Annotated in this window: 45 protein-coding genes, 5 tRNA genes and 1 pseudogene (1 of these 51 running past the window's edge); 29 read left to right on the top strand and 22 right to left on the bottom strand. The window is 69.3% G+C overall.

The annotated features are described in order from the left end of the window. Positions 1-472 carry the start of a tyrosine-type recombinase/integrase gene (locus tag GPZ80_RS09120; RefSeq protein ID WP_312880218.1) on the bottom strand. It extends 635 nt beyond the left edge of the window, so the window shows 472 of its 1107 coding nt (coding positions 1-472); it begins with the start codon at positions 470-472; its stop codon lies off the left edge, out of view. A 237-nt stretch (positions 473-709) separates the two neighbouring features. Here GPZ80_RS09120 and GPZ80_RS09115 point away from each other — a divergent pair. From GPZ80_RS09115 to GPZ80_RS09090, 6 genes are all read left to right on the top strand, one after another. Beyond that, a tRNA-Glu gene (locus GPZ80_RS09115) sits at positions 710-781 on the top strand. A gap of 8 nt (positions 782-789) precedes the next feature. Beyond that, positions 790-866, top strand: a tRNA-Leu gene (locus GPZ80_RS09110). 21 nt (positions 867-887) lie between these two features. Next, positions 888-963, top strand: a tRNA-Leu gene (locus GPZ80_RS09105). Positions 964-1241: 278 nt separating this feature from the next. Next, positions 1242-1312: transfer RNA gene (locus GPZ80_RS09100), tRNA-Gln, on the top strand. A gap of 11 nt (positions 1313-1323) precedes the next feature. After that, a tRNA-Gln gene (locus GPZ80_RS09095) sits at positions 1324-1396 on the top strand. A 260-nt stretch (positions 1397-1656) separates the two neighbouring features. Then, positions 1657-3270, top strand: coding sequence for an ABC-F family ATP-binding cassette domain-containing protein (locus GPZ80_RS09090; RefSeq protein ID WP_187219855.1), 1614 nt, complete (start codon positions 1657-1659; stop codon positions 3268-3270). Positions 3271-3368: 98 nt separating this feature from the next. Here GPZ80_RS09090 and GPZ80_RS09085 read toward each other — a convergent pair whose 3' ends face one another. Beyond that, the gene (locus GPZ80_RS09085; protein ID WP_187219854.1) at positions 3369-3722 is read right to left on the bottom strand and encodes a MerR family transcriptional regulator; all 354 of its coding nucleotides are present in this window, start codon (positions 3720-3722) and stop codon (positions 3369-3371) included. Positions 3723-3891: 169 nt separating this feature from the next. On the opposite strand from GPZ80_RS09085, the gene GPZ80_RS09080 reads away from it, so the two are divergent. Then, the gene (locus tag GPZ80_RS09080) at positions 3892-4323 is read left to right on the top strand and encodes an Hsp20/alpha crystallin family protein (RefSeq protein ID WP_187220091.1); all 432 of its coding nucleotides are present in this window, start codon (positions 3892-3894) and stop codon (positions 4321-4323) included. A gap of 59 nt (positions 4324-4382) precedes the next feature. Then, positions 4383-4745, top strand: a complete 363-nt coding sequence (locus GPZ80_RS09075) for a hypothetical protein (protein ID WP_187219853.1) — start codon at positions 4383-4385, stop codon at positions 4743-4745. A gap of 77 nt (positions 4746-4822) precedes the next feature. On the opposite strand, the gene GPZ80_RS09070 is transcribed toward GPZ80_RS09075, so the two are convergent. Genes GPZ80_RS09070 through GPZ80_RS09055 form a run of 4 tightly spaced genes read right to left on the bottom strand, consistent with a single transcriptional unit; the run spans position 4823 to position 8898 of the window. Then, a complete protein-coding gene (locus GPZ80_RS09070) occupies positions 4823-5902 on the bottom strand; it encodes an ABC transporter ATP-binding protein (protein ID WP_187219852.1) in 1080 nt (359 codons plus the stop codon). 10 nt (positions 5903-5912) lie between these two features. Continuing rightward, a complete protein-coding gene (locus GPZ80_RS09065; RefSeq protein WP_187219851.1) occupies positions 5913-7337 on the bottom strand; it encodes an aldehyde dehydrogenase (NADP(+)) in 1425 nt (474 codons plus the stop codon). Continuing rightward, the gene (locus tag GPZ80_RS09060) at positions 7334-8113 is read right to left on the bottom strand and encodes an NAD-dependent epimerase/dehydratase family protein (protein WP_187219850.1); all 780 of its coding nucleotides are present in this window, start codon (positions 8111-8113) and stop codon (positions 7334-7336) included. The genes GPZ80_RS09065 and GPZ80_RS09060 overlap by 4 nt, the downstream gene beginning before the upstream one ends. Beyond that, positions 8110-8898, bottom strand: coding sequence for an IclR family transcriptional regulator (locus tag GPZ80_RS09055; protein ID WP_187219849.1), 789 nt, complete (start codon positions 8896-8898; stop codon positions 8110-8112). The genes GPZ80_RS09060 and GPZ80_RS09055 overlap by 4 nt, the downstream gene beginning before the upstream one ends. A gap of 118 nt (positions 8899-9016) precedes the next feature. Between GPZ80_RS09055 and GPZ80_RS09050 the strand changes: the two genes are divergently transcribed. From GPZ80_RS09050 to GPZ80_RS08995, 12 genes are read left to right on the top strand one after another with little or no spacing between them, the layout of a single operon-like run. Next, positions 9017-9964, top strand: coding sequence for a 5-dehydro-4-deoxyglucarate dehydratase (locus tag GPZ80_RS09050; protein WP_246476917.1), 948 nt, complete (start codon positions 9017-9019; stop codon positions 9962-9964). Further along, positions 9961-11223: a glucarate dehydratase family protein gene (locus GPZ80_RS09045; RefSeq protein ID WP_187219848.1), complete on the top strand. Its 1263-nt coding sequence runs from the start codon at positions 9961-9963 to the stop codon at positions 11221-11223. The genes GPZ80_RS09050 and GPZ80_RS09045 overlap by 4 nt, the downstream gene beginning before the upstream one ends. Before the next feature lie 5 nt (positions 11224-11228). Continuing rightward, positions 11229-12458, top strand: coding sequence for a hypothetical protein (locus GPZ80_RS09040; RefSeq protein WP_187219847.1), 1230 nt, complete (start codon positions 11229-11231; stop codon positions 12456-12458). Between the two features lie 3 nt (positions 12459-12461). Continuing rightward, positions 12462-13769, top strand: a complete 1308-nt coding sequence (locus GPZ80_RS09035; RefSeq protein WP_187219846.1) for an ABC transporter substrate-binding protein — start codon at positions 12462-12464, stop codon at positions 13767-13769. Then, a complete protein-coding gene (locus GPZ80_RS09030) occupies positions 13769-14740 on the top strand; it encodes a carbohydrate ABC transporter permease (protein ID WP_187219845.1) in 972 nt (323 codons plus the stop codon). Before GPZ80_RS09035 ends, GPZ80_RS09030 begins: the two co-directional genes overlap by 1 nt. Positions 14741-14755: 15 nt before the next feature. Beyond that, positions 14756-15604, top strand: a complete 849-nt coding sequence (locus tag GPZ80_RS32555) for a carbohydrate ABC transporter permease (protein WP_222719095.1) — start codon at positions 14756-14758, stop codon at positions 15602-15604. Continuing rightward, positions 15601-16317: an SDR family NAD(P)-dependent oxidoreductase gene (locus GPZ80_RS09020; protein ID WP_312880215.1), complete on the top strand. Its 717-nt coding sequence runs from the start codon at positions 15601-15603 to the stop codon at positions 16315-16317. The genes GPZ80_RS32555 and GPZ80_RS09020 overlap by 4 nt, the downstream gene beginning before the upstream one ends. Before the next feature lie 10 nt (positions 16318-16327). Beyond that, a complete protein-coding gene (dgoD, locus tag GPZ80_RS09015; protein WP_187219843.1) occupies positions 16328-17473 on the top strand; it encodes a galactonate dehydratase in 1146 nt (381 codons plus the stop codon). Then, positions 17473-18309 carry an SMP-30/gluconolactonase/LRE family protein gene (locus GPZ80_RS09010; protein ID WP_187219842.1) on the top strand — a complete coding sequence of 279 codons (837 nt, stop codon included), beginning with the start codon at positions 17473-17475 and terminating at the stop codon, positions 18307-18309. Before dgoD ends, GPZ80_RS09010 begins: the two co-directional genes overlap by 1 nt. Before the next feature lie 3 nt (positions 18310-18312). After that, a complete protein-coding gene (locus GPZ80_RS09005; RefSeq protein ID WP_187219841.1) occupies positions 18313-19257 on the top strand; it encodes a sugar kinase in 945 nt (314 codons plus the stop codon). Next, on the top strand, positions 19254-19895 hold the full coding sequence (locus tag GPZ80_RS09000) for a bifunctional 4-hydroxy-2-oxoglutarate aldolase/2-dehydro-3-deoxy-phosphogluconate aldolase (RefSeq protein WP_187219840.1): 642 nt from the start codon (positions 19254-19256) through the stop codon (positions 19893-19895). Before GPZ80_RS09005 ends, GPZ80_RS09000 begins: the two co-directional genes overlap by 4 nt. Positions 19896-19897: 2 nt before the next feature. Further along, the gene (locus tag GPZ80_RS08995) at positions 19898-22006 is read left to right on the top strand and encodes a right-handed parallel beta-helix repeat-containing protein (protein ID WP_187219839.1); all 2109 of its coding nucleotides are present in this window, start codon (positions 19898-19900) and stop codon (positions 22004-22006) included. Positions 22007-22180: 174 nt separating this feature from the next. Here GPZ80_RS08995 and GPZ80_RS08990 read toward each other — a convergent pair whose 3' ends face one another. Further along, on the bottom strand, positions 22181-23401 hold the full coding sequence (locus GPZ80_RS08990; RefSeq protein WP_187219838.1) for a M64 family metallopeptidase: 1221 nt from the start codon (positions 23399-23401) through the stop codon (positions 22181-22183). A 171-nt stretch (positions 23402-23572) separates the two neighbouring features. Here GPZ80_RS08990 and GPZ80_RS08985 point away from each other — a divergent pair, with 171 nt between their 5' ends. Then, on the top strand, positions 23573-24514 hold the full coding sequence (locus GPZ80_RS08985; protein WP_187219837.1) for a LysR family transcriptional regulator: 942 nt from the start codon (positions 23573-23575) through the stop codon (positions 24512-24514). 17 nt (positions 24515-24531) lie between these two features. Here the strand turns inward: GPZ80_RS08985 and GPZ80_RS08980 are convergent, their stop codons facing one another. From GPZ80_RS08980 to GPZ80_RS08935, 10 genes and pseudogenes are all read right to left on the bottom strand, one after another. Then, positions 24532-26808, bottom strand: coding sequence for a right-handed parallel beta-helix repeat-containing protein (locus GPZ80_RS08980; protein WP_187219836.1), 2277 nt, complete (start codon positions 26806-26808; stop codon positions 24532-24534). An 872-nt stretch (positions 26809-27680) separates the two neighbouring features. Beyond that, a pseudogene (locus tag GPZ80_RS08975) lies at positions 27681-29609 on the bottom strand (glycoside hydrolase family 2 TIM barrel-domain containing protein); the annotation flags it as partial. A gap of 157 nt (positions 29610-29766) precedes the next feature. Continuing rightward, positions 29767-30486 (bottom strand): GntR family transcriptional regulator, encoded by a 720-nt coding sequence (locus GPZ80_RS08970; protein WP_187219834.1) that lies wholly within the window; start codon positions 30484-30486, stop codon positions 29767-29769. Positions 30487-30558: 72 nt separating this feature from the next. Further along, positions 30559-33162 carry a family 20 glycosylhydrolase gene (locus tag GPZ80_RS08965; protein WP_187219833.1) on the bottom strand — a complete coding sequence of 868 codons (2604 nt, stop codon included), beginning with the start codon at positions 33160-33162 and terminating at the stop codon, positions 30559-30561. Continuing rightward, a complete protein-coding gene (locus GPZ80_RS08960; protein WP_187219832.1) occupies positions 33159-34265 on the bottom strand; it encodes a hypothetical protein in 1107 nt (368 codons plus the stop codon). Before GPZ80_RS08960 ends, GPZ80_RS08965 begins: the two co-directional genes overlap by 4 nt. Next, positions 34262-35176: a carbohydrate ABC transporter permease gene (locus GPZ80_RS08955; protein ID WP_187219831.1), complete on the bottom strand. Its 915-nt coding sequence runs from the start codon at positions 35174-35176 to the stop codon at positions 34262-34264. The genes GPZ80_RS08960 and GPZ80_RS08955 overlap by 4 nt, the downstream gene beginning before the upstream one ends. After that, entirely contained in the window at positions 35173-36054 is an 882-nt protein-coding gene (locus tag GPZ80_RS08950; protein ID WP_187219830.1) for a carbohydrate ABC transporter permease, read from the bottom strand. Before GPZ80_RS08950 ends, GPZ80_RS08955 begins: the two co-directional genes overlap by 4 nt. 70 nt (positions 36055-36124) lie before the next feature. After that, positions 36125-38620: an ROK family protein gene (locus tag GPZ80_RS08945; protein ID WP_187219829.1), complete on the bottom strand. Its 2496-nt coding sequence runs from the start codon at positions 38618-38620 to the stop codon at positions 36125-36127. Positions 38621-38953: 333 nt separating this feature from the next. Beyond that, positions 38954-39574: a response regulator gene (locus tag GPZ80_RS08940; RefSeq protein WP_187219828.1), complete on the bottom strand. Its 621-nt coding sequence runs from the start codon at positions 39572-39574 to the stop codon at positions 38954-38956. A gap of 307 nt (positions 39575-39881) precedes the next feature. Further along, positions 39882-41006, bottom strand: coding sequence for a sensor histidine kinase (locus GPZ80_RS08935; protein WP_222719094.1), 1125 nt, complete (start codon positions 41004-41006; stop codon positions 39882-39884). 134 nt (positions 41007-41140) lie between these two features. Between GPZ80_RS08935 and GPZ80_RS08930 the strand changes: the two genes are divergently transcribed. The 5 genes from GPZ80_RS08930 to GPZ80_RS08910 all read left to right on the top strand — a co-directional run bounded on the left by GPZ80_RS08930 (position 41141) and on the right by GPZ80_RS08910 (position 45792). Continuing rightward, complete coding sequence (locus GPZ80_RS08930) at positions 41141-42172, top strand: ABC transporter permease (protein WP_187219827.1); 1032 nt, start codon at positions 41141-41143, stop codon at positions 42170-42172. Positions 42173-42516: 344 nt separating this feature from the next. Next, on the top strand, positions 42517-43239 hold the full coding sequence (locus GPZ80_RS08925) for an ABC transporter ATP-binding protein (RefSeq protein WP_187219826.1): 723 nt from the start codon (positions 42517-42519) through the stop codon (positions 43237-43239). A gap of 530 nt (positions 43240-43769) precedes the next feature. Beyond that, a complete protein-coding gene (locus GPZ80_RS08920) occupies positions 43770-44900 on the top strand; it encodes an alpha/beta fold hydrolase (RefSeq protein WP_187219825.1) in 1131 nt (376 codons plus the stop codon). Positions 44901-45268: 368 nt separating this feature from the next. Further along, the gene (locus GPZ80_RS32550; protein WP_312880214.1) at positions 45269-45574 is read left to right on the top strand and encodes a DUF2975 domain-containing protein; all 306 of its coding nucleotides are present in this window, start codon (positions 45269-45271) and stop codon (positions 45572-45574) included. Continuing rightward, positions 45574-45792: a helix-turn-helix domain-containing protein gene (locus GPZ80_RS08910; RefSeq protein ID WP_187219824.1), complete on the top strand. Its 219-nt coding sequence runs from the start codon at positions 45574-45576 to the stop codon at positions 45790-45792. The genes GPZ80_RS32550 and GPZ80_RS08910 overlap by 1 nt, the downstream gene beginning before the upstream one ends. On the opposite strand, the gene GPZ80_RS08905 is transcribed toward GPZ80_RS08910, so the two are convergent. Both GPZ80_RS08905 and GPZ80_RS08900 read right to left on the bottom strand, forming a co-directional pair. Further along, positions 45789-46385: a response regulator transcription factor gene (locus tag GPZ80_RS08905; RefSeq protein WP_187219823.1), complete on the bottom strand. Its 597-nt coding sequence runs from the start codon at positions 46383-46385 to the stop codon at positions 45789-45791. The two genes, GPZ80_RS08910 and GPZ80_RS08905, sit on opposite strands and share 4 nt — an antisense overlap. Further along, entirely contained in the window at positions 46382-47485 is a 1104-nt protein-coding gene (locus GPZ80_RS08900) for a sensor histidine kinase (protein ID WP_246476915.1), read from the bottom strand. Before GPZ80_RS08900 ends, GPZ80_RS08905 begins: the two co-directional genes overlap by 4 nt. 166 nt (positions 47486-47651) lie before the next feature. Between GPZ80_RS08900 and GPZ80_RS08895 the strand changes: the two genes are divergently transcribed. From GPZ80_RS08895 to GPZ80_RS08885, 3 genes are read left to right on the top strand one after another with little or no spacing between them, the layout of a single operon-like run. Further along, entirely contained in the window at positions 47652-48572 is a 921-nt protein-coding gene (locus tag GPZ80_RS08895; protein ID WP_187219822.1) for an ABC transporter ATP-binding protein, read from the top strand. Continuing rightward, entirely contained in the window at positions 48569-49270 is a 702-nt protein-coding gene (locus tag GPZ80_RS08890) for an ABC transporter permease (RefSeq protein ID WP_187219821.1), read from the top strand. Before GPZ80_RS08895 ends, GPZ80_RS08890 begins: the two co-directional genes overlap by 4 nt. Before the next feature lie 48 nt (positions 49271-49318). Further along, complete coding sequence (locus GPZ80_RS08885; protein ID WP_187219820.1) at positions 49319-49738, top strand: MmcQ/YjbR family DNA-binding protein; 420 nt, start codon at positions 49319-49321, stop codon at positions 49736-49738. 116 nt (positions 49739-49854) lie between these two features. On the opposite strand, the gene pulA is transcribed toward GPZ80_RS08885, so the two are convergent. From pulA to GPZ80_RS08870, 3 genes are read right to left on the bottom strand one after another with little or no spacing between them, the layout of a single operon-like run. Next, the gene (gene pulA / locus GPZ80_RS08880; protein WP_187219819.1) at positions 49855-55569 is read right to left on the bottom strand and encodes a pullulanase-type alpha-1,6-glucosidase; all 5715 of its coding nucleotides are present in this window, start codon (positions 55567-55569) and stop codon (positions 49855-49857) included. Positions 55570-55606: 37 nt separating this feature from the next. Beyond that, complete coding sequence (locus tag GPZ80_RS08875; RefSeq protein ID WP_187219818.1) at positions 55607-56464, bottom strand: carbohydrate ABC transporter permease; 858 nt, start codon at positions 56462-56464, stop codon at positions 55607-55609. After that, a complete protein-coding gene (locus tag GPZ80_RS08870; protein WP_187219817.1) occupies positions 56461-57432 on the bottom strand; it encodes a carbohydrate ABC transporter permease in 972 nt (323 codons plus the stop codon). Before GPZ80_RS08870 ends, GPZ80_RS08875 begins: the two co-directional genes overlap by 4 nt. Positions 57433-57671: the final 239 nt, after the last annotated feature.

The following is a 57671-nucleotide window of genomic DNA, read 5'->3' as shown; positions in this document are numbered from 1 at the left end:
CCCGGTCCACCGGCGTTTCGGGCTCCCGCAGGTGGTGCCGGGCGCGCATCCGGTAGAACAGGCCACCGTCCTCACTCTGAGCCTCCAGCGGAAGATCACGGCTGTCTGCCAACTCGTAGATCTGCCCCAGCACCCACTGCGGTGCTTCCTTGTTGACCACCGCGAACGACAGAAACCTGCGGACAGCCACGAGAACTCGGTTGATCCGGCCGTCGCTGCGTACGGGCTTGGCTCCGGGGCCGGTCACCACTGGGCCGTCGCCAGCCGGGACGTACTTCAGCCAGACCATGAATAGGCCCATGTCCGTGGCTGCGGTTCTCCAGTCGCGTCCGGTGCGCTGGCACCAGCGGAAGAACAAGGCAACGCCGTTGGCGTACGCCTTACTGGTCGACTCGGCCCGGTCCCTGCCGAACCGCAGCTCTCGCAAGAACCTGTCGGCGACCGGCTCGACGCGCAGCTCGTTGTCAATCACCGTCCAATACCGACTGCCCGAGGGCATCTGGACTCTGAACGCTCGCACTGGTGAACCTCTGCTTCTGGATCAGCAACATGAAGTCACAGACCTACACCCCAAGAGAACCGTCGCACGACCGGCCACGCTGGCGGCCAATGCAACATCACACGACAGAGTGACGAATCCCGGAGAACATCCGCTTTGAAAGCGGAAGACACCGCGTTCGACTCGCGGGCACCCGACGACAGCACTCAAGGCGCGTTGGTCCAGCGGAATGGACACCGGCTTCTCACGCCGGAGACACCGGTTCGACCCCGGTACGCGTCACCTTCCACGCGGTCGTAGCCCAACCTGCAGAGGCGCCTGGTCGAGGGCCAGGCCAGTCGGGGTTCGACTCCCCGCGACCGCACCAAGTCCCGCCATGCGGGCACAAGCCCTTGTAGCCCAACGGAAGAGGCACCGCGCTCAGAACGCGGCCAGTGCAGGTTCGAATCCTGCCAAGGGCACCAAGAACATGGGCGACATCAGCCCCACCCGGCAAGACAGTCGCCCAAGCCGTCTGCTTCATGCCGTCCATCGAGGGCCATCCGGCCCCCAATCTCGGAAGAAGGTGTCGACATCCTCCTTCGAATGATCGTTCGCCAGCCACTCTGAGCCCGCCACCCGGGCTACCCGCTCGCAGACCTCATCGCTCGCGGGGCCACGCGGATCCTCGCGCTCGCCGTGGGACTGGCGCAGGGAACGCCGGCGCCACGGAAATGTCCATCTCGTGCGCGAGGGGCGCCGATCCCGGCTGGTGTAGTGGAAGCACAGCGGTCTTTGACACCGCGAGGTCAGGTTCGAACCCTGAGCCGGGAGCGAGTGGACAGTGCCCGTTGGTCCAGTCGGCATGGACGCCGCGTTCTGATCGCGGAGACCGAGGTTCGAACCCTCGACGGGCAGCTCAGACGAACACGCCTAGCGGACGCGTCGGTGGTAGTGCGTGGACCAAGGCGTGCTGTACGTGGTTCAGCCACATGGCAGTCAGGTGGGATGGCGCTGCGGCGAGAGTTGGCGATCGGTTAATTCCGTTGACCGTCGCCCCGGTCTGGTGCGAACCTGATGGGGTGATCCTCTGACACCGCCACCGAGCCCACGTCTGAGCGTCCCGTGTCCATGCGGGAAACGCCGGTGGGCATACGTCTCTCTCGCGGATGGTGTCCATGTCACAGATCTCCTATTTGCACGCCGTCGACCTGGTGAAGTCCTATGGCGACCGCCGGGTGCTCGACGGGGTCTCGCTGTCCGCGTCGCCGGGGCGGCGGATCGGGCTGGTCGGGGAGAACGGGGTGGGCAAGTCCACCCTGCTTCGCCTGCTGGCGGGGGTGGAGGAGCCGGACTCCGGCACGGTCGAGCGGCCTGCGGAGTGCGGTTTCCTCTGGCAGGAGATGCCTTTCGCCCCTGCGGCGACAGTGCGCGATGTCGTCGACGACGCGCTCGCCGACATCCGGGCCGCCAAGGCGCGGCTGGAGGAGCTGGCCGAACTGCTGGCGAAGCGTCCGGACGACCCCGATGTGCTCGCGGAGTACGGCGACGCGCTCGACTGGGCACAGGACCACGACGTCTGGGACGCCGACCGGCGTGCGGAACTCGTGCTGGACGGGCTGGGCCTGGCATCGGTGGACACGGGACGGCGGCTCGACGCCTTCTCGGGTGGGCAGCGGTCCCGGCTGGCGCTGGCCGCGCTGTTGATCCGCAGGCCGCGGGCGCTGCTGCTCGACGAGCCGACCAACCACCTCGACGACGATGCGGTCGCCTTTGTCGAGCGCGAGCTGACCGCGTTGCCCGGGGTGGTCGTGGTCGCCTCCCACGACCGGGTGTTCCTCGACGAGGTGTGCACCGACATCGTCGACCTCGACCCCGCGCGCGGCGGCGTGACCCGGTACGGCGGCGCCTACAGCGACTACCTGGTGGCGAAACGCGCCGAGCGCGCGCGGTGGGAGCAGCGGTATGTCGCGGAGCAGACCGAGATCGGCGAGCTGCGCGTGTCGGTCGACTTCACCGCCCGCGAGGTGAACCATGCCCGCCCGATGAAGGACAACAACAAGATGTCCTACGGCATGATCGGCGACCGCGTGCAGAGCCAGGTCTCGCGCCGGGTGCGCAACGCCCGGCACCGGCTCGACGAGCTGGTCCGCACGCAGATCGCCGAGCCGCCGGAACCGCTGCGGTTCAACGCGGCACTCACGGGGGAGTTGCCGTCGGACCGGCCCGCGCTGTCCTTGCGGGAAGTCCGGGTCGACGGGCGCCTGGAGATCGGCGCGCTCGACGTGCCGAGTTCGGCCCGGCTGATGGTCACCGGCCCCAACGGCTCGGGGAAGTCGACGCTGCTGACGGTCCTCGCCGGGCGGCTGACGCCGGACGCGGGCGAGGTCTGGCGCGGCCGCGGTGTCCGGGTCGGTCTCCTGGAGCAGGACGTGGTGTTCCCGGAGCCCCGGGCCACCGCCCGAACGCTGTACGCCAAGGCCGCGCCCGCGGCCGCGGTCCCGTTGACCCAGTTGGGCCTGCTGCCGGCGCGGGACCTGGACCGGCCGGTGGGCGCCTTGTCGGTCGGGCAGCGCAGGCGGGTGGCGCTGGCCCTGCTGATCGCCCGACCGCCACAGGTGCTGCTGCTCGACGAGCCGACCAACCACCTGTCGCTGAGCTTGGCGGAGGAGTTGGAGGATGCGCTCGGCGCGGCTCCCGGGGCCGTCGTCGTCGCCTCGCACGACCGCTGGCTCCGCCGCGCCTGGGACGGCCCGGAGCTGGCCCTGGCCGACGGCAGGATCGCGGGCTAGTGGGCCACTAGTCGGGCGTGTCAGGTCCTTCTGGGCGCAGCCGCTGATCCAGGTGCCGCCGAGCTCGACCGGCTCGCCGCCCGCCACGGGCGGTGCAGCTAGGGCGTGCCGTCGCGTTCGCGGAGCTGGTCGCGCAGGTCGCTGATCTCGGCGTTGGCGGCGGCCAGGTCGTTCTGCAGCCCCACGATGCGGGCGGCGGCCGCGAGCGGGTGACCCTGGTCGAGCAGCTCACGCAGCCGCGTGATGGTCTCCAGCTGCCTGCGGGAGTACCGGCGGTGCCCGCCGCCGGACCGTTGGGGCGAGACGATCCCGGCGGCGTCGAGGCTGCGGAGGAAGGCCTGCTGGACGGTGAGCAGGTTCGAGGCCTGCCCGATCGTGAACGCGGGGTACTCCGGGTCGTCGAGCCTGCCCAACCCGTTCACGCCCTCGCCTTCGGCCGCCTGGTTCGTCATGCTCACACACGTTATCTGCAAGTCCTGATTGACACAATCTCCAGTGCGAGCTATAAGTTACTTGCGAAAATCTCCACCGGTGGGAACAAGAAGCTTGAGTCGATCGTTAGCAACACTGGCCGGGTGGGACCGGCCACGCGAACCGTGATCGTGGAAGGAGACGATGACGATGTTGATGCGGACCGACCCGTTCCGCGAGCTGGATCGATTGACCCAGCAGTTCTTCGGCACCAACGGCACCACGACCCGCCCCGCGGTCATGCCGATGGACGCCTACCGCAGCGGCAACGAGTACGTCGTCCAGTTCGACCTGCCCGGTGTGTCCCCGGAGTCCATCGACCTGGACATCGAGCGCGACGTGCTCACGGTGAAGGCGGAGCGCAAGGCCGACTTCGATGAGGATGTCGAGGTCACGGCGGCGGAGCGCCCGCGCGGGCTGTTCTCCCGCCAGTTGTTCCTCGGCGAGACCCTGGATGTCGACAACGTCGCCGCCACCTACGACGCGGGCGTGCTGACGTTGCGCATCCCCATCGCCGAGCAGGCCAAGCCGCGCAAGATCGCCGTCGCCGCCGGCGCGGGACGCAAAGAGATCAACGCCTGACCCGACCGATGACCCGGCCTGCCGGGCGCCTGCCCGGCAGGCCGGGGAAGGAGCGAATCGTGAGCACCCTCAGCGACACCGGTCCCCTGACTGATGCCCGCCGCGTCCTGCGCGAGGTCGAGCGCGGCATCGCCGGTGCCGTCCCCACCCCCGGCGACCTGCGCGCCACCGTGGAAGGCATCCACGACCTCACCGGCGCGGTGGCGACCTTGGTCGCCACCGTGATGGAGCAGGTTCCCCAAAGCCTCAGCGACGACGCCGTCGCCAAGGAAGTCGTCGCCGACCTGCGTGCGATGCACGGCTGCCTGACCACAAGCACCCTGTTACTGGCCCCGGCTCTTGACGACCTGCGCGGGTTGACCGCACCGGAGGCCGCAACGGTTGCACGCCAACAGATACGGGCCATGCCGGTCCCGGCCTGATTGGCGCGCTGGTATCCCGGTGGGGTCAGTCTCGAAGGGCAGCGGCGGTCCCACTGGGGCAGGACCGCCGCCTGCCCTCACTCCGGCAGCCGTTCCCCAGTGGCCGTGTCGAACAGGTGCACGTCCGACCGCTGAACCTGCAACCCGATCGTCGACCCGCGCATGGGCACGTCGCGGGCGCCCGCCCGGACCACGATCGGATGCGCTGTGTCGCCATTGGTCGTGGTGTACAGGTAGCTGTCGCTGCCGAGTTCCTCGACCATCTCCACCATCACCTGCTGTCCCTGTCGGGCTCCCGCGATGCGCAACCCCTCAGGCCGCACCCCGACGGTGATGTCCCGACTGGTGGCCGCCGCCCGCTGCGCCGGGGTCAGCTCGATCCGTGTCCCGGCGAACTGGACCGTCCAGTCGTGCGCGTGCAGCGGGATCAGGTTCATCGCGGGCGATCCCATGAACCCGGCGACGAACAGGTTTCGCGGCCGGTCGAACACGTTGCGCGGGGTGTCGCACTGCTGCAGCTTGCCGTCCTTGAGGATCGCCACCCGGTCGCCCATGGTCATCGCCTCGACCTGGTCGTGGGTGACGTAGATCGTGGTGACCCCAAGCCTTCGCTGCAGTGAGGCGATCTGGGTGCGGGTCTGCACGCGCAGTTTCGCGTCCAGGTTGGACAGTGGCTCATCCATGCAGAACACCCGCGGCTCCCGCACGATCGCGCGGCCCATGGCGACGCGCTGGCGCTGGCCGCCGGACAGCTTGGCGGGCTTGCGATCCAGGTACGGCTCCAGGTCCAGCAGCCGCGCGGCCTCGTCGACCTTGCGGTTGATCTCCTCCTTGCCCACCTTGGCGATCTTCAGGTGGAAGCCGATGTTCTGCCGCACCGTCATGTGCGGATACAACGCGTAGTTCTGGAACACCATCGCGATGTCGCGGTCCTTGGGCTGCGCGTGCGTGACGTCGGTGTCGCCGATGTGGATCTCACCACCGTCGACGGCTTCGAGGCCTGCCAGCATGCGCAGGGCGGTGGACTTGCCTGAACCGGACGGGCCGACCAGCACCATGAACTCGCCGTCGCGGATGTTCAGGTCGAGGTCTTGCACGGCGGGGGTTTCGGTGCCCGGGTAGAGCCGGGTGGCGGCCCGGTACTCGACTGTGGCCATGGTGTTTTCCTTATCCTTGAACGGTTCGGGGAAAGCCGAGGGGGTTGTCGGTGCGCAGTTCCGGCGGCAGCAGGTGCTCCGGCCAGTCCTGGTAGGCGATGGGCACGAGCCAGCGGTCGATGGCGGCCGAGCCGACGGACGTGTGCGCGGGGGAGGTCGAAGCGGGCCAGGGCCCGCCGTGGTGCATCGCCCAGCAGACGGCCACGCCGGTGGGCCAGCCGTTGTGGACAAGCCTGCCGACGCGGGTGCGCAGGATCTTCGCGACCTTGAGGGTCGCGGAGTCGTCGGTGCCCGCGTGCACGGAGCCGGTCAGGCTGCCGGGCAACGCTTCCAGCGCGGCGAGCAGGGTGTCGAGGTCCCGGTAGGTGACCACGAGTCCACTTGGTCCGAACGTCTCCTCGGTGAACGACTCGGCCCGCGCGACGAAATCCGCCGCGTCGGTGGCGAACACGACCGGTGCCACCGCCCAAGCGCCCTCACCCGCGGTCCCGGTCGCCAGCACCCGCGCGGGGCCGGCGGTCGTGTGGTCCACATAGGACCGGTGAATTCCGGGGCTGAGCAAGGGGCCCGCGGTCGTGCCGCGGACCGCTTGGGCGATCTCGTCGAGCAGCACGGCGTCATCCGGGACGAACAGCAGGCCTGGGTTCGTGCAGAACTGCCCCGCCCCAAGCGTCAGCGACGCGGCGTACCCCTCGGCCACGCTCGCGGCGCCGGGCAGGACCACGACCGGGTTCACGCTGCCCAGTTCGCCGTAGAAGGGGATCGGGTCCGGCCTGCCCTGTGCGAGGTCGAACAGGGCCCGGCCGCCCGCGAGCGACCCGGTGAACCCGACCGCGCGAATCCCCGGATGCCGGACCAGTGCCGTCCCCGCCTCCCGGCCCATGACCAGCGCGAACACGCCCTCGGGCAGGGTCCGACGCAGGATCTCGGCGACAGCCAGAGACGTACGCGGGTGCGCCTCGTGCGCCTTCACCACGACCGGGCAGCCCGCGGCCAGCGCGGATGCCGTGTCGCCACCGGCGACGGAGAAGGCGAACGGGAAGTTGCTGGCGGAGAACACCGCCACCGGCCCGATCGCCTGCCGGGTCCGCCGCACATCCGGTGGACCGGGGGAGAAAACCACATCCAGATGCGCGCCCGTCCGCAGCAGCGACGCGAACATCCGCAACTGACCCGTGGTCCGCCCGATCTCGCCGGTGAGCCGGGGGACACCGAGCGCGGTCTCCGCGTCGGCGATCTCGACCAGCCGCGCGCGGTCCGCGTCGAGCGCGTCGGCCACCGCCTCGAGCGCGAACGCCCGGTCAGCCGCGGAAGTGTCCGGCCAGGTACGGCTCGCGGCTGCCACGACCGCGTCGACCTCGGAGGCGGTGCTGGCGGGCACCGGCTCCCCGACAGGCGCGGCGGTGCGCGGGTCATAGCCCTGCACGGCGGTCATGAACGTCCTCCCTGATCCAGCTTGGGCGAGCAGAACGCCCCACCCAGGAACCTGTCGTACTCGTCGGCCTCCACGGTGACCTCGCCCGCGTAGTCCTCGGCGTTGTCGTGCGGCTCGTAGCCCAGCGAGCGGGCTTCCTGCAGCGACCACCACGCCCGGGTGTTCGCCGAGATTCCCCACACCACACGGAATCCGGGCTCCGGCGCGCTCAAAGCGGCCTCAACCAACCGGGCGCAGTCGTCCGGAGAAAGCCAGGTCGCGAGCATCCGATCGGTCGTCGGCCGGTCGAAGCACGACCCGATCCGCAGACAGACCACGTCGAGCCCGTAGCGGTCGTGGTAGAGGCTTCCGAGCGCCTCCCCGGCGACTTTGCTGACGCCGTAGAACGTGTCCGGGCGCGGGAATCCGTAGTCAGGAGCGGCGCCGTCGTTGGGCGCGAAGCCCACGGCATGGTTGCTGCTGGCGAACACGACGCGCGGAACGCCTGCCCGACGAGCGGCCTCGAACACCCGGTACGTGCCGTCGATGTTGACCGCGGCGATGTCGTCCCAGGCGTGTTCGGTGCTCAGCCCGCCCAGGTGCAGCACCGCGTCCATGCCCCGGCAGGCCTCGGTCATGGCGTCGAGATCGGTGACCGAGGCGGTCACCACCTCCTCGCCCGGACCAGGCGTGACGGGAGCGATGTCGAGCAGGCGCAGCACCCGGTCCGGCCGGGCGAGTCGGGGGCGCAGCAGCGTGGCGACGCCACCCGCGGCGCCCGTGATCAGCAGGTTCATCGGGGAGACCTCGCCCGGCACAGTTGGGCGATCTCGTCGGCGGCGGCCATGAGCGCCTCCACCACCTCTCGTTCGTGGTCGTCGGTGATCCGCGACTGCGGGATCGAGCAGCTGATCGCGTCGACCGTGGGCAGGTTGGGGATGGCCGTCGCGTAGCACGTCAGGCCGGGGGTGTTCTGCCCCTGCTCGAACGCCCAGCCGCGCACCCGGGCCTCGGCCAGCTCGGCGCGCAGCTCGTCGTGGTCGGTGACGGTGTCCGGGGTCAGGGCGATCAGCTTCGCGGGCAGGATCGTGGCGACCTCGACCTCGTCGATGGTCGACAGCACGGCCTTGCCGAGCGAGGTGGCGTGCGCGGGCAGCCGCCTGCCGATCCGCGAGGTGACGCGCAGGTGGTGTTGGGACTCGCGGCTGGCCAGGTAGACCATGTCCGGCCCGTCGAGCCGCGCCAGGTGGACGGTCTCGTCGAGCTGGCGGCGCAGCCGGGCCAGCACCGCGCTGGCCACCTGCACCACCGGGTCGCGGTCGAGGAACGTCGCACCGGCCCGCAGCGCGCTCAGGCCGACGCCGTAGCCGGTCCCGCGCTCGTCGGTCTCGACCCAGCCGCGGGCCACCAGGGTGCGCAGCAGGCCGTGCAGGCTGGACTTCGGCACGTCGAGTTTGCGCTGCAGCTCGCTGAGGGTGAGCCTCCGCTCGGACCCGGCCAGCAGCTCCAGGATGTCGATCGTCCTGGCCGCCGACTTCACCGAGTCCGGACGCGGCCCCCCGCTCGCCTCACTGACTGTCATCGGTTCTCCTCGTTGCGTTTCCTTCGCGAAACCCGGCGGACACCCCTGCTTGACACCAGGTGTGGGCAGTCTTACGGTTCCGCCCCACAGTTCGCAAGTATGACCGACGTTCACATACATGAACCCTGGAGTTCCGGTGCAGATGCTCGACCGGGTGTTGTTCTTCCCCGTAACGCCGTTCGACGCCGCGGGTGCGGTCGACTTGGACATGTTCACCACGCACCTGGAGCAAGGGCTGGCGGCCGGGCCGGGCGGAGTCTTCGTCGCCTGCGGCACCGGCGAGTTCCACGCGCTGGAACCAGTCGAATACGAGGCGCTGGTCCGCCGCGCGGTCGAGGTCACCGCGGGCGCGGTCCCGGTCTACGCGGGAACCGGCGGTTCCCTGCCACTGGCCAGGCAGTTCAGCCAGGCCGCCCAGCGCGCGGGCGCCAACGGCCTGCTCATGCTGCCGCCGTACCTCGTGGCCGCGCCGCCGAGCGGGATGGTCGCCTACACCCGCGAGGTCGCCGCCGCGGCCGACCTGCCGGTCATCGTCTACAGCCGCGGCAACGCGGTGTTCGACCCGGAGACCGCCGCTGAGGTCGCCACCATCCCCAACGTGATGGGCTTCAAGGACGGCCGCGGCGACCTCGACCTGCTCGGCCGGATCGTGCTGGCCGTGCGCGGCGCGCTCAACGGCAGCGGCAAGCCGTTCCAGTTCTTCAACGGCATGCCGACCGCGGAGGTGACTGTCCCGGCGTACCGCGGAATCGGCGTCACGCTCTACTCCTCGGCGGTGTTCTGCTTCGCGCCCGACATCTCGCTGGCCTTCTTCAAGGCCGCCGCGACCGGCGACGACGTGCTGATCGACCGCTTCCTGGCCGACTTCTTCCACCCGCTGGTGGAGCTGCGCAACAAGGTCCCCGGCTACGCCGTATCGCTGGTCAAGACCGCCGTGCGGTTGCGCGGCCTCGACGTGGGCACGGTCCGGCCGCCGCTGGTGGAGCCGTCGCCGGAGCACGTCGTCGAACTGGAGCGCATCATCGCCGCCGGGCTCGCCCTCACCGCCGCGGTGGTGGCCGGATGAGCACCCCGATCACCGGCGTCACCCTCACCCCGGTCGCCTTCGCCGACCCGGCGCTGCTCAACGCCGTCGGCGTGCACGAGCCGTACGCGATCCGCACGATCGTCGAGGTCCACACCGCCGACGGCGTCACCGGTCTCGGCGAGACCTACGCCGACACGGGCCACCTGAACCGGCTCCGCGCGGTCGCCGACGCGATCGTCGGCCAGGACGTCTTCGCCCTCAACGCCATGTTCGCCACCGCCAGGCGCGTCCTCTCCGGCAACACCGGGGCCGACGGCCACGGCCTCACCGGCATGATCACCAGCAGCGGCACCGTCGACCGGGTGTACTCGCCGTTCGAGGTCGCCTGCCTTGACGTGCAGGGCAGGCTGCTGGGCCGCCCGGTCTCGGACCTGCTCGGCGGCGCGGTCCGCGAGGCCATCCCGTTCAGCGCGTACCTCTTCTACAAGTGGGCCGCGCACCCCGGCGGCGAGCCGGATTCGTGGGGCGCGGCGCTCGACCCCGCAGGCATCGTGGCCCAGGCGCGCAAGATGGTCGACGAGTACGGGTTCACCGCGATCAAGCTCAAGGGTGGCGTGTTCCCTCCGGAAGAGGAGGTCGCCGCGATCCACGCTCTGCGCGCGGAGTTCCCCGACCTGCCGCTACGCCTCGACCCGAACGCCGCGTGGACGGTCGAGACCTCCATCAAGGTAGGCGTCGAGCTCGACGGCGTCCTGGAGTACCTGGAGGACCCGACCCTCGGCATCGAGGGCATGGCCCAGGTCGCCCGCGACGTCCCGATGCCGCTGGCGACCAACATGTGTGTCGTCTCGTTCGACCACGTCAAGCCGTCGGTCCTGCATGACGCGGTGGGCGTGATCCTCTCCGACCACCACTACTGGGGCGGCCTGCGCCGATCGGCGCTGCTCTCCGGCATCTGCGAGACCTTCGGCATGGGCCTGTCGATGCACTCCAACTCCCACCTCGGGATCAGCCTCGCCGCGATGGTGCACCTGGCCGCCGCGACGCCGAACCTGACCTACGCCTGCGACACGCACTGGCCATGGAAGTCCGAAGACGTCGTCGAACCAGGCATCCTGTCCTTTGTGGATGGGTCAGTGCGGGTGCCGACCACGCCGGGTCTCGGCGTGGAACTCGACCGCGACGCGCTGGCCAGGCTGCACGAGCAGTACCTCGCCTGCGGCATCCGCGACCGCGACGACACCGGCTACATGCGCCGGATCGACCCGTCCTACGAGCTGCGGAAGCCTAGGTGGTGACAGTGGTGACGGGTATCAACAAGACAGTCGGCTACGCCTATCCCTGGGACTTCGCCGGTGACCCGGACGCGCCCGCTCGGGCCGCCGAGGTCGGTGTCGAGGTGGTGGCCCTGGCCGCGGCGTACCACACGACCAGGGTCCCGACCCCGCAACACCCGACGCGCAGACTGATGACCACCCCGCACGCCGCCTGCTACCTGCCGGTTCGCGAGAGTGTCTGGCAGGGGCGCAGGCTGGCCCCGCGATTCGCGGACTGGCTCGGCGGGCCGGACCCGTTCGGTGAAGCGGCGCAAGCGATCCGCGGCCAGGGACTGGGCGTGTACGCCTGGACGGTGTTCACCCACAGCAGCGTGCTGGGCGCAGCTAACCCCGATCTGGTGGTGCGCAACGCTTTCGGTGAGCCCTACGAGTACGCGCTGTGTCCCAGCGCCGAAGAGGTCGTCGACTACTGTGCGACCCTCGCGGGTGAGATCGTCGAAACCGGCGAGCCGGACGGCATCATCCTCGAAGCGTGCGGACGGCTCGGGATCGACCACGGCGGACACCATGACAAAGTGGACTTCGCGCAGTGGACCGCGGCGCAGAAGCGGCTGCTATCGCTCTGCTTCTGCGCCGCTTGCCATCGACAGTACGCCGACGCCGGCATCGACGCACGCAGGCTGGCCGCTCGGGTGCGGTCCTGTGTGGACGTCGATGGTTCCGCGCCGGAGTCGGTGGAGGAAGCGCTCGGCGCCGATCTCGCCGAAGCCGTGGCGAAAGTCCTGGCCGACACGGCGGTCACCATCCGCCGACGGGTCGTCGACAGTGCCCGGGCCACCCGCCCGGATCTGCCGGTGACACTGCACGGCGCCGCGGACCGCTGGGCCACCGGCGCCTTCACCGCCATCGGGGGACCACTCGGTTGCGATGTGGACAGTGTGGTGACGAACTGCTGGGCAGGCGGGGACAGCGCCGTGGCCCGGTTGCGCGAGATGGCCGCGTATGTCGGCGACGACATCGCGGTAGGGGGCTATTTCCGGCCGGACACCGTCCGACCGTCAGAGGGACCGTCTCTTGAGGACTGGGCGGGCGAGTTCGTCGCCGCCGGTCTGCGCGAGCTGCACCTCTATCACCTGGGGCTGGTGCCCCGACCGGCTTCGGCCGTGCTGCGCGCGCTCGTCGCCGCGGCCAAACTCCCTCACCCCCAACGCGTCGGGGCGACCCGCGCGAACGAGTCCCAGATAGGTGGTCTGTAGATCATGACCCGAACCGGGCGGCTGCGCCGTTCCATCAGTTTCGCCGCGCTCGGCCTCAGTGCCCTGCTGGCGGTGTCGGCCTGTGGGTCGCCGAGCGGCCCGGGGGACTCCGCGGCTTCCGGCGAGTTCACCTACTGGTCGATGTGGCAGGAGAAGGAGCCACAGGCCCAGGTCATCAAGGCGGCGATCGACTCCTTCACAAAGGACACCGGCATCAAGGTCGACGTCCAGTGGCACGGCCGCGAGGTGATGAAGAAGCTCACCCCGTCGCTGCGCACCAAAGCCGCCGCGGACCTGGTCGACCAGTCGATGAACCAGCTCGGCAACGGCCTGTCCAACACCGGCCAGTCCGCCGACCTGACCTCGGTCTACAACCTCGAGGTGCCCGGCGAGGGCAAGAAGGTCTCCGACGTCATCCCGTCGAAGTACGTCGACTACCTCAAGGACAAAGAGGGCAAGCCGTTCATGGTCCCCTATGAGGTGACCGGCGAGGGCCTGTGGTTCAACGCCAAGCAGCTGCCCACCGAGCAGCCGCAGACCTGGGACGACCTGGTCAAGCTGCTCGACGCCGCCAAGGCCAAGGGCGTGTCCCCGCTGGCCCTCGACGCCGACAACACCGGTGTGGCCAAGTACTGGCCGCTACTCACCCTGATCCGCGCCGTCGGCCCCGAGGGCATGCAGAAGCTGGCGAGCGACCGCACCGGCGCCGCCTGGGACGACCCGAACGTCCTCGACGCGGTGACCAGGGTGGAGAAGCTGGTCAAGGGCGGCTACTTCGCCCCCGGCTACAACTCCGGCCAGTACCCCGCGCAGCAGAACCTGTGGGCGCAGAACAAGGCCGCCTACATCCTGCAGGGCTCCTGGGTGACCAGTGAGACGAAGACCTATGCCGCCCAGGGCTTCGAGTACAGCTCCGTGCAACTGCCGCCGATCAACGGCGGCACCGACGCGGTCGGCGTCAACTTCTTCGGCTTCGGCATCCCCAAGACCGCCGCGAACGGCGAGGCGGCGGGCAAGTTCATCGCGTACTTCCTGAACAAGTCGCGCCTGGAAGGCATCAGCACCAAGGCCGACAACATCACTCCGCGCGCCGACATCCCCGCCCCCGCGGCACTGGAAAGCCTGAGCAAGTCGTTCCAGGAGAAGGCGGTCTACCCCTCCGGCGCCGCCCTCGGCCTGAAGTTCGGCGGCTGGGAGTCCACCGCGTTCCAGCCGGTGGCCCAGTCCCTGGTGCAGGGCAAGACCAGCGCCGCGGACTTCGTCAGCCAGGTCAAGGCGAAGTCGATCGAGTTCTGGAAGACGCAGGGCTGATGGCGTTGACTCTCGATCAGAGGTCCGCGAGCCGCCGGGAATCCCGGCGGCCCGCGGGGCCACGCCCCGTGCGCGGCGGGCAGTCGCCGCTGGCCCGCAGGCAGCGGCGGATCTTCGGACCGTTCCTGGCCATCCCGCTGGCGCTGTACCTGGTGCTGTTCATCGGGCCGACGCTGTACTCGATCTACGCCGCGTTCACCAACTGGGACGGCATCAACACCCCGACCTGGCGCGGCACGGACAACTTCACCGCCCTGTTCGACGACCCGCTGTTCATCGAGTCCTTCTGGAACACCCTGCTGATCCTGGTCGTCGTCGGCATCGGCATCTTCGTGCTCGCGTTCAGCTTCATGTTGCTGCTGCGGGACATGAAGGGGAAGGGCTTCGTCCGCGGGGTGATCTTCCTGCCGCACATCGTCTCGCCGATCGTGCTCGCCATCTTCTGGGGCTTCCTGCTCCGCCACGACGGCCTGCTCAACGCGCTCATCGTCAAGTTCGGCGGCGAGCCGGTGGCGTGGATCGGGCCGGACAGCGCCTTCCTGATGATCATGATCGCGATGGTGTGGATCAGCACCGGCTTCTACGTCGCGATCCTGATGGCGGGTGTCGACCGCATCCCCGGCTACTTCTACGAGGACGCCTCGCTGGCCGGCGCGTCGGCGTGGCAGAAGCTGCGGCACATCACGCTTCCGCTGTCGTGGGACGTCATCGGGGTGGCCGCGGTGCTGTGGACGATCAGCTCGGTCAAGGTGTTCGAGTTCATCTACGCCTTCGGCGCCAGCCAGGGGCAGATGCCGCCCGCCTACGAGTGGAACGCCGCGGTGTTCGTCTACGGCGTCACGTTCGGCGGCGCCACCCCGCAGTACCGCTTCGGCTACGCCTGCGCCTCGGCGTTGGTGATGCTGCTGCTGGTCACCGGCATGGTCGCGCTCCTGCGTCGGGCCATGCGCCGCGACGCGGTCCAGTTCTGAGTCCGGAGGTCCACAGTGAGTACACATACCACCCCGCGTACCGGCGTACTGCGGCCGATCGGCACCACCGCGGTGTGGCTGTTCGTCTCCTTCTGCCTGTTCGCGTTTCTGTTCATGCTGATCAGCTCGGTCAAGAGCAGCAGCGAGATCCTCAACACCCCGTGGTCGCTGCCCGCCGCGCCGGACTTCGGCAACTGGAGCCGGGCGTGGGTGGACAGCGGGTTCGGCGCCGCCGCGACGAACACGCTGGTGCTGGTGGTGACCGCGTCCGTGGTCGTCGTCGGTGTCTCCGCGCCCGCCGCCTACGCGCTGAGCAGGCGCCGGGGCGGGCTGTCGGCCGGGCTGACCATGTTCTTCGCCCTCGGCCTGGGCATCCCGCTGCAGATCATCGTGTTGCCGCTGTACTCGGTCCTCGCCGAGTTCGGCCTGATCGACAGCCTGTTCGGGCTGTTCCTGGTCTACGTCGCCACCCACCTGCCGTTCACCGTGTTCCTGCTGACCGGCTTCTTCCGGTCGCTGCCCAACGAACTGGAGGAGGCGGCGGCGCTCGACGGGGTGTCGGCGAGCGGCACGTTCTTCCGGATCATGCTGCCGCTGGCCCAAGGTGGCCTGGTGACCGCGCTGCTGCTCAACGCGATCGGGCTGTGGAACGAGACCCTGCTGGGCCTGATGTTCATCCAGAGCAACGAGAACTACACGCTCTCGCTCGCGTTGATCGGGTTCATTCAGCAGCAGCAGTACAACGGCGCGGATTACGGCGCCCTGTTCGCCGGGGTGTCGATCACGATCCTGCCGATGCTGCTCCTGTACCTGTGGCTGGGTCGGCGCATCACCGAGGGCCTCACGGCGGGACTGGGCAAGTGAGCCGGTTCGGCGGGAAGACCGCCCTGGTGACCGGTGGCGCCTCCGGGATCGGCGCGGCGACCGCGCGACGGCTCGCCGCGGAAGGCGCGTCCGTCGTGGTGACTGACATCGACGACGAGCGCGGCCAGGCGATCGCGCTGGAGATCGGCGGCCGGTACCTGCGACTGGACGCCACGCTCGTGTCGGACTGGGCTGACGCCGCGGCCGCTGTGCCCGCGCTCGATGTGCTGCACCTCAACGTCGGTCGCAACCCGCCGGACCGGGCACAGCCGCATGAGATGGCGGTCGAGGCCTGGGACGAGGTGCAGTCGACGACGCTGCGCAGCGCGTTCCTCGGCGTCCGGGCCATGGTGCCCGCGCTCCGTGAGCGAGGTGGCTGCGTGGTCGCGACCGGCAGCATCCACGGCCTGGTGGGACTGCTCGGGGCGACGGCGTACGCCGCGGCCAAGGGCGGGCTGCACGCCATGGTCCAGCAACTCGCCGTGGAGTACGGGCCCGATATCCGAGTCAACGCCGTGGCGCCGGGCCCGATCCGCACCCCGGCGTGGGGCGACTGGACCGGCGCGGAACACATCGCCCGCACGGTCGCCCGGCGGGCCGGGACCCCGGAGGAGGTGGCCGCGGTGGTCGCGTTCCTCGCTTCCGCGGACGCCTCCTACATCACCGGCGCGACCATCCCGGTCGACGGCGGCTGGCACGTCAACGGTCTGTAGAGGAGACCTGGTGAAGATCACCGGCTTTGAGCTGTTCCGGGTGCCGCCGCGCTGGCTGTTCCTGCGGGTCGACACCGACGAGGGGATCAGCGGCTGGGGTGAGCCCATCGTGGAGGGCCGCGCCGAGACCGTGGCGGCCGCGGTGGGCGAGCTGTTCGACTACCTCATCGGGGCCGACCCGATGCGGATCGAGCACCACTGGCAGACCATGGCCAAGGCCGGGTTCTACCGGGGCGGCCCGGTGCTTTCCAGCGCGCTGGCGGGCATCGACCAGGCGTTGTGGGACATCAAGGGCAAGGCCCTGGGTCAGCCTGTGCACGAGTTGCTGGGTGGGCCGGTACGAGACAGGGTCCGCATCTACGGCTGGCTGCGCGGGGAGACCACGGCCGAGCTTGTGGAGTCCGCGCGGGCTCAGGTCGGGGTGGGGCTCACGGCGGTCAAGATGAACCCGTGGGGTCTGGTGTCCGGGTTGGACACCGCCGCGCGGGTGCACGCGATCGTCGACCGGGCAGCGGCCGTGCGTGAGGCGATCGGGCCGGACCGCGACTTCGCACTGGACTTCCACGGCCGGTTCACCGGCGCGATGACGCGGCGGGTGCTGCCGCTGCTGGAGCCGTTGCTGCCGATGTTCGTCGAGGAGCCGGTGCTGCCCGAGTTCAGCTCGGACCTGGCGCGGATCACGGCGTCCACCAGCATTCCCATCGCCACGGGGGAGCGGCTGTACTCGCGGTGGGACTTCGACCCGGTGCTCCGGTCCGGCATCGCCGTCGCACAACCCGACCTGTCGCACGCGGGCGGCATCTCCGAGTGCCGCCGCATCGCCGCCGCGGCGGAAACCCATGACGTCCTGGTCGCTCCGCACTGTCCACTCGGGCCGATCGCGTTCGCGGCGTCGCTGCAGTTGGACTTCGCGGTACCGAACTTCCTGATCCAGGAACAGAGCCTCGGCCTCGGGTACCACCCGGACAGCGAGAAGCTGGGCTACCTGGCCGACGACTCGGTGTTCGCCTCGACGGAGGGCTACATCGACCGGCCGCTCGGGCCCGGGCTGGGCATCGAGATCGACGAGGACGCCGTCCGGGCCGCCGCGGCGAACCCGCACCGCTGGCGTAACCCGGTGTGGCACCACGCCGACGGCTCCCTCGGGAGCTGGTGATGGCCGCCCCGGAGATCGTCGTCGACGCGGGCGCCCGGCTCGGTGAGGGGCCTGTCTGGGACGGGCGCGCGCAGCGACTGTACTGGGTCGACATCCTCGGCCGGTCGGTTCATGTGCACGACCCCGCGGGCGTGGCTGATGAGGTCTTCGACGTCGGCACGCACGTCGGGTCGCTGGTCGTGCGGGAGCAGGGTGGATTGGTGCTGGCTGTGGCCGATGGTTTCCTTGCCTTCGACTTCGTCTCTACGTCGGAGATTGCCGCGGTGGCGCACCCGGGGCCGCCCGCTCGGTTCAATGACGGCAAATGCGATCCATCCGGTGCTTTCTGGGCCGGGACCATGCCCTATGACCAAGAGCCCGGGGCCGGGATCGTCTACCGGCTCGACCCCGACCACGGTGTGCGGCCGGTCCTGCCGGGGGTGACGGTGTCGAACGGGCTGGACTTCACCCCTGACGGCCGCACTCTGTACTACATCGACACACCCACCGGGCGGATCGACGCGTTCGACGTGGACTCGGGGATGCTCTCCGGGCGGCGGACGGTGGTCGAGGTCTCCGGCGGATCACCGGACGGGCTCACGATCGACGCCGACGGGTGTCTGTGGGTGGCGCTGTGGGGCGGGTCGGCAGTGCACCGGTACACACCGGACGGTCGGCTGGACCGGGTGGTCGAGTTCCCGGTCTCCCGCCCCACCTGCCCGGTCTTCGGCGGCGCGGACTTGGGCACCCTCTACGTCACCTCGGCCTCGGTGGGTGTCGACGAACCGCACGCGGGGGCGTTGTTCGCTGTCGACGTCGGTGGAAAAGGCCTGCCCGCCAACAGGTTCGGTGGGTGACCCATGGACGTGGTGACTTTCGGCGAGATCATGGGCCTGATGGTGGCCCACCCGGGCGACCCGCTGCGGCACGCCCACGACTTCCGGCGCGGCATCGCCGGGGCCGAGGCCACGGTCGCGATCGGCCTGTCCCGGCTCGGGTACCGAACAGGCTGGTTCGGCAGGCTCGGCGATGATCCCTTCGGCCACGCGGCGCTGGAGGTGTTGCGCGCGTCGGGGGTCGACGTCAGTCGGGTCGAACTCGACGCCGATGCGCCGACGGGACTGCTGGTGCGCGACGCGCATGCCGTGCGGCGGATCAGCGTGCAGTACTACCGTTCTGGTTCAGCGGCCAGTCTGATGCGGCCCGCCGAGCTGGATCCGACCTACATCGCGGGTGCGCGGCTGCTGCACGTCACCGGGATCACACCCGCCCTGTCGCAGTCCTGTTTGGACACTGTGCGGGCGGCGATTGAGCTGGCGCACGAGCATGGGGTGGTGGTGTCGTTCGATCCGAATCTGCGGCTGCGTCTCTGGTCGGCTGAGCGGGCGGCCGCCGTGCTCGGCGAGCTTGTCGTCGGCGCGGACATCGTTCTCACGAGTGACGAGGAAGCACTCGTGGTGACGGGCCAATCGGACCGGTCGTCGGCCGCCAAGTGGTTGCTGGACCGTGGAACTCGGGTGGTTGTGGTCAAGGCCGGTGCCGCTGGGGCTTGGGCTGCCGATGGGGTCGACGAGTGGGCGGTGCCTGCCTTTCCCGCCGTTGTCGTGGATCCGGTCGGCGCTGGGGACGCGTTCGACACGGGCTTCCTGTCCGGGTGGCTTGATGGTGCGCCTGTGGCGGATTGCCTTGCGCGTGGGGCCGCCGCGGGTTCGCTAGCCGTCCAGTCGGTGGGGGACGTCGACGGTTTGCCATATCCCGCCGACCTTGCCGCTGTGCTCGCCGCGGACGTGGAGGTGGATCGGTGAGCGCGTATCTCTGGCAGCGCACCGCCGCCATCGCCGCGGGCCGGGTTGTCGGCATCCTGCGTTCCGCTGACGCGCACAGCGCGGTCGCGGCCGGGGAGGCTTTGGTTTCGGCGGGGGTGTCGGTCGTCGAGGTCTCGCTGGTCACTCCGGGTGCCCTCGACGCTATTCGAACCCTCGCCGCCACCAACGACGGTCGCATGGTCGGCGCGGGCACCGTTCTGGATGAGGCGAGCGCACGCCTCTCGATCCTGGCAGGCGCGACCTTCCTGGTCTGCCCCACCGTCGTGCCCGAGGTCATCGCCTGTGGGAACCGCTACGGGGTGCCGGTCTTGGCGGGCGCGCAGACGCCGACCGAAGCCGTCCATGCAATCGGGCTCGGGGCCGCGCTGGTGAAATTGTTTCCCGCTGGTGAGCTGGGGCCCGCCTATCTCAAGGCGGTCCGGGCGGCGCTCCCGCAGATCGGGTTCGTGCCGACCGGAGGGATAACCGGGGACAACGCAGGGGAGTGGTTCGCCGAGGGAGCGGTGGCCGTGGGGGTCGGGGGATCACTGACGTCGGGTGCGCCGGAGTTGATCCGGTCCCGCGTCACCGACTTCCTCGCCTGTCTGGGCGATGGAATGGATCAATCAGGAGGTTGATCGTGAGGGCACCAACACGCAAGGCAGGTATCCGGATCGCTTTAGGCGCCGTCATCGCCGTGGGGGCGGGCGGGGCGATCGCCCTGTCCGGCTCGCCGGCGGTGGCGGCGGACACCACCTACTACGTCGACTGCTCGTCGACCGCGACACCCCAGGGGACCCTGACTAACCCCTGGAACGCGCTGAGTCAGGTCAACGCAACCACTTTCGGCCCCGGTGACCAGGTGCTGTTCAAGCGCGGCACCACGTGCACCGGCCAGTTCGTCGGCCGGGGCTCCGGCGCTTCGGGCAGCCCGATCACCGTCGGGGCGTACGGGACCGGGACCGCGCGAGCGGTGATCGACGGCGGCGGCGCGGCCAATGCCATGTACCTCAAGGACCTGAGCCACTGGACGGTCAGGGACCTGCGCCTGACCAACCCCAGCGCCACCCGCGCCGAGCGCAACGGCATCCGGGTCGAGACGACCACGACCGCGGCCAAGGCGGGCATCGTCATCGACGGGCTGGAGGTGGACAACGTGGCCGGGTGGGGTGACAAGACCGGGACCAACGCCCCGTGGTTCTCGCGTTCGTCCGGGATCATCGTGCTCGCCTCGACCACGGCCGGACCGATCAACGGCCTCCGCATCGTCAACAACAACGTGCACGACACCGGCGGCGGCGGGATCAAGATCTCCACCAAGCCCAGCGCCTACCACACGAATGTCTACATCGGATCAAACCGGATCATCAGCGCGGGCGGCGACGGCATCGTCGTCCACGGCTCGGACGCGCCGCTGATCGAGAAGAATCGCGCCGACAACCTCGGCGGCGGCGCATATCCCTTCGTGGCAGGCAATTTCGCCGGGATGTGGCCGATCAACTCGAGGAACCCGGTGTTCCAGTTCAACGAGGTGACCCGAAGCTACCCGTCGATCTTCGACTCCACGGCCTGGGACTGCGATGGAGCGATCGTCGGCACCTGCACCTTCCAGTACAACTACTCGTCCAACAATGCCGGCGGTTTCCACCTCGGCTGCCAGGCGTGCACCAACCTCGGCAACAACAACGCCAAGGAGATCATCCGCTTCAACGTCTCCCAGGACGACTGCCGAGTGGCGCAGGGAGCCAGCACCACGGCGCCAATCGAGTTCTACAACAACACGTTCTTCTGTTCCAGCAAGCCGCTGACCCTCGAGCTGCCCACCGCGAACACGAAGATCTACAACAACATCTTCTACGCCGCGTCCGGCACGTTCCCGAGCGGAACGGGTGTCACCTACGGCACCAACCTGTACTACGGCGGCATCACCGCACCCGCGGCCGACACCACGGCGGTCAAGGCCGATCCGAAGCTCAACTACCCGGGCGGCGCGGTCGAGATCGCCAGTGTGGGCGGCTACAAACTCACTACCGGCTCACCAGCCCTGAACGCGGGAACGCCACTGACCGGTTTGGGCGCCCGCGACTTCTGGGGAACAGCGGTGCCGAAGTCGGGCGGCACAGTGAACATCGGCGCGGACAACGGTTCGGGTGTGGCCGCGAAGACGTTCAGCTCGCTCAAGGAAGCGTTCAACAACCACGGCATCACCAGGGACGCCAACCCCCAGATCGGCGGCTACTCCCTCAGTGGCCGCAGCTTCTCCGCCGAGGCATTGGCGGCGAAGGGCTTCACCTACGGCGCGGTCACCTCGGGCGGCGTCACGTTCGACTGGGCGCAGCAGTACATCGGCTTCCCGGACAATGTGAAGGCCGCAGGCCAGAAGATCACCCTGTCCGGCACGGGCACGAAGGTGGCCGTCCTCGGCTCAGCCGCATACGGATCGCACTCCGGCACCGGCACCCTGCATTACACCGACGGCACCACGTCCACCTACACCCTGTCGTTCGCTGACTGGTGGACCAGCACCCCGGTCGCGGGCACCACGGTCGCCGCCATCACCGACTACCACCACAAGAAGCCCACCACATACAACAACCCGACCACCGGCCGCGACGAACAAGACGTGACCCTGTTCCAAGGCAGCATCCCGATCGCAGCAGGCAAGACGGTCGCCGCGATCACCCTGCCCGACGTCAATGGCCCACTGGCCAACGCCGGCCTGCACGTCTTCGCCATGAAGATCGCCTGATCAGCACAGAAGCGCGAGCGACCTAAGCAGCCAAGGAGCCCAAGGAACCGGGAGAGGCCCGTCGTCAAATCACTACCAATGGCGACGGGCCAATCCCAACGGCATGTTTGGTGGTTGGCCCGCCTCCCACCGCCCCGACAACGCAAGGGGCAGGACCGAACCACCCAAACACACCTACTCGCCGATGATCCAAGAGATCCGCCGAGTCATATACCGCTTGCGCAACTCAGGATCCAGCACCGCCGAAGTCGAGTCAGTGACAGTCGCCACCACCTCATGCGCCCCGGGCGACAACGCGGGCGCCGCGAAGTGCGTCCCGGTGCCGGCAGGCTGACCGTCCAGCGTCCAAGTGACGGAAGCACCACCAAGAGGCAAAACCCACGGCGACTCGCTCTCATCCGAAGCCGCGGCCTCCACAACCCCAGTCTCCTTGTAGAGAGCGGCGATCATCGCCTCCCGCCCCGGCAGATTGAACGCCCGACCCAACGACCGCATCAATGAGTTGTCCGTAGGCCGATACACACACCTTGTGTAGTAACTAGACCCGGTATACGTGTCGACCACCCCACCATCAGGCGAAACCTGCCCGAGCCACCGATACCACTTGGCCTGGTATTGCCGCATCTGCTCAGCCGTATACCGGGAGGAGTTGATCTCCCGAGGCTCCCGGTACGGATAGCAGTCACCACCGCCGTACGTGTACTCGTCAGCCAGCCCACCGATCGAGTGCCCCAGCTCGTGCACCACGATCTGACCGGCGAGAGCGTTTCCGCCCGAAGAGGTCGCCACGTTGCCACCGGCCCCGCCGTACTTCGTGGTGTTCGCCAGAGCGATCACCTGATCGACATCCTCAGCCGAAGAGGCGTACTGACGAGCCTTGGTCTCGTTGACGCACAGCAGCCGTTCGATGTTGCCGCACCAGAAGTACATGTCCAACGCGGTGTTACGCCGAATGCCGTAGGACGGATCGTTGTCGACCCCCGACTCCGGCGAGATCACGTTGACCTGCCAGACGTTGAACTGCCCGCGGTAGCTCTTGAACGGCTCCACCGCCATGATCTCCGCGAGCTTGCCGCGCACGTGCTCCCCATAGGTGCCGAGCTGGGCACTGGTGTAGCCGTCACCCACGAAGACCAGGTCGAACCGGCTCGCACTGGGCCCGTTGATCTCGATCGGGATCACCTCGGCCGCCGCCACCGCCTGGGCCCGGGCGGGCAACTCGATCGCGGGCCGGGTGACCGGGCGACGGCTGATAGTGCCGTCGGGACTGAAAACCTCAAGCACGTCGGTGCGGGTTTCTTCGTCCGGTGCGGCGCTCGCCTGCCGGATGTCCGGGAGGCTGACCGCCATCATGGCCGTGGCCAGTAAAGCCAGGAGTATCGATTTACGGCGCATTGCTGCCCCTTCAATGGCTCAGTCGCAGGGAGACCAACCATCGGTTTCGTCAGGGGCCCGCCGGTACTCTCAGATTTCCATCCAGGAACCGTATGGATCTTGCGGTTCCGTTGACGAGCGCGGCCCGTTACGGTCTGGTCAGCGGCCGGGCCACGAATTACCGTGCGTGTCATGGAACTCGAGGTCCGGCATCTGCGTGTCGTCTGCGCGATCGCGGAGACCGGCAGCCTGACCAGAGCGGCCGCCGCCCTGCGGATGGCGCAACCCGGCCTCACCGCCCAGCTGCAGCGGGTCGAACGGGTCCTCGGCGGCCCGCTGTTCACCCGCGACCGGCGCGGCGCCGTCCCCACCGCCCTCGGCAACCTGGTGCTCTCCCGCGCCCGGGCGGTGCTTCCCGCACTCGACGACCTCAAACTCGCCGCCACCCTCAGCTCCGGCGAGTCGCTGGCGGTGCTGCGGATCGGCACGGTGAACGCCGGGTTCGCCGGGGCGCTGATCAGCAGGCTGCGGACAACGTTTCCCGAGGCTGACTTCACCACCCGCGCCCAGTCCTGTGCCACCCCGCTGATCGAACTGGTCGCCGAGGGCAGGCTGGAGGTGGCTGTGGTCGGTGACTGTCCCGGCTACGAGATCGCCCCCCGACCAGGGGTGACGCTGCTGCCCGTGCACACCGAGCCGATCTTCGCCCTGCTTCCGGCCGACCACCCACTCACCGAGAACTCCGAAGTGGATCTCCAGGACCTGGCCGCGATCGAGTGGACGCTGCCGCCGGACGACGACGACCGGGTGTGGGAGTACTACACGGAGGTCTTCGGGCAGGCGGGGGTCGAACCCCGCATCGCCCACCAGGTGGAGGGCGTCCTGGTCTTCGACCTGATCCGCAGTCTGCGGGTGGCCTCGCTGTGCCAGGCCACCTGTGTGCCGCCGGACGGCGTGGTCGTGCGTCCGATCAGCCGAACCCCGCTGTGGTACCGGCATGTGCTCGCCTGGAACACCCACGGCCCCCTCGCCGCCCACGCCGACACCCTCGCCGAGCTGGCCCACGACTCGTATGAGGAAACCGCCACCCGCAGCCCGACGTACGGCGAGTGGCGGCGCGCCCAGCTGCGCTGAGCACGCCGCCACCCGCGTCAGTGGACCTTGACCTCCGAGAGGGACAGCGCGGCCGTCCCCGCGAGCTGGACACGGACGTAGCGCCCGGTCCGGCCGATGTCCAGCAAGCTCGGCCGCAACGCCCTCGCCGCATGGTGGTACGACGACACCCCGGCCTGCGCCCGGGCCTCAGCCAGCCCCGCCGCGGTGATCGGACTGTCCGACACCAGCACGTAGAAGTCGCTCAGCGCGGCCACCGCGTTCGGGTTCCAGATCTCCACCTGGCGGACTTGCCGTGACGCCCCTAGGTCGACCTGCCAATACGGCTGTGCCTGCGACAAGGTCTGGCTGGAGTTGTAGGTGTTCGCATCGTTGGCCAGCCCAGCCGCGCTCGAGGTCGACGACTGCGTCGCGGGTTTGCCCCGGGCGAAGTCGGGAACGATCTGCTCCACAGTCGTCGCCGAAGCGCCCGCCGACCGAGCGACCGCCAGGGCCTCCTCCGGCAGCGTGGCCAGGCTCGTCTGGTTGTCGACCATGGTGCTGCCGGTGCCTGACAGCGCGGGCGCCCACGTGTCGGTCCAGTTGTTCCGCGCCGTGTTCTGGATGCCGTACCCGGCCCAGTTGGACACCCACTTGCCGCCGACGCGCAGGATCACGTTGCGCTCCACGGTCAGGTACGAGCTCTGCTCGTCGAGGTAGACCCCGTTCCCGTCGCGTTCGGTGCCCTCGTACTCACTCCGGTTGAGGTAGTTGCCCGAGATCACCGAGCGCGGTTGCGGGCCCTGGGTGTAGATCGCGCCGCCGTCGTGCTGCCCGCCGGTGGGCATCAGCACGTTGGTGATCGCGTTGTTGGTGATCCGGTTGTCGCGCAGCACCGGCTTCTGGGCCTCGGGCTGGTTCCAGCCCCAGCCGACGCTGATGCCCGAATACGGCACGTTCGCGATCGTGTTGTGGTCCACCGACAGCTCGGCGTCATACCCCGACCAGATCGCGACCGAGTCGGTGAACTCCTTGGCCACCCACGTGATCGTGTTGTAGGAGACCGTGTTCGCCAGCGACACCAGCTCCGCGGGCGGATTGGGCTCGGTGTCGCCCACCAGGACCGCGCCGCCGGAGATGTCGGTGAACGTGTTGCGGGTGACCGTCGACCGCTGGGTGCCGGTCTCCAGCTTGATCCCGGCGCCGCCGAGGTGGGTGAACGTCGAGCCGCTGACGGTCACACCCCGGCCGGTCCGCACGTGCACAGCCGCTGCGGGCTTCGTGTAGTAGCGGCCGGCGTGGTCCACGGGTCCGGTGAACCCGGTCAGGGTGAGCCCGGCCTGCGTACCCGCGTAGCCCTCGTCGGACTTCGGCTGCTGCCAGGTGGCGTACGCGAAGGTGATCCCGTTGACGGTGAGGTCGTGGACGGGGTCGGTCGTGGATCCGCCCAGCCGCAGCAGAGTCTCGGTCGCCGGGACCTCGAAGGTGCCGGTGTTCGGGTCGCTGCCGGGGTAGTTCACCTTGTAGTACAGGTAACCGTCATGGGTGTTCGCGTACCACTCACCGGGGCGGTCGATCAGCTCGTAGGCGTTCTCGAAGAAGGCGACACCGGTGTACCGGCCCGAGTCCACTGTGGTCGAATCCCAGTAGGGCCCGGTGCGGTTGGTCCCGGAGGCGGAGTTCTTCCAGCACGGCTGCCGCATCACGAGTTTGTCGCCGGACACCGAAGCGACCCCGCAGCGGTAGTTGCGCCACCGGACCTTGATCGACGCCTCCACGTCCTCCGGGTGCCGCAACCCCGCGACCCCGGTGGCCGAGGCGCCGCCCAGCCCTGTCGCGTCGGCCGGGCACACCGCCTTCTCGCAGCCCGCCCCGGCCGCGCGCGGTCGCGGCGAGCCGTTGACGTAGAGCTGGCGCGGACTCGTGCCCGCGGGCAGCGGTGCCCGCCAGATTTCCTTGGCTGCGTCCCACTTCTGCCACCCGGAGACGGTCTTCGCCCCGCTGAACACCGGTTTCGCGCCCGCCGCCGCCGTCCACACCACCCGGAAGCCGTTGCGCCCGGAGTCCTGCGGACCGAGCTCGAACGTGCTCGCCCTGGCATAGGTGCCGCCTGCCAGCGTCACCACGAGGTCGCCGGTCATGGTCGGCACGAGCGTGCGCACGACGGCCCTCGCGCCGTCGAGTGAACACGGCGCGGTGGCCGTGCACGCGGTTCCTGAACCGCTGGGGGAGGCGTACAGCACGCGCTGTACCGCGGTCTGGGCGGACGCGGGCGTGGCGACAGCGACCAGGCCGCATAACGCCAGTGCCGTCGCCGCGGCTCGAATGGTGGTCATTGTTGCTCCAGGTCGAAATCGGGCGCGGGTCATGAGACGACCAGCGCGGCGAGCTTCCAGTAGGTGCCCGCGGCCGTCGCGGAGATCACCAGGTCGTGCGTGCCGCCGCTCAGCGCGACGGCGTGCCAGCGGAACGAGCCCTTCGGCAGGGCCGCGGTGTCGAGCACCGTCGTGCCTCCGACACTGATCCGCATCGGGTCGGCGACGTACTGCCGGTCGCCGACCAGGACGTGCACCGTCCGGCCGCCGGACGGCACCGTGATCCGCAGGGTGCGGGCGGCGGTGTCGGTGGCGAAGTCGCGGCGCAGGTCGTCCGGGTTGGCCCGGTCGCGCTGCTGCGGAGCCGTGCCGACCCAGCCGAAACCGGTGCCCGCGCTGTACGCGGTGGACGTCCCGAGTCGTTGGTACCCGGGTGCGATCGGCGAGGTGTCTGCGCCGGCATCGAGCGCGAGGGCACCGCTCGGGGCGGGCCACAGCGGCCGCGGCTGCGCTTCGGTGTCCGCGTCGATGACGGCACGCACCAGCCCGGGAGTGCCATCGGTGCCCGCCTTCGGGAACTGCCCGGTGAGGGGCACACTGACCGTCGTCGACCCGCCCGGCGGCACGCTGAACGGCCGGTCGGCCGGGCCGGTGAACCCGCTGGGTGGCGTCACCTTGAGCGTGCCGGACGCGCCCTTCCCGCTGACGTCGTCGATCGTCACCGTGGCCGACGAGGTGAACGGCGCGACCTCCCGGATGCGCACCGGCGCGAACATCACCCGCCAGCCCAGCTTCGCCTCACCGAACCACGTCCGCATCGCCTTGGTGTGCAACGGCGCCACCGGCTCCGGGTTGCCGCCCGCCCACGTCGGGGAGGCGACGAACTCGGTGGAGGTCCAGTACATCAGCCCCAGGGTGTGCGGGCGCTTGCCGACGAGCCGGTTGTACTCGTCGATCATCAGGCCCTGGTAGTACTCGCCGCCGAACCCGAGGTTCGACCGGCCCTTGACCGCTTCCGCGCCGTACTCGCTGATCATGACCGGCTTGCCGCCCGCGAGCTCCTGGATGCGGTCGAGCAGGCCCGGGACGTCGGTGAACTTCGAGCCGTACCAGCCGTAGTAGACGTTGGCGAGCACGATGTCCTGGTGCGCGTAGGACTTGTCGCTGGTGTGCCACGCGCTGACCTCGGTGTAGAGCCGGGTCGAGTCCAGGGATTTGCCGTAGGTGATGAGGTCGCGCACGTACTCGGCGCCCTCGGCGGTCTGGGTGTGGTTCTCGTTGCCGACCGACCAGATGACGACGCTTGGGTGCCCGCGGTCGCGGTCGATCATCCGCCGCAGCTGGTCCTTGGCGAACGCGGTCACGGCGGGGGAGATCAGCGCGGTACCGCTGAGCTGCTGGATCGACACCTCCTCGATGACGAGCATGCCCAGCCGGTCGGCCTCATCCAGCACGGCGGGCGTCGTCGGGTAGTGCCCGGGCCGGAAGATGCGGTACCCCTTCGCGTACAGCTCGCGCAGCTCACGGATCACCAGCCCGTCCGGGATGGTGCGGCCGAGACCGGGGTAGTCCGCGTGCCGGTTGAAGCCCGGCAGGTTCGCCATCACCTGTCCATTGAGGACGACATCCGAACCGGACACAGCGACATCGCGCAAACCCGGCCGCAGCGTCACGGACCGGCCGTAACCTGCCGGAACCGCGATGTCCACGGTGTACCGGGCCGGGTTCGCCGGGCTCCAGAGCACGGGCGCGCCGAGGTCGATCGTCACCGGCTGGGTGGCGCCGCCACCGGCCGGGACGTTGAACCACACCGTGCGGTTGGCCGCCTCGGTGCCGTCCGGGCGGCGGACGACGACCTTGGTCGAGATGCCGATGGCCGTCGTGGCGGTGCTGGTTCCCTGCGCGCGCAACGTGAGCACGCCCGACCGGCTGCCCTCGGCGGTGAGGTTGGTGATGGCGACCCCGCGCACCCGTTCCACGCGCGCGGACTGCACCAGCCCGCCCCACTGCCAGTAGAGGTGGGTGGTGGTGAAGGCGTTGGTCGTCGAGTTCCGGCCGTCCGCCACGACGGCGAGGGTGTTGGCGCCGTCGCGCGCGGCGGCGGTCGCGTCGAGCCGCACCGGCAGGTAGCCGCCCTGGGAGGTGCCCACTTCGACACCGTTGAGGAAGTACCGGCAGGCGAAGAAGCAGGACTCGAAGACGAGATGGGTGCGCAGCCCGGCAGCCGGGGCCAAGTCGATCGACCGCCGGTACAGCACGCGGTTGCCCTGCGCGGAGTCCCACTTGCTCCGGACCGCGCCATACGAACTCGGGACCAGCACCGGGCTCAGACGTGACTCGTCGTATCCGGGTTGGGCGGCGGCGGGTTGGGTGCCGTCGAGGACGCCCGTGGCCAGTTCGGCCTCGGTGGCGAACGACCAGGTCCCGTTGAGCGAGGTGGTGCCGGCCGGGTCGGCCGGTCTGGTCGTGGTCACCGCCTTGGTGGCGGTCACGGTGCCGGACGGGGTGATCGCGTCGGCCCGCAGGGTGTGGGCACCCGCGGGGAACCAGCCCGCGTCGGTGGCGGTGCGCCAGATCCGCGCGCTGCCGGTGGCGGTGGCGTACTGGCTGGTGACCTCGGCGACGGCGGTCCCGTCGACCGAGAACCGGACACTGGTCGTGTCCGGGGGAGCGGTGACCTCCAGGTCGACCGTTCCCGTCAGTGACGACACTGCCGGACTGATGAAGGCGACGGTGCTCGCTTGCGCCGTCGCGGGGACCAAGAGTGGAACAAGGGCGATGGCGATGGCCACGGCGGCTGGCCCGCGTAAACCTGCCTGCATGAAACCCCCAACTATTTCGGTGGGAGACATCGGAGCTATCCGGGATAATTGGAATGCTCGATGGGGACGCGGGCAAGTGTGACAGCGGTCCTACCTGGATACAACGGCCAATTTTGGCGTCACCTGGACGGGCTAAACCAGATAGACATCTGATGTATTAGCTCACTGGGATAGTGAACATCGGCGTTGCGCGGTCGGCTGAGCCGACCGTCGTCGTGGTTTCCACGGGCCTGCCAGTGGAATCGTGGACGACGTGATGGGCGACCAGGACCGGTCGCGTGGCCTGGATGCGCATGGTTGCGCACTCGGGCTGCTCGGGCATCCGGGCGCTCAGCGTGACCGCGGCGACCACCGGGTTGAGCCCGGCTTGGCGCATCAGGTCGGTCAGGTTGGCGTACGGGGTGTCATCGCGGTCGGCGATGTCCTGGCCGGTGTGCTCCTCGATCCGGCCCGCGACCTCGGCGGGCACCCACTGCTGGTCGATCTGCACGACCCGGCGACCGGTGCGGTGATGGCGGATCCGGTGGACGACCAGACTCCCCGACGCCACACCGAGCCTCGTCGCGACCTCGGCGTCCGCGCTCGTCCACCCGCTCAGCACGACCTCGGGGAGGCCTGGGCGGGGTGAAGCGGGCGGCGGCGGCGGAGTCGGCCGGGAGGTGGGTCTTGACGCGCACACCAGGGTTCCGACACCTTGCCTGACCACCGCCAGGCCCTCGCCGACCAGCACCGCGACCGCCGCGCGGGCGGTGCCGCGGGCGACGTCGAATCGCGCGGTCAGTTCCCGCAGCGGCGGCAGCACACTGCCCACCGGGTACTCACCCCGGTCGATCGCGGCGATCAGTTGGTCGGCGACCAGCCGGTACTTGGCGTCCATGGGGGTTTCCTCTCGCGGACGGTGGTGGCGGTGGTGCGCGCGGTGCCGTTCGCGCGCACCACCGCCGTTTCCCTACGCCGCGCCCACTTCCAGCGACCACAACGAGTAGCCGTAGGTGGTGCCCCGCGCGGTTCCGTAGATCCGCAGGTATCGGCCGCTGCCGGACAGCCCGGTCAGGTCGTCCACGCCGCCGTCACCGCCGACCTGGCTGCCGATCGTGGTGAAGTTCGTGCCGTCGGTGGAGACCTGGACCTGGTAGTCCCGGCCGTAGGCCGCCTCCCACGTGAGCTTCACCCGGTTGATCGCCTTGACGCTGCCCAGATCCACTCGGATCCACTGCGGATCCGTGCGTGCGCTCGACCACCTGGTCGACGCGATCCCGTCGACCGCCGCCGAGGCCGGGAAAGCCGGAGTCTCGACAGTCGACGACGTGGCCGGGCCGCCCAGCGCAGCGTCCGTGCCGTACGAGTCGTGCAGGGCCGCCACCTGCGTCGCGGTCAGCGCTTCGTCGTAGATGCGCAGCTCGTCGAGCGTGCCGCCGAACGCCCGGTCGCCACCGATCGCGCCGCGTGGAAGTGCCACGGTCTGGGGGATCGTCTGGACCAGCGAGCCGTTGGCGTAGAGGCTCGTGCCGGTGGGCGACGCCACGAAGGCCAGGTGCGTCCACTGGTTGAGCGGGACGGTGTAGGCGAAGGAGTAGTCCCCCACACCGTAGGTCGTCACGCCGACTCGGTTGGTTGTCTTGTACTGCTCCAGCTTGATCGCGGTGTTCCAGCCGCGCAGGAGCTGAGTGTCCGTGCCGTCGGTCTCACGGCGCACCCACGTCGCGACCGTCCATGGTGGAGCGAGGTCCGATCCGGCGATGTTGAGCTTGTCCTTCGCCCCCGCGGTGAACCGCGCTCCACTGCCCCGGTAACCCGCGGCCGGGAACGTCGGCGCCTCGGCCGAATAGGAGCTCGCGTGTTTGCCGCCGACGCCGTCGCGCGCGGTCGGATAGGGATAGGCGGCAGGGAAGTGGGTCGCCGACGTCACCGGCATGTTCTCGTTGAAGTCGTAGTAATGGTCCGGTTGACCGTTGGCCGTGCGAGCGGGTGTCGCGGTGCTGACACCCGGTGCGGCCCCGGCCGCGGCGACCTTCGCCATGAACTGGCTGTAGGTCGCGGTGGTCGCGGTCGAGTTCCATGTCCGCTCGGCCAGTTCGGCGCGCCGGGCGTCCAACTCGTCGGTGAAGTACTTGGTGTCACCGAAGTAGATCTGGTCGGACCAGATCGCGACCTGCTGCCCGAGGTTGCGCCCGCCGGGCGTCGCGGGCGTCCAGCCGTAGATCGTGCCCTTGGCGACGTGCCTGGTGTCGCCGAACGCGGCGGGAATCAGGAAGAAGCGGGTGTAGGAGCCGGTGTTGTACGCGGTGTTGACCACGTCGTAGCCCATGTCCCGCAGCGTGGCCGCGTTGGCGTCCGAACCGAAGTTGACCAGGATGATCTCCTTCTCCGGCAGGATGTTCGCCGCGTTGGCCCACATCATCGTGCGCTTGCCCGCCGCCTTCACGACCGCGTTCTGCTCGGTGATGAAGCGTTCCTGCAGGTCCTCGAAGTTGGCGATGGCGGGATCGCTGTTGATCGCGTTCTGCACGTACGGGCAGGACGCCAGCGTGTGCGGGACCTCGTCGTTGCCGATGTGGAAGTACGGGCCGCTGAACCACGATACGAACTCGCCCAGCAGCGTGTTGGCCCACGACCGCACGGCCGGGTCGACGTAGTCGAGCACCCATTCATGGGCGCTGCCGCACTTGGGCGCCATGGACCGGTTCGTGCCGCCGCCGAGTGCGATGGCGGTGGAGTGCGCGGGCATGTCGATTTCGGGGACGACGGTGACGTGGTGCTCGGCGGCGACCGCCTCGATCGCGGCGATGTCGGCCTGCGAGTACCGCGCGTTCGGGTCGGTCGGCGCGATGCCCGCGTAGTCGGCGCTGTAGAGGCGGAAGGCCTCGCTCTCGTTGAAGTGCAGCTGGAGCACGTTCAGCTTGTGCCAGGACAGCTGCCGGATGACGTCCTGGATCGCGGAGACCTCCCAGTACCGCCTGCCGAGGTCGACCGACACGGCCCGGTAGGGCAGCGACGGCAGGTCGCGGACCGTGCCCCGGGTGAGGTTGTCGTTGCCCGCGTCGGTCTTGAGCAGCTGCAGGATCGACCGGGTGGCGTGGAAGGCGCCCGTCGAGGTGGGCGCGGAGACGGCCACCTGGTCGCCGACGGCGATCCGGTAGCCCTCCACGCCCAGGGTGGTGTCGTTGTTGGACAGGGCGAGCGTGATGTCACCCGTGGCGGCTGTGCCACCGGTGACGACGGTCAGGGCGCGCCCGGTGACCGTCTGGATGTCGGTCCGGAGCTTCGCCGCGACCTGGGACAGGGTGCGTCGCGAGGTGGTGGGGGAGTCTGGGCCGGAGGTGTGGCTCGACGCGGTGGCCGCGTCGACGACGATCCGGCTGGTGGCCGAGAGGGTGAACGTGCCGGTGGCCGGGGTCCAGGAGGCGACCCTGGGCACGACGGTGTCGGCGGCCGACGCCTGCGCGGGCGCGTGGCCGAGGACGACCAGGCCTGCGGCGGCGGTCGTGACGACGGTGAGTTTGGCGATCATCGCGCGGACGCGCGATGCCGGTGGGGACAGGCGAGAACTCATGCTGGGTCCTTGCTGCGTAGCAGGGGATGGTGACTTTCGAACGGCTCCTTCGCTCTTCGGTTGCTCAGGGCTGGTGTGGTGTCCCGGCCGAACGACCGGGCGACCTCGTTGGCGCGGCCCGGGGTGAGCCCCTCGCCGCAGAAGACGACGACACCGCTGGCGGCCTCGGCCGCGTGCGCGAGCGCGTCGGCGAACTCGGCGGCGTCGAAGCGCGGCCCCCAGTCCGCGCCGTCGCTCACCGCCGGGTCCGCTGTGGACTGCACGACGGGCACGACCACGCCGCCGCTGCTCGCCGCGATCTCGCGGGTCACCTCGGCGATCCAGGACGGCGGCCGGTGCGTGATCGCGTGATAGGTCATGGGGAACAGCACGTCGCAGTGCTCGGCGAAGGCCGCGACGTCCTGGCCGAGCCAGGTCATCCGCTGCGGCTCGGTCGCGGGCACCACGAACGCGCCGACCAGCGCCTCCGGGTTGGCTTCGCGTACCGCTTCCCCGATCCGGCGCAGCACGTCGGTGATCACAGACCGGCGGAAGGCGTACCACGTCTCGGCGTGCTCGCCGTGGATGCGCTCGGCGGCGGACATGGGCTCGTCGGGCACAGCGACGCCTGACCACTGCGCGAATCGGGCGAGGGTGATGGCGTCGTAGGAGGTTTCCTGGTGGCGTTCCGGGGCGCGCAGCTCCAGTTCCCAGTGCATCGGCCAACGGATGAAGTCGGCGATGACCCCGTCGACACCCTGCTCGGCCAGCCGGGCGCACCGCTCGACCACGCCCGAGTTGTGCGTTTCGTCGGTGGGGATCAGGCCGGTGTACCACTCCTGGCGCGGTCTGCGCCTGCCCGTGGCCTCGATCGGCCACAGGTGCGGGTTCTCGGGCAGGATCGGGTCGGCGTGATCGGAGAAGCAGGCGACGGCGACGAGGGCCGCCATGCCCAGGTCGTGCGCGGTGGGCACCAGCCACTCGGGTAACCGCACCGGTTCGGTGACCACCGCGGTGAAGCCGAGTTCCGCGGCGGCGGCGAGGAGCTCGCGCCCGCCTTCGGGACCGGCCCGGTGCAGGGTGTCCTCGAAGTAGTAGACGGCGCGGAGCCGGCCAGGGCTCACTTGATCCCCGCCATGGCTTCCAGGCCCCGCAGGTACGGGCGCTCCAGGATCAGGAAGAAGACGAGCGGCGGGATGATCGCGATGGTCGAGGCCGCCATCCAGACGCTGTAGTCGGTGTTGAACGTCGAGCCCATGCCGAGCATGGACAGGCCCAGCGGCGCGGTGAAGCCCTCCTGCGAGGAGGTGATCACCAGCGGCCAGAGGAACTGGTTCCAGGAGAACAGGAAGCTCATGACCGCGACCGTGGTCACGGCCGGGCCGGTCAGCGGCACGATGATGCGCCGGAAGATCACCCACTCGCTCGCGCCGTCGATCCGCGCGGCCTCGATGTAGGCGGTGGGGATGGCGCGGATGAACTGGCGGGCGACGAAGACCGCCTGGCCGGTGATGACGAACGGGATGATGAGTCCGGCGAGGGTGTCGGTCAGCGCCAGCGAGTCGATGACCAGGTACAGCGGGATGACGACCGAGGAGAACGGCAGCAGCGTCGAGCCGAGCAGCGTCCACATGAACGCCTCACGGCCGCGGAAGCGGAACTTGGCGAAGCCGTAGCCGACCATGATGGACAGCACCACGCTGGCGAGCGCGGTCACCGTGGCCACGATCGTGCTGTTGATCAGGAACTCGAGGAACGTGTGGCCGGTGAACCGGGGTTCCATCAGCGCCTTGACGAAGTTCTCGGGGTGCCACTGCTTCGGGATCCAGCGGACCGGCACCTCCAGGACGTCCTGTGGAGCCTTGAACGCCGAGGACACCATCCAGGCCAGGGGAACCAGGCTGAACGCGGTGAACGCCAGCAGCACCAGGTACTTCGCGGTCAGTCCCAGGTTGCTTCCGGTGCGGCCGGAGCGGCGTGGCTTCGCCCGCCGTGGGGCCGCGGTGCTCGGCGGTCGCGTCGCGAGGCTCGTCATGACTCGTCCCTGTCCTTGAGGATGCGGGAGGCGGTGAAGGTGAACATCAGGCTCAGCAGCAGGAAGTAGATGCCCGCGGCGGACGCGTAGCCGCTGTTGCCGAAGGTGAAGAAGTTCTCGAAGAGGAACAGCGGGAGGGTTCTGGTCGCGCCCGCCGGACCGCCGCCGGTGAGCAGATAGACCGGTTCGAACAGCCCGAGCGTGGTGACGAACGAGAGCACCACGACGAACACCGTCAGCGGGGTCATCATCGGCCAACGGATGCGCCAGAACGTCTGCCAGGCGTTCGCGCCGTCCACCTTGGACGCCTCGATGATGTCGCCGGGAATGCCCTTGAGGCCCGCCAGGAAGAAGATCGCGTAGAGGCCGGTCTGCTTCCAGATCACGAAGATCGCGATCGCCCACGGCGCCAGGCCCGCGTCGGTCGTCCAGCGCACACTGTTGAGCGCGTCGATCCCGAGTGACTGGCCGAACGAGGCGAGAACCCCTTGGTTGGGCAGGAAGAACAGCTGGAACACCAGTCCGGTCGCGACCCAGTCGGTCACCACGGGGACGATGACCGACACCCGCCACAGCCTGCCCGCCTGGATGCGCGGGTCGGCCAGCACGATCGCCACACCGAGCGCGAGCACCAGGCTCACCGCCATGACGATCAGGACGATCGACATCGAGGCCAGCACCGCGGTGTGGAACTGCGGATCGGACAGCAGTTTCGTGTAGTTGGCGAGACCGGCCCACGTCTCGGTCTGTCCGACCTGCCAGTCGGTGAACGAGTAGTAGAGGGCCAGCAGCACCGGGGCGGCCCAGAAGACCAGGAAGAACAGGATGGCGGGGGAGATGAAGATGAGCGCGGCGCGCAGTTCGCGGTTGCGGAGCATGGTGGGCCTTTCACGGCGTGGCCAGGGAAGGCGCCGCCCGGGTTGTGCGGGCACCGGGCGGCGCCGGGTCTCACTGGCTGTCGAGCCTGCTCAGTTCCTGCTGCAGGGACTGAGCCGCGGCTTCAGGGGTGGCCTTGTCGTAGATGACCCGGTCGATGGCCCGCACCAGCGCGGCCCCCGGCTCGTCGTAGCTGTGCTGCACGGGCGCGATCTTGTACGTGTTGAACGCGTCGATCCACAGCTTGAGCCACGGCGACTCCTTCAGCGCGTCGCGGTAGGCGTCCGACTCCAGGAAAGCCTTGCTGGGCTGCAGGAAACCGGCCTGCTCGAACCAGTACGCGGCCTGGGCGGTCTCGCCCTTCTTACCCAGGATGAACGCGAGGAACTTCTGCGCGGCGGCCTTCTGCGGGGTCGGGCTCTTGGCGTTGACCGACCAGCCCCACAGCCACGAGATGTTTTGGTACGTGCTCGGGTCGTCCGGGTCGACCACAGGGTTCGGCGCGACCGCGAACTTGAAGTTCGGGTTGGACTCCTTGGCCGAGGCCGGGTACCAGGTTCCGGCCTGCACCATCGCGGCGCGGCCCTGCGGGACGTCGGCGAACCAGTTGTTGAGGAACGTCGGGTCGTAGGCCTTGTACTCGAAGGTGTAGTCGTGGATCAGCTTGAACGCCTTGACCACCGGCTCGGTCGTGGCGGCGGGCTTGCCGTCGACGTAGAGGTCGTCCTGGCCGTACTGGCGCATGAGGGTGTAGAAGTTCTGCGCGTACCACTGCGGGGAGCGGAAGTTGGCGAAGAAGCCGAACTGGAATCCGGTGCGCTCGACCTTGCCGTTGTTCTCCACCCGCAGCTTCTTGCCGATCTCGCCGAGCTGCTCCCAGGAGACGGGCTTGTCCGCGGGCAGCGGGGGAATGCCCGCCTGGGCGAAGACATCGGTGTTGTAGAACAGGTTGAGGGTGTTGAACTCCGAGAACAGGCCGACCAGCTTGCCGTCGCGCTCGACGGCCTTCGTGGCCCCGGGCTGGTAGGAGTCGATGAGCTCCTTGTCCGAGGCGTAGCCGAACACCGTCGGGTCGATGGGCTCGAGGTAGCCGCCCTTGTGGAACGAGTCGTAGTTCCAGTCACCCATGTCCCAGACATCCGGGCCCTTGCCCGACGAGAGGGCGGAGAGCAGCTTCGAGTCGTAGGACACGACCCCGGCGAACGGGATCGACGTCAGCTTGATCTTGGTGCCGGGGTTCGCCTTCTCGTACTCGGGAATCCATTTCTCCTGCAAGGCTTTCTGCAGGGGGGCGAACTCGTGCGTCCACACCTCGACGACCAGCGAGTCGCCGTCCGCGGCGCCACATCCGGCCGTCGCTAAGGACGCCGCCAGCGCGACAGCAGTCGCGCGTTGGCGGAAGTGTTGGGACAAGGCCATTTCTTCCTCCTCATTGGGCCTCCCCGACGAAGGCGCCGAACCGTCCGAAACCGCGTCCGGAAGGGTGACCATGACTCCGAGCTCCTGGCACATCGCGTGGGCGGCCGCGCCGATCACCACGTCGTAGCCGCCGAACTCGGAGAACTCGACCCGCACCGTGGAGAATCCCGGCACGGTTCTGGCTGACAGCTCGTCGTTGATCGCGGCCAGCACGGCGGGTCCGATGGCATGGGTGACCAGCGGTCCGCCGACGATGAAGTCGGCCACGTCGAGCGTGGCCGCGAGGGTGGAGACCAGTCGCGCCAGCTCCCTGGCGGCGCGCTGGACCCGGTGGGCGAGCGCCCGGGCGGCGTGGGTGTTCGGGCGGCCGCGGACGAAGTCGTCGACCGTGGCCGCGTCGGCGTCACCGACTATCGCGAACAGGCCTGCGACGGCCTCCAGACAGCCGGTGCGCCCACAGACACACAAGGCGTCCGTGCCGGTGTCGACGTGCCCGATTTCCCCCGCGCGGTGCCCGTGGCCTTCGTAGAGCCGGTCCTCCAGCACGATCCCGGCGCCGATGCCGGTGCCCAGCCAGAGCAGCACGAGGCTGACTCGGGAGCGGTCGGACAGCACGACCTCGGAGAGCGCCACCGCGTTGCTGTCGTTGATCACGTGCACCGGCAGCCCGCCGCAGGCCTGGGAGAGCTGCTCGCCGAACGGCATCATCGACCACCCGTAGTTCAGCGCCTGGGTGAGCACACCTTCGCTGGTGACGATGCCGGGAGTGGCGAGCCCGATCGAGCTGACCGTGCCCGAGGCCGTGGCACTGAGCCGCGCCACGGCCTCGGCCGCGGGCGGGATCGGGTTGTCGGTCGGGTTGTAGCCCAGCCGCACGGACTCCTGGATGCGCCCGCCCAGGGTCACCCGCGAGGCGACGATCTGGCTGCGTCCGATGTGGACGCCGATGAACAGATGGTGGTCGCGGTCCAGGGCGAGCAGGGTGGCGGGCTTGCCGCCGTTGGAGCGGGCCTGGCCCACCTCGCGAACGACCTTCCTCGCCACCAGGTCTCCCACGACCTCGGAGACGGTGGCCGAAGGCAGGCCAGTGGACCGGCGGATGTCCGCTCGACTCACCACACCGTCGCCTGCCGCCACGCTCTGTAGCACCAGTGCGAGGTTCCGAGCCCGAAGCGACTGCTTCGTGCCACGGCGATCGACCCGGAATTCATCCGCCACCGGTCTCCACCTACTTTGATCGGTCACTGTCGTTACCCGTTGGGCGAGGATCGTATGTGCCCCGAAATGGGCCGTCAAGGGTGCGTTGAACTGGGTTTTTCAGGTTTGTTCGACGTATGGCGGGACAGGGTCAACCCACCTGAAAGGACACTGTTGACCCTGTGCTCGAACCGCAAGAGCCCGGAGGCGTTGATTTTGGGCTCGCCTGGCCGATGTCCATCCAGATTCCGTGCGATCACTGTGTGTGATGAGATGCTTCTCGGCTCAGCGCACGAGGCCGCGCAGCCGGGCCGCCGACACCGCCGCGGTGCGGCTGTCGACTTCGAGTTTCATGAAGACCTGCACCAAGTGCGACTTCACCGTCGCCTCCGTGACGAACAGGGCGCGGGCGGCCGATTTGTTGCTGTGACCGTCGGCCACCAGTTGCAGCACCGCGACTTCCCGGGGGGTCAGCGACAACGCCGGGGCCTGGACCCTGGCCATCAGCCGCGAGGCCACATGCGGCGCGAGCACCGTTTCGCCGCGCGCGGCGGTGCGGATGGCGGGGACCAGGGCAGCGGGGTCGGTGTCCTTGAGCAGGTACCCGGTCGCCCCGGCCTCGATCGCGGCGAGGATGTCGGCTTCGCTGTCGTAAGTGGTGAGCACCAGAACCCGTGCGGGATCGGGCAGTGCCCGAATCCGCCGCGTCGCCTCGGCGCCGCCGATGCCCGGCCCAAGCTGCAGGTCCATCAGCACCACATCCGGCCGCAGTCGTTCGGCGACGGCCACGGCTTCCTCCCCGGTGGCGGCCTCGGCGATCAACTCGACCCCGTCGACCCCGTGGAGCGCCGTTCGCAACCCTGTGCGGACGATGGGATGGTCGTCGACGAGCAGCACTCTGATCATGACCACCGCTTGACCACATCCGACACCATGGTCAAACACCCCACCGAGTGCGCGCGAACGGCATCAGTGTGCTGACCTGGCGAACGCCGCGACCTCGCGCGGCTCGGCGCGGCCCGGGGTCCGCGTGGAGTAGCACTGGGGACGCCTGGCTCGGTTCTGATCACCGCGTTCGGCGTCACCGAGTGGGCTTTGCGACCGGCTCGTGTGCCCGACCCGCGGCCGGTTTGGGCGTGCTGGTCGCTTGTGGATCTCGAGTGAAGGCCCGACCCGTCGCCGCCCGACTGGTCTCCGCCCGGTGGCAGTCGGGTCATGAGGGCATCTCCGGGGCCGGGACGGTCGCGCTCAGCGCGCTGCCCTCGCCCGGGGTCGACTCGACGATCAGGATGCCGCCGACCTCGCCGAGCCGCCCGCGCATCGACGACAGTCCGATCCCGGATCCCTTGCCCACCGGGGGTTCGTGCGGGTCGAAGCCCTGGCCGTTGTCGGCGATGTCGAGGCGGACCACGCCGGGCTGATAGGTCAGGGTGACCCGCGCCTTGGTCGCCCGGGCGTGGAGCCGGACGTTGGCGAGCGCGCCTTGCGCGACCCGCAGCAGCGCGACCTCGGTGGAAGTCGGCAGCCGGTATGGGGTGCCGTCGACCACGAGCGCGGTGTCGAGGCCCACCCGCATCGAGTCGCCCGTGACCCTCTTCAGCGCGTCGGCCAGCGGGCGGCCGTTCAGTTCGGCCGGGGTGAGAGCGGTGATCAGCCTGCGGGACTCATCGAGGCTCGCCTGCGCGGTACTCAGGGCGGTGTCCAGATGCGTGCGCCCGCCCGCCTGTAACAGGAACACGATGCTCGTCAAGCCCTGGGTGATCGTGTCGTGGATCTCGCGGGCCAGCCGCTCCCGTTCGCCGATCGCACCCGCCTGGCGTTCGCTCTCCCGCAGTTTCTTTTGCGCGGAAAGCAGTTCCTTGAGCAGTTCGGCGCGCGCGGCGGCGTCGGCGCGCATCGTGTCGTACACGGCGGTCATGACGATCGCCACGGCCGCGCCGATCACCGGCCCGACCAGAGCGGCGACGTCCAGTGCGCCGCGGTGCCACATGAACCCGGCCGCGGCGATCAAGGTGAGCACGCCGACGGCGACTTGCCCGACTGGCGTGGGGAGCACGCGCAGGCAGAGGAAGAACAGCGGGAACGCCACCCACACCCAGTCCGCGCCGTAGACGCTCAGGGTGATCCAGCCCGCGACCAGGATGCCGAGCCACCACATCCGCGCCTTCGTCAGCGGGCCGAGCGCGTACCACGCGAGGAGCCCGGCGCCGCCGAGCGCGCCCACCCACGGTGACCCGCCCTGTGCGGTCCGTACGGCCGCGACGATCACGAGGACGGCGAACAGCCCGTGCTGGGCCTTGCGCAGCACGGTCATGGCGGAATTCGGCGTGGTGTCCATCTCGGACTCAACGTTAATGGGCTGTCGGCGGGGGCGCCTGCAACTTTTGACTGAGATTCTCCCGCGTCCTTTGATTCCCAGAACCTGAACTCTCGACGGATGCCGGAGATCCCACGCCACGCCACGCTGGAGCCATGTTCATCGCCCTGCGAGACCTCCGCTTCGCCCGAGGCCGATTCGCGCTGCTCGGCGCGGTCATCAGCCTGATGACCCTGATGGTCGTCCTCCTGACCGGTCTGACCTCGGGACTCGGCGCGGCGAGCGTCTCCGCCATCTCCGCGCTCCCCACTGAGCACGTCGCCCTCGCCGCTCCGCCCGGCCAGACCGACCCGCAGTTCGCCCTCAGCGCACTGCCCGTCGACACTGTCGATCGCCTCGGCGCCCAACCCGGCGTCCGCGCGGCCCGGCCGCTGGGTATCAGCACAAGCAGGCTGACCGCCGGTGACAAGACCGCCCCGGTCAGCGTGTTCGGCACCGACAGCTCGCTCCTACCCGACCAAGTGCGCGTTCCCGACAGTCTCGGAGTGGCCCCGGGCACCGAGGTCGAACTCGGCGGGCAGCGCCTGACCGTGGCCGCCGTGGGTGACGAGACATCGTTCAGCCACCTCCCAGTGGTGCACACGGCCATCGGCACCTGGCACAAGATCGCCCGCTCCGAGAGCCTTACCGGCGTCCTGCTGGAGCTGACCGCAGACCCCGCAGACCCCGCCGACATCGGAGCGGCCACCGGGACGCTGGTGCTCACCAGGGAGGACGCGTACGACGCCGTCGGTGGGTACGCCGCCGAACAGGGCTCACTGACCATGATCAGGGTGCTGCTGCTCATAGTCTCTGCCTTGGTCGTCGGCGCCTTCTTCACCGTCTGGACCATGCAACGCGGCCCGGACCTCGCCGTCGTCCGAGCCATGGGAGCCTCGCGCGGCTACCTCCTGCGGGACGCCCTGGGACAGGCCGCCGTGGTGCTCGCCCTCGGCACCGTCACCGGAGCGGCGGCAGCGACAGGGTTGGGCCTGTTGGCCCGCCAGGCGGTCCCGTTCGTCGTCGACGGCGGAACCGTCTTGATTCCCCTGACCCTCATGATCACCGTCGGCATATCCGGCGCCGCCATAGCGGTCCGCCGCGTGACCACCGTCGACCCACTGACCGCACTGGGAGCCTCCCGATGACCTCGCGACTGCAATCCGTCGACCTGCCCTACCCGCCGTACCCCCACGGCGGCAGCGGTTTGGTCGCCCTCGACCGCGTTCCCCCCGCTGGTTCGTTGACCGCACAGGGAGCGTCCCGATGACGTTGCGACTGGAATCCCTGCGCTTGCTCTACCCCGACGGCGACCGCGGCCTCGTGGCCCTCGACCGCGTGACCATCGTTGGTTCGTGGTTTGCGTTGGGGGTGTCTTGATGACGTTGCGGCTGGAGTCGCCGTGCTTGCTTTGCCTCGACGGCGATCGCGGTTTGGTCGGCCTTGACCGCGTGACCATCGTTGGTTCGTTGACTGCACTGGGAGTGTCTCGATGACGTTGCGGCTGGAATCCCTACGCTTGCTCTACCCCGACGGCGACCGCGACCTGGTCGCCCTCGACGACGCCGCGCTCACCGTCGAAGCGGGCGAGTTGGTCGCGGTGACCGGCCCGTCCGGTTCGGGGAAGTCGAGCCTGCTCGCCGTCGCGGGACTGCTGGTCACCCCAGCCTCAGGCACGGTCCGCATCGCGGGCCAAGACGTCAGCGCGCGGAGCCCGGCCGCCCGCGACCGAGTCCGGCGGGAGCGGATCGGATTCGTGTTCCAGCAGTCGAACCTGCTCGCCTCGCTGACCGCGCTCGACCAACTCATGCTGGTCGGCACCATGGTCGGGCGGCCGCGCGAAGACCGGGCACACGAACTGTTGGACAGGGTTGGCCTGACCGGCAAAGAACACCGCCGACCCCATCAACTCTCGGGCGGCGAACGGCAGCGGGTCGGGGTCGCCCGTGCCCTCATGGGCGACCCGGCGGTCCTCCTCGTCGACGAACCCACCTCGGCGCTCGACCGGGAGCGCGGAAGGCAGGTGATGACCCTGTTGCGCGAGATCACGAAGGAATCGGCGACAGCGACCGTCGTGGTCACCCACGACGTCGAACACCTGGACCTCGCCGACAAAACCGTGACTATGCGCGACGGTCGAACCAGCAAACCCTTGGCAGACCACGATCTACTCCCGGCGCGAAAGGCGCCCGCCGATCACCCACCGCGCCCCTAGCCGAAGAACGCCACCGCACCCGGCACACCGCACCCGGCACACCGCGCCCCAGGCGCCGCGACCCAGCGCCTATCGAGCAAACCCAATGCCACCCCGCCACCGCTGACCGAGCCCAGCATTCGTTCGGCGGCAGTAGTCCTTCGGCCGACCGTGGTGCCCCCTTGGGTCGCGGTGTCCTGGATCCGCTGCCTCGCGTGTTCCGCCGAAACCGCCTGTCCAGATTGCCGCGCCAACCCGCACGGCCCACTAGGTGAACCACGCCACCCGGCCCGGGTTCGCCCGTTCAGTGGCAGCAGTCCTTCACCGACTGCGGTGTCCCTCGGATCGCGGTGTCCCTCGGATCGCGGTGTCCTCGACCCGCTGCACCGCCCGTCCCGCCAAACCCCCGCCCGTCCAATTCGTCGCCCCCACGCGACCCACTGGGTGAACCCCACCACCCGGCGGTCCCGGTTCGCCCGTTCAGCGGTACTGGCAAGTAAGGGCGAAAGGCTTTCATGTTTACCGTCGGATCGACGCTCAAGGAGGAGCGCATGACCCGTTCGCGCAAAGTAGTCTCCCTGGCGGCCTTGGCTCTGGTCGGCTCAACCCTCGCCGTCCCGGCCGCCGCTGAACCCGCCGGCTCGGCGGCCAGGGCGGGCGACATCGTCAGCGCCCAAACCATCTGGGCGCCCGGGTTCGAGTACGCCCGGGTTTGGAAGATCACCTACCGTTCGACGTCCGCCACCGGGGCGTCCACTGCGGTCAGTGGCACGGTGATCGTTCCCAACGAACGGACCGGTGCCATCGTGGGCTACGGGCCCGGCACCCACGGTCTCGGCGACCAGTGCGCGCCTTCGGTCGGGTTGCAGCGCGGCACTGAGTTCGAGGGTGGGCTGATCCATCAGTACGCCCGCAAGGGTTTCGCGGTCGCGGTCACCGATTATGAAGGCCTTGGCACGCCGGGCGACCACACCTACACCGCGGGCCGCGCGCAAGGCAACGCCGTGTTGGACGTTGTCCGCGCGAGCACTCGGCTGACTGGCGCCGGGTTGTCGCCGAAGGCGCCGGTCGCGGTGGTCGGCTACTCACAGGGCGGACAGACCGCCGGGTGGGCCGCGGAGATCGCCCCGGCCTACGCCCCGGACCTGAACATCAAGGGCTTCGCCGTCGGCGCGGCGCCGTCGGATCTGCGTCGTGTCGCCGACGCCAACGACGGCGGTGCGAATTTCGGGTTGGTCCTCGCCGCGGGTGTCGGGCTCAACGCCGCCTACCCGGAACTGGCGCTGACCAACTACCTCAACGCCGCCGGCCACGCCGCCTACGCCGACATCCGGGACGACTGTGGATCGGACTTCGGCAAGTACGCCAACCGCCGGCTCGCCGACTACACGACCACCGACGTTCTCAACCGTCCCGAGTGGAGCGCCCGGCTCGCCGAGCAGAACCTCGGCACCCGCGCGCCCACGGCGCCGACGCTGATGTACCACTCGACCGGCGACGAGATCATCCCCGTGGCGGTGAGCGCCGCGCTGCGGCCGCAGTGGTGCGGCAAGGGCGCCAAACTCACCTACTGGCAGGTCGATACCGGCGGCCATTCCCAAACCGCCGCCTATCTGAGTCCGCTGGTCACCCAGTGGGTGGCCGACCGACTCGCAGGCGCCTCAGCCTCCGGCAACTGCTGAGCAACCGCCCCGCCACGCCCGGCGTTCAGGCGTGGCGGGGCCTGGCTTCATGTCGAGCAGCAAGGCGATCCGCTGAGCCGCAGCCGTTCTCCGGCTGCCCGTCCGCGCGGGCGGCTGGCATCGCGCAACGGATCCGAACGTGGGTCGATAGGTAACGAATGACTTTCAATAGGCAACCACCGATATTCGATGCATGACCACAGAACGTCTAGCTGCAACCCTGCTCAGGATCTTCCTCGTGATGCTGTTCGGGATCTTGGTCCTCTTCCAGATCATGTCCCTCCCTGGCAAGTTCGCACACATGGCTCAGGAGTTGCCTGATTTTCGCCTACCTTCGGTGGCCGGCGACCGCGGTCACGATCTTCTGGGTGCTGTGCGTCCAGGTGGTGATCGTGTGCACCTGGAAGCTGCTCTCCCTGGTCAGGGACGACCGCATCTTCAGCGACGCCGCCCTCGGCTGGGTGGACGCGATCGTGTGGGCCATCGCCGCGGGCTGGGTCGTGCTGGTGGGTGTCTTCCTCTACGTCGGCTTCAACGCCGACGACCCCGGGCTGCCGCTTCTGATCTTCCTGCTGTCGGTGGGCGCCACCGTGCTGGGCTTGCTGATGGTGGTGATGCGCGCGCTCCTGCGGCGGGCCACCACGCTGCGGGCCGACATGGAAGCGGTGATCTGATGCCGATCGTGGTCCGCGTCGACGTCGAGTTGGCCAAGCGCAAGATGAGTGTCGGGGAGTTCGCCGAGCGGGTCGGGCTTACCCCCGCGAATGTCGCGGTGTTGAAGAACGGCCGCGCGAAGGCGGTGCGGTTCAGCACCCTCGAGGCCATGTGCAAGGTGCTCGACTGCCAACCCGGTGACCTGCTCGAGTGGGTCGACGACGAGGACCAGCCCTAGATCCAGCCTTCATCCCACGCGACCCTGGCGGCGTCGTGCCGCGACGAGACCCCCAGCTTGGCCATCGCCGAGGACAGGTAGTTGCGAACCGTGCCGTTGGCCAGATGGACGCTCCGAGCGATGTCCTGGACCGACCCGCCGCGCCGGGTGTGGCGCAGCACCTGCAGTTCCCGGGCCGTCAGCGGGCAGGTGTCCTCGGTCAGCGCGGTGGCCGCGATCTCCGAGTCGACGTAGCGCCCGCCCGCGTGCACGTCACGCAGGATCGTCGCCAGCCGCGACGCCGGGGTCGTCTTCGGGACGAACCCACGCACCCCCGCCGCCAGCGCCCGCTTGAGCACCCCCGGTCGCGCGTGCCGGGTCACGATCACCACCGCGGCACGGTTGCCGATCGCCTCCGCGGCGGCGACCCCGTCGCGCCGGGGCATCTCCAGGTCAAGCACGGCGATGTCCGGCGACAGCCGCTCCACGGCGGCGAGCGCCGCGTCGCCGTCGCTCACCTCGGCCACCACCGTGATGTCGGGCTCCAACTCCAGCAGCGCAGCGAGCGCGCCGCGGATGAGGTCCTCGTCGTCGGCCAGCACCACCCGGATCATCCGACGGCCGCCTCGCCGACCAGCGCGAACCGGCTGCCTGTGTCCTCGGTGCGCAGCTGCCCGCCGATGGCGGCGAACCGCTCACGCAGGCTGTCGATGCCACTGCCGGGATCGCCGGTCCTCGGTCGGACACCGTCGTTGCTCAGCCGAACCCGCGCCCGCCCGTCGGCCACCGACACCACCAGATCGCACACGCCCGCGGTGGTGTGCCGCAGGATGTTCGTGGTCCCCTCACGCACCAGCGCGCCGAACAGCGGCTGCAGCGCGGGCGGGACGAGGGTGGCGTCGCCGTCGACCGCCGCCGCGATTCCCGCCGCGCGCAGGATGTCGACGGCGTTGCCGATCTCGGTGGACAGGCTGGTGCGGCGGTAGCCGTGCACGACGCCGCGGGTCTCGCGCAGCGCCTGCCGGGCCAACTCGCTGACCGCGGCGGCCTGGGTGCGCGCGGCGTCGTCGTCGTGGCCGATGAGACGTTCCGCGAGTTCACCCTTCAAAGCGATGGCCTGCAGGTGGTGCCCCTGCACGTCGTGCAGCTCGGCGGCGAAGCGCAGGCGTTCCTCGGCCACCGCGAGGTCGGCCGCGAGCGCCCGGGCGTCGTCGAGTTGGCGGATCACCGACCACAGCCACACCTGGATGAGGTTGCTCAGCACGAACACGACGCTGAACGCCGAGATGACCAGCGTCCATGGCACGGGATCGTCCGGCGTCGTGCCCGCCAGCTTGGCCGCGCCCAGGCCGGACAACCCGATCAACGCGCTTCCCAGGACCGTGACAGCCCATCGGGTGGCGCCGGTGTGGCAGGCGGCGACCGCGGCCAGGATGCTCGCGGGCAGCATGGCCCAGCCCAGACCCAGCGGCAGGGTCGTGAGGCTCGCCCACCACGCGCCCACCGCGACGACGGCGGTGGCGGGGATCTCCCAGGGCTTCGCGCCGCGGATACCCAGCCCGGGCATCGCGATCGCGCTGATCCGCACGTACTGCGGCACGACGACCGCCACGCACACCAGCAGCCACGGGCTGCGCAGCTGAACCTCGGCGGCGAGGAGCAGCGCGATGATCCCCGCGGCGCCCACCAGCGTCCAGACAGTGTATTTGCGCATCCGCTCCAATGGTGTCCGCACCAGCAGAATGTACGGCGGTCACGGCCCGTCCGGCGCCGGCATCGGTCAGGAACCTGACATTTGTCACGGGAGGACCGGCGTTCCCACCGACCACGAGTGATCTTCGCGCCTACCGGCTCCGATGCCGGCCCGCGACGCTTGACCCATGAATGAGCCAGTCATCGATGTGGTCGGGCTGCGCTGCCGCTACGGCGGGTTCGAGGCCGTGCGCGGCATCGACTTCGTCGTCCAGCCGGGGGAGTTGTTCGCCCTGCTCGGCACCAATGGCGCGGGCAAGACCACCACCATGGAAGTCCTCGAAGGCCTGCGCACGCCGAGCGCGGGCAGCGTGCGCGTGCTCGGTCTCGACCCCGCCGCGGACCGGGCCCGGGTGCGGCCGCGGACCGGGGTGATGCTGCAGGAGTCGGGGTTTCCGGGCGACCTGACCGTCCGCGAGGCGGTGACCCTGTGGCGCGGCCTCACCAGCCGTCCGTCCCAAGTGGACGAGTCGCTGGCCATGGTCGACTTGTCGCACCGCCGCGACGTGCGCGTCAAGGCGCTCTCCGGCGGCGAGCGCCGGCGGCTGGACCTCGCCCTGGCCACCCTCGGCAGGCCGGACGTGCTGTTCCTTGACGAGCCGACCACCGGCCTGGACCCGGAGTCCCGCGCGCGCACGTGGCGGATCCTGCGCGACCTGCTCGCCCACGGCACGTCGATCGTGCTCACCACGCACTACCTGGAGGAGGCGGAGAACCTGGCCCACCGCATCGCGATCATGCACGAGGGCCGCATCGAGGTGTCCGGCTCCCTGGTGGACGTCCTGGAACGGGAGGCGTCGCGGATCTGCTTCACCCGACCCGACGGTGTCGCGTTCCCGGGTCTGCCCGGCGTCGCGGGCCGAATCGACCCCGACGCGTTCCGCAAGGGCCGGATCGAGATCCGCACCCGGGTGCTGCAGGACGACCTGGCGGTGGTGCTCCGCTGGGCCTCCGACCACGGCATCCAACTCGGCAGGCTGCGTGCCCACCACGCCTCGCTGGCCGACGTCTTCCACGGCGTCTCGCACCACGCGGCGGTGGCGGCATGAACCGCGTCGCCGTGCTGGCCAGGGTCGAACTGGTCCTGCTGCTGCGTAACAAGACCGCCGCCGCACTCGGGTTGGCGATGCCGCTGGCCATCGGCGTGGGCTTCGCGCTGACGCGCGGCGGTGGCGACTGGGCCGGGTCGATCACGATGCAGCTGCTGGTCGTGCACGGCCTCACCGTCTACATCAGCGCGACCACCGCGCTCGTCGCCCGCCGCCAGGATCTCTCCCTCAAGCGGCTGCGCGGCGGCGAGGCGTCCGAGCCGGTGATCCTGGCGGGGGTCATGGCGCCGATGGTGGTGCTGGGACTGGTCCAGGGGGCGCTGCTGCCCACGATCGCGGTGATCGCGGACGCGCCGATGCCACGTGACCTGTTGGCCTTGGCGGCAGGGATCGTCGGTGGGACGGTTGTGGCGGCGGGAGCGGCGTTGGCCACGGCGTCGTTCACCACGACCGCCGAGACCGCCCAGCTCACCACGACACCGCTGTTCGCGGCGACTTTCGGGGGTGCGATGTGGGCACTGTCGTCGCCGACCGTGACCCCGTTGATGCTGGCCGCTCCCGGTGGTGCGACCGCGGCGCTGGTGCGGGCAGGCTTCGAGGGCGGGTCCGCCTGGGGGCCGCTGGGCGCGATGGCCGTGTGGACGGTTGCGACGGTCGCGGTGGGGCGGCGGTACTTCCGGTGGGACCCCCGGGCATAGCCGCCTCGGTGGACAGCAAATGTCGGTGGTCGGCGGTAGTTTCCGGACATGCCCGACTATGCCGACGTGCCGGAGGCGATCCTCGCCGAACTCAGGGCGGTGTGCCTCGCGCTGCCCGACGCGTATGAGGAGCCCGCGTGGGCGGGGACGCGGTGGCGGGTGCGCAAGCGGACGTTCGCGCACGTGGTCACGATCGCGTCGGGGCATCCGCCCGCGTACGCCCGGGCGGCGGCCGATGCAGGTCCGGTGACGGTGATGACGTTCCGTGCCCCGCTCCCGGAGATCGATGCGCTGCGCGCGATGGGGCATCCGTTCTTCAAGCCGGACTGGGCTGGGAATGCTCTCGGCATCGTGCTTTCGGCGGACCCGGACTGGGGCGAGGTCGAGGAGCTGTTGACGGAGAGCTTCTGCATCATGGCGCCGAAGATGCTGGCGGCCAGGGTGGAGCGGCCGCGCCCGGCTGACTAGGCCCTGCCTGACACCTCGGTGCGGCAGTCGCTATATGGCAGGCAGAGCTCGGGCATCCGATGGGGCGGCGCCTGCCTCACAGCACGCGGTGCTGTGAGGCTGGCGCCACCGAGGGACTACCTGGACAGGACCACCACGGACCGACCCGGCACAGTCACCGAACCATCACCGATCGCGGCGCGCGAGGCGTCCGCACTCAGCGGATGTGCCGTCCACTCAGTCCCAGGCGCCGACACCGTCTTCTCACCGGGGAACGGGTTCACCACAACCAACAACCCACGCCGCCCAGGATCGACATCCGCGCCGACCGTGTCGTCCAAGTACGCGACGACCAGCCCGGACTCGGCGGCCGGGAACGACAGCTTCTCCTGCACCGCACCGGCGTCGGCCAGGGTGAACAACGGTGACGACTGCCGGATCCGCAGCATCTCAAGCGTGTCGTCCACGGCCCGGCGCATATCCACCGATGTCGGCCTGACCGTCGCGGTGGCCAGGACCGGACCCATGTACGGCCACTTCGCCTGGTTGTCGGCCGCCGGTGGCAGGCCCCGGCCGAACCCGTTGTCCCGCAGCGACGGGTCGTACAGGTTGAACCAGTCGCCGGAGTCGTAGCTGTTGCGGTCCAGGGACTTCGAGCGAAGGAACTCGCTGCCCGCCAGCATGAAGGGTTGGCCCTGGCCGAGCAGCACCGGCGCGTGGGCGATCTTCTGCATTCGGACTCGGTCGGCCATCGACGTGCCGGTAGGCAGCTTCAAAGCCAAAGCGTCGAAGAGCGTCTCGTTGTCGTGGGCGTCGGAGTAGGCGATGACCTCTCCCGGAGCGGCCGTGTAGCCGGCGGGGGAGCCGTTGTAGGAGACATCCCGGCCTCGGACCTCCGCGCCCGCCGTGGAGCGGAAGCGGAAGTCGGCCAGGTTGCCCGCCATGCCGAGCTTCACCAGGTCCGTGTAGTTCACCAACCGTGCCGCGGTGTCGCCGTTGGCCGGGGAACCGTTGGGGTCTCCGGCCAGACCGGAGGCCAGACCCTGCACCCGTGGGTCCTCGTCGAACGGACCCCCGCCGCGCATTGCGTCGCGTTGGCGGTCGCTGAACGTGGCGATGCCGGTCCCCGCCATATTGGGCTGCGTGGCCTGGATGAACCGGGCGTTGCCCGCGACCTCGCCGAAGTCCCAGCCTTCTCCATAGATCCGGATGTCGCGGCCGTCCACACCGTCCTTGTCCACGGTCAGCGCGTCCAGCGCCGCCCGTGCCGCCAGGATGTTCGACTTCGGATGGTGGCCCATCAGGTCGAACCGGAAACCGTCCACCTTGTACGTCCGCGCCCAGTGCACGACCGAGTCGACGACGAGCTTGCCCATCATCGCGTTCTCGGTGGCCGTGTTGGCGCAGCAGGTGGAGTTCGCGACCGCGCCGTCGAGGCCGAGCCGCTGGTAGTAGCCGGGGACGACCTTGTCGAGCACGGAGTTCGCCGCGTCGCCGGAGGCTGTGGTGTGGTTGTAGACCACGTCCACCACGACCTTGTTCCCGTTGTCGTGCAGCGACTGCACCATCTCGCGGTACTGCCGGGCGCGCGCCGGGCCGGACTGGGCGTCGTCGGTGGCGTAGGAGCCCTCCGGGACGTCGTAGTGCAGCGGGTCGTAGCCCCAGTTGAACCCGTCGCGGGCCGCGGCGGCACTGGTGCACTCCTGCTGCCGCGGCGAGTCGGCGGGCATCGACGCCAGGTCGCACTCGGGTCGCTGCTGGTCGGCGCGGCGCTCCGGGATGCTGGCGATGTCGAACGTCGGCAGCAGGTGCACGGTGTCCATCCCGGCCTCCGCCAACGACTTCAGGTGCTTCATCCCGACCGAATCCCGATGGGTGAACGCGCGGTACGTACCGCGCTCGCCCTCCGGAACGGTGTTGTCGGAGATCGAGAAATCACGCACGTGCAGTTCTGTGATGCCGTGCTCGGTCGGGTCCCCACCGAGCCCGCGCGCCACCTGCTGGTCCCAGCCCGCGGGCTTCGCGCTCGCGCCGCCGAGGTCGGCGAACTGCGAGTGCGTCGAATCCACCGACAGCGCCACCGAATACGGGTCGGTGACCACAACGGTGCGGAACTTGTTCTCCGGCACCGACCAGCCGGCCACCTCGAACTGGTAGTACCGGTCCCGCCAAGCCCCACTGCCCGACCACGACCCCGTCAGGTCGTCGCGGACCAGGTCGACGACCTGAGAAGGCTGCGCGTCGCGCGCGGGTGCCGTGGTGCCGAACAGCCGAAGCCTCACCGAGCGCGCGGTCGGCGCCCACAGCCGGGTCGAAACCTGGTCGCCGGAGAAACCGGGCCGGTAGCTGTGCTTCGTCGCCTCCGTGCCGTACCGGTCGTCCAGCGCGCCGGCGAGTTGGGTTCCTGTGGCGTGCCGGACAGCGCCGCTCGCGTCGAGGTGGACGGCGGCCTGCTGTGCCCGCAGCGCCTCGTCGATCCGGCCGGTGTCGGCCGCGCGGACCTGGAACGTCGGCTTTCCCGCGAGGTGTGGGAACTTCGCCGCCAGGTCGCCTGCCAACGCGCCGCTCGGCTGCAGCCGCAGCACCTTGCCGCCCTGGACCTGCCCGTCGAGCACGGTGATCCGGCCGTCGGCGTCGTAGCGCACCTGGTAGCCGTCGGTGGCGACCGCGGGGATGTCCCAGACCAGCTTGTCGCGGCTGACCCAGATCGCCTTCGCCTTGGCCAGGTCCACGTCCGCGGCCGGAGCGGTCGACGGCGGCAGCACGTAGTTCGCCGAGCCGTCGGCGCGCGCGGAGCCGGAGAGGAACCACACCTCGTGCCCGGTGCCGCCGACGTCGAGGAACTGGTCGCTGCCCGGGTCCTTCGTGTCGCCCTTGTGGATGATGTGGCTCAGCCCGGCCGCGCCCGCAGCGAGCGGCACCGACCAGTAGATCCCGAACCCGTCGCGCCCGTCGGCGGGCCGCGACTGGGTCCAGCCCGGGCTCGGCTCCAGCGAGCCGGTCCAGTGGTAGAGCACCCAGTCGGTGTAGTCGCCATCCGGCCGCGAGTAGTGGATCACCGCGCGGTTCTCGGCGGCGGCCAGGCTCTGGTGGACGGTGGATGACCCCTCGCGCACCCACCCTGCCGCACCTGTGAGCTTGCCCGACATGACCGTGCTCGACCCGTTCACCACGGCGAAGTCCAGCGGCGTCGCCATGGCTGGGATCTCCGCCACCGCCCCGAAGGTGTCGCGTCCGGACAGCGGCACGTCGGCCTGGCCCGGCACCCGCACCGCGAGGCCGTTGTAGTCGCCGGAGGGACGCTGGAAGTGCACGGTCGCCTTGCCGGTGGCCGCCACCTCGCTCGGATACCGCGTGTCCTGCCCCTGCTTGAGCCACACCTGCGGGGTCGCGGCGGGCGCGGCGAACCGGTCGCCGCCGTCCTTCTCGTCACCCTTGTGCGTGATGAACCCGACCTGCGTCGCCCCCGGCTTGAGCTTCACCCAGGCGAAGCGGCCATACGGCGTCTCACCGGCGAAGGGCAGCGGGTTGCTCCAGTCAGTCGGCGTCTCGACGTCGCCCCAGACGTGCAGGCCCCAGCCCGTGTAGTCGCCGGCAGGACGGTTGTAGTGCACGACCAGCCAATCCGGGCTCTGGCCACCCGGCCCGCCAGGTCGCGGGGGAGCGGCGGCCAGCTTGATGGCCGTGCCGTCCGCACCGAGCGTGCCCGCGCCGTCCTTGGCCACGACGCGGAACTCGACCTTCTTGCCGACCGCCGCCCCATCGAGCTTGGAGACGTCGGCGAACACCCGGTAGGGCGCCGAGTCGTCGGTGCCGAGCACGGTCCAGTCGCTCGCCCCCTCGACCCGCGCGGCGAACGTGGCCTGCGCGAACGGCGAGGTGACGCCGTCGGCACGCACCTCGACCCGGTCATCGAGCACGGTGCCTGCTGCGGGAGCCACCAACGTGGGTGTCGGCGCCGCCGCGGGCAGCCGCTCGGTCGAGGCCAGCACCACGGCGGAGAACGCGGGAACGCTCACCCGGACCTTGCCGTCCTGACCGCTCGTCGGACCATCGCCGCGCGTGGGCAGTTCGGTCCGGAACTTGCGCCCGGGAGCGCCGACCGGCACGTCGACGGTGCTCGCCGCCGCGCCCGCGTTGGCCACGACGACGTACTCGCGCTGGTCCCGCTGAGTGATCCGGCTGAACGCCAGCGTGTCGCCCTCGGCCAGCCGGAGAACCTGGTTGCCGTCGGCCCACACCGGATCGCGGTCTACAAAGGACGCGAGGTCGGCGAGCTGGCGGTACAGCGGATGCGTGGTCACGAAGTTGTCCTGAGCGCCCGTGCGGTCGCTGCCGACGAACTTCTCGGCGGTGAACTCCGGCGTCTTGCTCGCGAACATGTCCTGCCGGGCCAGCTTGTCGCCGCCACCGCCCGCGAAACCCTGCTCGTCGCCGTAGTAGACGACCGGGTTGCCGCGCCACAGGTACATCAGCGTGTTGCCCAACTTGAGCCGCTTGAGCAGCTCGTCCTCGGTGACACCGGGACGTTCCTGCCGGAGCATCCAGGCCATCCGGCCCATGTCGTGGTTGCCGAGGAACGTCGGCAGCGACGCGGCGTTGGAGTCGGCGTCGGTGTACTGGTCGTCGGCGAGCAGCACCTCGGCCAGTCGGCCGGAACCCTTGCCGGACAGGTAGTCCAGCGCGCCGCTCTGGAACGGGAAGTCCAAGGTGGCCTGCATGCGGCCGGTGGTCGTGTAGGACGAGGTCAGCGCCGTGTCGGAGCTGAACACCTCACCGAAGACGAAGAAGTCCTTCTTGCCCTTGGCGGCCGCGTACGCCTTCACGTGGGGTGCGAGGGCCTGCCAGAACTCCATGTTCACGTGCTTGACCGTGTCCACCCGGTACCCGTCGATGCCGAGGGTGTCGATCCACGTGGTGAAGATGTCCTGCATGCCCTTGACGACCTTCGGGTGCTCCGTCATCAGGTCGTCGAGGCCGAAGAAGTCGCCGTACTCGTTGGACTCGCCGCTGAACGTCGAATCACCGCGGTTGTGGTAGAGCGCGGGATCGTTGAGCCAGGACGGGGTCTTCGCGTTCGCGTCGCCGGGCGAGCGGAAGACCGGCGTGTACGGGAACGACGATCTCGGTTCCAGGGCGGGGAAGTCCGGCTTGCCCGCCGCGGCCTTGATGTCGACGACGTCGCCCTGCGCGTCGAGGTATGGCTGCGCGCCGGTGCTCAGGTACTCGTATTTGCCCTCGGCGTAGTCGATCACGTCGGCGGTGTGGTTCGCGACGATGTCGAAGAAGACCTTCATGTCCTTGGCGTGCGCGTCCGCGATGACCGCCTGCATATCGGCGGTGGTGCCGAAGTGCGGGTCGAGCCGGGTGAAGTCGGTGGTCCAGTAGCCGTGGTAGCCGGCGGAGATGTCGTCTCCGCTGCCCTGCACCCACCGGTTGGCGAACATCGGCGTCATCCAGATCGCCGTGATCCCCATGCCCTTGAGGTAGTCCAGTTTGGACCGTAGGCCGGGTAAGTCGCCGCCGTGGTAGAAACTCTTGTCCGCCGGGTCGAACCCGGTCTTGAGCCGGTCGGTCTCGGCCGACCCGCCCCGGTCGTTGCCGGGGTCACCGTTGGCGAACCGGTCCGGCATGACGAAGTAGAACCGCTCGCCCGACAGGTCGTCGCGCAACGCGTCCTTGGCCAGCTTCTTGTCGCCCGACCGGACACCGGGGGCGACGTCCACGACCTCGCCGACCGCGAGTCGGCCGGTCGGTTCGGCCGCGGCCTCCGGCATGAGTTGGGGCAGCAGGGGAACGGCCAGCGCCGCGCCCAGGATGATGGCCAGAAAGGATTTCGCGCGTCGACCCATCACAACCTCCTCGGTGGTAGGGAACTGCGTCGCTGAGCTACTTGACCCCGCCCGCGGTGAGACCCGCGACGATCCGGCGCTGGAAGAGCAGGACGAGGATGACCAGGGGGATGGTCACGATGACGCCCGCGGCCATCTGGGTGCCGAAGGGGGCGTCGAACTGCGTGGTGCCGGTGAACTGGCTGGTGATGACCGGCGCGGTCTTGAGGTCTTTCTTGTTGACCACCGAGAGCGCGATGATGAATTCGTTCCAGGCGGCGATGAAGGTGATGATCGCCGTGGTGAACACGCCAGGGGCGGCGAGCGGCAGGATGACCTTGCGGAAGGCCTGCGCGGGTGTGCAGCCGTCGATCTGGGCGGCTTCTTCCAGTTCGATCGGCATCTGCCGGAAGAAGGCCGTGAGGTTCCAGACCGCCAGTGGCAGGGCGAAGCTCATGCTGGGCACGATCATCGCCTGGTAGGTGTTGATCCAGCCGATGTTGCTGAACAGCTCCAGCAGCGGTACCAGCAGCGAGATGCCGGGGAACATACTGGTGGTGATGATGATCGCGAGGACCAGATTCTTGAAGCGGAAGTCCAGGCGGGCCAACGCGTACGCCGTGAGCGTTCCGATGATCAGAACCAGCACGGTGGTGACCCCGGCGACCAGGAAACTGTTGCCCAGGGCGCGAACGAAGCCGTTGTTGGCCGCGAACGCCGCCTCGTAGGAGTCCAGGGACAGCGGAGCGGGAATCGGAGACGAGTCGAAGATGTCGTTGGTGCGCCGGAGACTGGACACCAACATCCAGTAGAACGGCGACAGGCAGTACACGACGATGGCGGCGATGCCGAGGTACGGCGCCCACCAGAAGCGGCTGCGGTGCCGGACGGGGGCGCGGTCCAGGGTGGCGGTCATCGGCTCTTCCTTCCGGTCCGGGCCCCGATGACGTCGGCGCCGAGCAGCTTGACGAACGCGTAGGCGACGACCGCCACGTAGAGGAACAGGAACACCGCGTAGGCGGAGGCGGGACCGTAGTTACCGAACTTCACCGCTTCCTCGAACGCCAGGATCGTGACTGTGTCGGTCGCGTTCTTCCCCGGCCCGATCAGCGTGTACGGCAGGTCGAACATCCGCAGGGTGTCGAGGATGCGGAACAGCACGGCGACCAGCAGCGTCGGCCGGACCAGCGGCAGCGTGATGGCCCAGAAGGTCTTCCACGGCGACGCGCCGTCGAGTTTGGCCGCTTCGTAGACCTCGTTGGAGATCACCTGCAACCCGGCCAGAACCAGCAGACCGATGAACGGCGCGGTCTTCCACGTGTCGGCGATGATGACGGCGAACCACGCCTGGATGCCGTCGGTGGTCCACAGGACCGCCTCGCCCGGCAACAGGTCGTTCGCGACGCCGTCGGCTTGGAAGATCCAGCGCCACAGCAGACCGGCGATCGCGGTCGGCACGGCCCAGGGCACCAGGATGCTGGCGCGGACGAGGGCGCGGCCCTTGAAAGCCTTGTGCATCACCAAAGCCATAAGGACGCCCAGCACCACTTCGAGGGTGACGGCGACGACGGTGAACGTCGTGGTGTTCCACAGGGCGTTGAGGAACCGGTCGGCGGTTGCGCCGGTGAACATGTCGGTGAAGTTGTCGATCCCGACGAACTTGTCACCGGTCTGCAGGACCCCGGTCTCGGGGTCGATGCCGTCGTTGCGCTGGTAGAACGCCAGCCGCAGCGCCGAGATGATCGGGTAGGCGACGACCAGACCGAGCACGAGCAGGGTCGGCGACACCAGCATCGCGGCCAGGCGGTTCACCCCGGCGTTGCGGTGCGTCTTCGGGGGAGCGGGCGACTCGGGTCGGGGTGGGGCGTCGACGAGCGTGGCCATGGCGGATCTCCAGGCAGCGGCGGGGAAAAGGGACGATCGGTGTCAGGAGGGCGCCAGGGACCCGGGGCACCGGGTCCCTGGCGAGGTCCTGCTCAGCCCTTGGTCAGGCCTTCCAGCTTCGTCTGCAGCGCGGCCAGCGCGTCGGCGCTGGTGGCCTGTCCGCTCATCGCGGAGTAGGCCGCTTCCTGGATCGCGGAGGACACTTCCTGGTACTTGACGACCGCGGGGCGCTTCTTGGC

The sequence above is a fragment of the Actinokineospora xionganensis genome (assembly GCF_014323725.1).
Classification (GTDB): Bacteria; Actinomycetota; Actinomycetes; order Mycobacteriales; family Pseudonocardiaceae; genus Actinokineospora; species Actinokineospora xionganensis.
The sequence above is the reverse complement of the archived record's forward strand: the minus strand, read 5'-3'. Positions and strand labels throughout refer to the sequence as shown.

Excerpts from the sequence above, each read along its gene's own strand:
- GPZ80_RS09090 (WP_187219855.1), top strand. The coding sequence starts at position 1,657 with ATGTCACAGATCTCCTATTTGCACGCCGTCGACCTGGTGAAGTCCTAT.
- GPZ80_RS09085 (WP_187219854.1), bottom strand. The coding sequence starts at position 3,722 with ATGACGAACCAGGCGGCCGAAGGCGAGGGCGTGAACGGGTTGGGCAGG.
- GPZ80_RS09080 (WP_187220091.1), top strand. The coding sequence starts at position 3,892 with ATGTTGATGCGGACCGACCCGTTCCGCGAGCTGGATCGATTGACCCAG.
- GPZ80_RS09070 (WP_187219852.1), bottom strand. The coding sequence starts at position 5,902 with ATGGCCACAGTCGAGTACCGGGCCGCCACCCGGCTCTACCCGGGCACC.
- GPZ80_RS09065 (WP_187219851.1), bottom strand. The coding sequence starts at position 7,337 with ATGACCGCCGTGCAGGGCTATGACCCGCGCACCGCCGCGCCTGTCGGG.
- GPZ80_RS09060 (WP_187219850.1), bottom strand. The coding sequence starts at position 8,113 with ATGAACCTGCTGATCACGGGCGCCGCGGGTGGCGTCGCCACGCTGCTG.
- GPZ80_RS09055 (WP_187219849.1), bottom strand. The coding sequence starts at position 8,898 with ATGACAGTCAGTGAGGCGAGCGGGGGGCCGCGTCCGGACTCGGTGAAG.
- GPZ80_RS09050 (WP_246476917.1), top strand. The coding sequence starts at position 9,017 with ATGAACCCTGGAGTTCCGGTGCAGATGCTCGACCGGGTGTTGTTCTTC.
- GPZ80_RS09045 (WP_187219848.1), top strand. The coding sequence starts at position 9,961 with ATGAGCACCCCGATCACCGGCGTCACCCTCACCCCGGTCGCCTTCGCC.
- GPZ80_RS09035 (WP_187219846.1), top strand. The coding sequence starts at position 12,462 with ATGACCCGAACCGGGCGGCTGCGCCGTTCCATCAGTTTCGCCGCGCTC.
- GPZ80_RS09030 (WP_187219845.1), top strand. The coding sequence starts at position 13,769 with ATGGCGTTGACTCTCGATCAGAGGTCCGCGAGCCGCCGGGAATCCCGG.
- GPZ80_RS09010 (WP_187219842.1), top strand. The coding sequence starts at position 17,473 with ATGGCCGCCCCGGAGATCGTCGTCGACGCGGGCGCCCGGCTCGGTGAG.
- GPZ80_RS09005 (WP_187219841.1), top strand. The coding sequence starts at position 18,313 with ATGGACGTGGTGACTTTCGGCGAGATCATGGGCCTGATGGTGGCCCAC.
- GPZ80_RS08990 (WP_187219838.1), bottom strand. The coding sequence starts at position 23,401 with ATGCGCCGTAAATCGATACTCCTGGCTTTACTGGCCACGGCCATGATG.
- GPZ80_RS08985 (WP_187219837.1), top strand. The coding sequence starts at position 23,573 with ATGGAACTCGAGGTCCGGCATCTGCGTGTCGTCTGCGCGATCGCGGAG.
- GPZ80_RS08980 (WP_187219836.1), bottom strand. The coding sequence starts at position 26,808 with ATGACCACCATTCGAGCCGCGGCGACGGCACTGGCGTTATGCGGCCTG.
- GPZ80_RS08970 (WP_187219834.1), bottom strand. The coding sequence starts at position 30,486 with ATGGACGCCAAGTACCGGCTGGTCGCCGACCAACTGATCGCCGCGATC.
- GPZ80_RS08965 (WP_187219833.1), bottom strand. The coding sequence starts at position 33,162 with ATGAGTTCTCGCCTGTCCCCACCGGCATCGCGCGTCCGCGCGATGATC.
- GPZ80_RS08955 (WP_187219831.1), bottom strand. The coding sequence starts at position 35,176 with ATGACGAGCCTCGCGACGCGACCGCCGAGCACCGCGGCCCCACGGCGG.
- GPZ80_RS08950 (WP_187219830.1), bottom strand. The coding sequence starts at position 36,054 with ATGCTCCGCAACCGCGAACTGCGCGCCGCGCTCATCTTCATCTCCCCC.
- GPZ80_RS08940 (WP_187219828.1), bottom strand. The coding sequence starts at position 39,574 with ATGATCAGAGTGCTGCTCGTCGACGACCATCCCATCGTCCGCACAGGG.
- GPZ80_RS08935 (WP_222719094.1), bottom strand. The coding sequence starts at position 41,006 with ATGGACACCACGCCGAATTCCGCCATGACCGTGCTGCGCAAGGCCCAG.
- GPZ80_RS08930 (WP_187219827.1), top strand. The coding sequence starts at position 41,141 with ATGTTCATCGCCCTGCGAGACCTCCGCTTCGCCCGAGGCCGATTCGCG.
- GPZ80_RS08925 (WP_187219826.1), top strand. The coding sequence starts at position 42,517 with ATGACGTTGCGGCTGGAATCCCTACGCTTGCTCTACCCCGACGGCGAC.
- GPZ80_RS08920 (WP_187219825.1), top strand. The coding sequence starts at position 43,770 with ATGACCCGTTCGCGCAAAGTAGTCTCCCTGGCGGCCTTGGCTCTGGTC.
- GPZ80_RS08910 (WP_187219824.1), top strand. The coding sequence starts at position 45,574 with ATGCCGATCGTGGTCCGCGTCGACGTCGAGTTGGCCAAGCGCAAGATG.
- GPZ80_RS08905 (WP_187219823.1), bottom strand. The coding sequence starts at position 46,385 with ATGATCCGGGTGGTGCTGGCCGACGACGAGGACCTCATCCGCGGCGCG.
- GPZ80_RS08900 (WP_246476915.1), bottom strand. The coding sequence starts at position 47,485 with ATGCGCAAATACACTGTCTGGACGCTGGTGGGCGCCGCGGGGATCATC.
- GPZ80_RS08895 (WP_187219822.1), top strand. The coding sequence starts at position 47,652 with ATGAATGAGCCAGTCATCGATGTGGTCGGGCTGCGCTGCCGCTACGGC.
- GPZ80_RS08890 (WP_187219821.1), top strand. The coding sequence starts at position 48,569 with ATGAACCGCGTCGCCGTGCTGGCCAGGGTCGAACTGGTCCTGCTGCTG.
- GPZ80_RS08885 (WP_187219820.1), top strand. The coding sequence starts at position 49,319 with ATGCCCGACTATGCCGACGTGCCGGAGGCGATCCTCGCCGAACTCAGG.
- pulA (WP_187219819.1), bottom strand. The coding sequence starts at position 55,569 with ATGGGTCGACGCGCGAAATCCTTTCTGGCCATCATCCTGGGCGCGGCG.
- GPZ80_RS08875 (WP_187219818.1), bottom strand. The coding sequence starts at position 56,464 with ATGACCGCCACCCTGGACCGCGCCCCCGTCCGGCACCGCAGCCGCTTC.
- GPZ80_RS08870 (WP_187219817.1), bottom strand. The coding sequence starts at position 57,432 with ATGGCCACGCTCGTCGACGCCCCACCCCGACCCGAGTCGCCCGCTCCC.